Source organism: Acidobacteriota bacterium (assembly GCA_016703965.1).
In the GTDB taxonomy this organism is placed as follows: Bacteria; Acidobacteriota; Blastocatellia; order Pyrinomonadales; family Pyrinomonadaceae; genus OLB17.
The window spans coordinates 922,747-980,417 of record JADJBB010000025.1; the positions used below are offsets into that span (position 1 = coordinate 922,747).

The 57,671-nt window shown below is 52.2% G+C and carries 47 protein-coding genes and 1 pseudogene (2 of these 48 only partly in view); 13 read left to right on the forward strand and 35 right to left on the reverse strand.

Going from position 1 to position 57,671, the window contains the following annotated elements; all coding sequences use genetic code 11:
- The 3 genes in view from IPG22_21750 to IPG22_21760 are tightly spaced (at most 46 nt apart) and all read right to left on the reverse strand, a layout consistent with a single transcriptional unit that may run on beyond the window.
- Positions 1-410, reverse strand: the 5' portion of a protein-coding gene (locus IPG22_21750) for a DUF1569 domain-containing protein (GenBank protein ID MBK6590900.1). The gene continues 52 nt to the left of window position 1, outside the view; 410 of the gene's 462 nt are visible here — the first part of the coding sequence; its start codon is at positions 408-410; its stop codon lies off the left edge, out of view.
- Between the two features lie 4 nt (positions 411-414).
- Complete coding sequence (gene gndA, locus IPG22_21755; GenBank protein ID MBK6590901.1) at positions 415-1,827, reverse strand: NADP-dependent phosphogluconate dehydrogenase; 1,413 nt, start codon at positions 1,825-1,827, stop codon at positions 415-417.
- Positions 1,828-1,873: 46 nt separating this feature from the next.
- Complete coding sequence (locus tag IPG22_21760) at positions 1,874-2,770, reverse strand: phosphotransferase (protein MBK6590902.1); 897 nt, start codon at positions 2,768-2,770, stop codon at positions 1,874-1,876.
- Between the two features lie 112 nt (positions 2,771-2,882).
- On the opposite strand from IPG22_21760, the gene IPG22_21765 reads away from it, so the two are divergent.
- Positions 2,883-3,791, forward strand: coding sequence for a pyridoxal-phosphate dependent enzyme (locus IPG22_21765; protein ID MBK6590903.1), 909 nt, complete (start codon positions 2,883-2,885; stop codon positions 3,789-3,791).
- Here the strand turns inward: IPG22_21765 and IPG22_21770 are convergent, their stop codons facing one another.
- From IPG22_21770 to IPG22_21780, 3 genes are all read right to left on the reverse strand, one after another.
- Positions 3,792-4,514, reverse strand: coding sequence for a hypothetical protein (locus IPG22_21770; GenBank protein MBK6590904.1), 723 nt, complete (start codon positions 4,512-4,514; stop codon positions 3,792-3,794).
- A gap of 63 nt (positions 4,515-4,577) precedes the next feature.
- A complete protein-coding gene (locus IPG22_21775) occupies positions 4,578-6,266 on the reverse strand; it encodes a type II/IV secretion system protein (GenBank protein ID MBK6590905.1) in 1,689 nt (562 codons plus the stop codon).
- A gap of 9 nt (positions 6,267-6,275) precedes the next feature.
- Complete coding sequence (locus IPG22_21780) at positions 6,276-7,508, reverse strand: type II secretion system F family protein (protein MBK6590906.1); 1,233 nt, start codon at positions 7,506-7,508, stop codon at positions 6,276-6,278.
- 263 nt (positions 7,509-7,771) lie between these two features.
- Between IPG22_21780 and IPG22_21785 the strand changes: the two genes are divergently transcribed.
- Positions 7,772-8,731 (forward strand): VWA domain-containing protein, encoded by a 960-nt coding sequence (locus tag IPG22_21785; GenBank protein MBK6590907.1) that lies wholly within the window; start codon positions 7,772-7,774, stop codon positions 8,729-8,731.
- A 15-nt stretch (positions 8,732-8,746) separates the two neighbouring features.
- Complete coding sequence (locus tag IPG22_21790; protein MBK6590908.1) at positions 8,747-9,850, forward strand: VWA domain-containing protein; 1,104 nt, start codon at positions 8,747-8,749, stop codon at positions 9,848-9,850.
- Between the two features lie 154 nt (positions 9,851-10,004).
- Here IPG22_21790 and IPG22_21795 read toward each other — a convergent pair whose 3' ends face one another.
- The 5 genes from IPG22_21795 to IPG22_21815 all read right to left on the reverse strand — a co-directional run bounded on the left by IPG22_21795 (position 10,005) and on the right by IPG22_21815 (position 13,595).
- On the reverse strand, positions 10,005-10,553 hold the full coding sequence (locus tag IPG22_21795; GenBank protein MBK6590909.1) for a hypothetical protein: 549 nt from the start codon (positions 10,551-10,553) through the stop codon (positions 10,005-10,007).
- Between the two features lie 16 nt (positions 10,554-10,569).
- Complete coding sequence (locus IPG22_21800; GenBank protein ID MBK6590910.1) at positions 10,570-10,887, reverse strand: BMC domain-containing protein; 318 nt, start codon at positions 10,885-10,887, stop codon at positions 10,570-10,572.
- A 125-nt stretch (positions 10,888-11,012) separates the two neighbouring features.
- On the reverse strand, positions 11,013-11,411 hold the full coding sequence (locus tag IPG22_21805) for a zinc ribbon domain-containing protein (GenBank protein ID MBK6590911.1): 399 nt from the start codon (positions 11,409-11,411) through the stop codon (positions 11,013-11,015).
- 2 nt (positions 11,412-11,413) lie between these two features.
- On the reverse strand, positions 11,414-13,123 hold the full coding sequence (locus tag IPG22_21810; protein ID MBK6590912.1) for an aldehyde dehydrogenase family protein: 1,710 nt from the start codon (positions 13,121-13,123) through the stop codon (positions 11,414-11,416).
- A gap of 79 nt (positions 13,124-13,202) precedes the next feature.
- The gene (locus tag IPG22_21815) at positions 13,203-13,595 is read right to left on the reverse strand and encodes a BMC domain-containing protein (protein ID MBK6590913.1); all 393 of its coding nucleotides are present in this window, start codon (positions 13,593-13,595) and stop codon (positions 13,203-13,205) included.
- A 213-nt stretch (positions 13,596-13,808) separates the two neighbouring features.
- On the opposite strand from IPG22_21815, the gene IPG22_21820 reads away from it, so the two are divergent.
- Positions 13,809-14,873: a helix-turn-helix domain-containing protein gene (locus IPG22_21820; GenBank protein ID MBK6590914.1), complete on the forward strand. Its 1,065-nt coding sequence runs from the start codon at positions 13,809-13,811 to the stop codon at positions 14,871-14,873.
- A gap of 81 nt (positions 14,874-14,954) precedes the next feature.
- Positions 14,955-16,424, forward strand: a complete 1,470-nt coding sequence (gene guaB, locus IPG22_21825; protein MBK6590915.1) for an IMP dehydrogenase — start codon at positions 14,955-14,957, stop codon at positions 16,422-16,424.
- Between the two features lie 314 nt (positions 16,425-16,738).
- Here guaB and IPG22_21830 read toward each other — a convergent pair whose 3' ends face one another.
- From IPG22_21830 to IPG22_21845, 4 genes are all read right to left on the reverse strand, one after another.
- A complete protein-coding gene (locus IPG22_21830; GenBank protein MBK6590916.1) occupies positions 16,739-20,005 on the reverse strand; it encodes a PD40 domain-containing protein in 3,267 nt (1,088 codons plus the stop codon).
- A gap of 99 nt (positions 20,006-20,104) precedes the next feature.
- A complete protein-coding gene (locus IPG22_21835; protein ID MBK6590917.1) occupies positions 20,105-22,033 on the reverse strand; it encodes an ABC-F family ATP-binding cassette domain-containing protein in 1,929 nt (642 codons plus the stop codon).
- Positions 22,034-22,130: 97 nt separating this feature from the next.
- The gene (locus IPG22_21840; GenBank protein ID MBK6590918.1) at positions 22,131-22,661 is read right to left on the reverse strand and encodes a hypothetical protein; all 531 of its coding nucleotides are present in this window, start codon (positions 22,659-22,661) and stop codon (positions 22,131-22,133) included.
- A 22-nt stretch (positions 22,662-22,683) separates the two neighbouring features.
- On the reverse strand, positions 22,684-23,301 hold the full coding sequence (locus tag IPG22_21845; GenBank protein ID MBK6590919.1) for a SurA N-terminal domain-containing protein: 618 nt from the start codon (positions 23,299-23,301) through the stop codon (positions 22,684-22,686).
- Positions 23,302-23,435: 134 nt separating this feature from the next.
- On the opposite strand from IPG22_21845, the gene IPG22_21850 reads away from it, so the two are divergent.
- On the forward strand, positions 23,436-23,630 hold the full coding sequence (locus IPG22_21850; protein MBK6590920.1) for a 50S ribosomal protein L28: 195 nt from the start codon (positions 23,436-23,438) through the stop codon (positions 23,628-23,630).
- A 121-nt stretch (positions 23,631-23,751) separates the two neighbouring features.
- On the opposite strand, the gene IPG22_21855 is transcribed toward IPG22_21850, so the two are convergent.
- The gene (locus IPG22_21855) at positions 23,752-24,129 is read right to left on the reverse strand and encodes a RidA family protein (protein ID MBK6590921.1); all 378 of its coding nucleotides are present in this window, start codon (positions 24,127-24,129) and stop codon (positions 23,752-23,754) included.
- Positions 24,130-24,246: 117 nt separating this feature from the next.
- On the reverse strand, positions 24,247-26,454 hold the full coding sequence (locus IPG22_21860; GenBank protein ID MBK6590922.1) for a bifunctional (p)ppGpp synthetase/guanosine-3',5'-bis(diphosphate) 3'-pyrophosphohydrolase: 2,208 nt from the start codon (positions 26,452-26,454) through the stop codon (positions 24,247-24,249).
- 28 nt (positions 26,455-26,482) lie between these two features.
- On the opposite strand from IPG22_21860, the gene IPG22_21865 reads away from it, so the two are divergent.
- Complete coding sequence (locus IPG22_21865; GenBank protein MBK6590923.1) at positions 26,483-26,653, forward strand: hypothetical protein; 171 nt, start codon at positions 26,483-26,485, stop codon at positions 26,651-26,653.
- Here IPG22_21865 and IPG22_21870 read toward each other — a convergent pair.
- The 12 genes and pseudogenes from IPG22_21870 to der form a co-directional block, all read right to left on the reverse strand.
- Positions 26,625-27,503: a hypothetical protein gene (locus tag IPG22_21870; protein ID MBK6590924.1), complete on the reverse strand. Its 879-nt coding sequence runs from the start codon at positions 27,501-27,503 to the stop codon at positions 26,625-26,627. The two genes, IPG22_21865 and IPG22_21870, sit on opposite strands and share 29 nt — an antisense overlap.
- A gap of 162 nt (positions 27,504-27,665) precedes the next feature.
- Complete coding sequence (locus IPG22_21875) at positions 27,666-28,142, reverse strand: biopolymer transporter ExbD (GenBank protein MBK6590925.1); 477 nt, start codon at positions 28,140-28,142, stop codon at positions 27,666-27,668.
- A gap of 54 nt (positions 28,143-28,196) precedes the next feature.
- Positions 28,197-28,640, reverse strand: coding sequence for a biopolymer transporter ExbD (locus IPG22_21880; protein MBK6590926.1), 444 nt, complete (start codon positions 28,638-28,640; stop codon positions 28,197-28,199).
- A gap of 47 nt (positions 28,641-28,687) precedes the next feature.
- Positions 28,688-29,438, reverse strand: a pseudogene (locus IPG22_21885) (MotA/TolQ/ExbB proton channel family protein).
- 94 nt (positions 29,439-29,532) lie between these two features.
- The gene (locus tag IPG22_21890) at positions 29,533-30,357 is read right to left on the reverse strand and encodes a TonB family protein (protein ID MBK6590927.1); all 825 of its coding nucleotides are present in this window, start codon (positions 30,355-30,357) and stop codon (positions 29,533-29,535) included.
- A 381-nt stretch (positions 30,358-30,738) separates the two neighbouring features.
- Positions 30,739-31,836 carry a protein translocase subunit SecF gene (secF, locus tag IPG22_21895; protein ID MBK6590928.1) on the reverse strand — a complete coding sequence of 366 codons (1,098 nt, stop codon included), beginning with the start codon at positions 31,834-31,836 and terminating at the stop codon, positions 30,739-30,741.
- Positions 31,837-31,869: 33 nt separating this feature from the next.
- Positions 31,870-32,175 (reverse strand): MMPL family transporter, encoded by a 306-nt coding sequence (locus IPG22_21900; protein ID MBK6590929.1) that lies wholly within the window; start codon positions 32,173-32,175, stop codon positions 31,870-31,872.
- A gap of 18 nt (positions 32,176-32,193) precedes the next feature.
- The gene (gene secD / locus IPG22_21905) at positions 32,194-33,558 is read right to left on the reverse strand and encodes a protein translocase subunit SecD (GenBank protein MBK6590930.1); all 1,365 of its coding nucleotides are present in this window, start codon (positions 33,556-33,558) and stop codon (positions 32,194-32,196) included.
- Position 33,559: 1 nt separating this feature from the next.
- Positions 33,560-33,862: a preprotein translocase subunit YajC gene (gene yajC / locus IPG22_21910; protein MBK6590931.1), complete on the reverse strand. Its 303-nt coding sequence runs from the start codon at positions 33,860-33,862 to the stop codon at positions 33,560-33,562.
- A gap of 54 nt (positions 33,863-33,916) precedes the next feature.
- Positions 33,917-35,083 (reverse strand): tRNA guanosine(34) transglycosylase Tgt, encoded by a 1,167-nt coding sequence (gene tgt, locus IPG22_21915; protein ID MBK6590932.1) that lies wholly within the window; start codon positions 35,081-35,083, stop codon positions 33,917-33,919.
- Between the two features lie 96 nt (positions 35,084-35,179).
- On the reverse strand, positions 35,180-36,499 hold the full coding sequence (locus tag IPG22_21920) for a redoxin domain-containing protein (GenBank protein ID MBK6590933.1): 1,320 nt from the start codon (positions 36,497-36,499) through the stop codon (positions 35,180-35,182).
- Between the two features lie 208 nt (positions 36,500-36,707).
- Positions 36,708-38,066, reverse strand: coding sequence for a ribosome biogenesis GTPase Der (gene der / locus IPG22_21925; GenBank protein ID MBK6590934.1), 1,359 nt, complete (start codon positions 38,064-38,066; stop codon positions 36,708-36,710).
- 40 nt (positions 38,067-38,106) lie between these two features.
- Between der and IPG22_21930 the strand changes: the two genes are divergently transcribed.
- Entirely contained in the window at positions 38,107-38,628 is a 522-nt protein-coding gene (locus IPG22_21930; GenBank protein MBK6590935.1) for a DinB family protein, read from the forward strand.
- Between the two features lie 10 nt (positions 38,629-38,638).
- A complete protein-coding gene (locus IPG22_21935) occupies positions 38,639-40,291 on the forward strand; it encodes a M1 family metallopeptidase (GenBank protein ID MBK6590936.1) in 1,653 nt (550 codons plus the stop codon).
- A gap of 224 nt (positions 40,292-40,515) precedes the next feature.
- On the opposite strand, the gene IPG22_21940 is transcribed toward IPG22_21935, so the two are convergent.
- From IPG22_21940 to IPG22_21955, 4 genes are all read right to left on the reverse strand, one after another.
- Positions 40,516-41,751: a hypothetical protein gene (locus tag IPG22_21940; GenBank protein MBK6590937.1), complete on the reverse strand. Its 1,236-nt coding sequence runs from the start codon at positions 41,749-41,751 to the stop codon at positions 40,516-40,518.
- 165 nt (positions 41,752-41,916) lie between these two features.
- Positions 41,917-42,639 (reverse strand): hypothetical protein, encoded by a 723-nt coding sequence (locus IPG22_21945; protein ID MBK6590938.1) that lies wholly within the window; start codon positions 42,637-42,639, stop codon positions 41,917-41,919.
- Between the two features lie 83 nt (positions 42,640-42,722).
- Complete coding sequence (locus IPG22_21950) at positions 42,723-43,691, reverse strand: KpsF/GutQ family sugar-phosphate isomerase (GenBank protein ID MBK6590939.1); 969 nt, start codon at positions 43,689-43,691, stop codon at positions 42,723-42,725.
- Positions 43,691-44,539, reverse strand: coding sequence for a hypothetical protein (locus tag IPG22_21955; protein ID MBK6590940.1), 849 nt, complete (start codon positions 44,537-44,539; stop codon positions 43,691-43,693). Before IPG22_21955 ends, IPG22_21950 begins: the two co-directional genes overlap by 1 nt.
- A gap of 97 nt (positions 44,540-44,636) precedes the next feature.
- On the opposite strand from IPG22_21955, the gene IPG22_21960 reads away from it, so the two are divergent.
- The 3 genes from IPG22_21960 to IPG22_21970 all read left to right on the forward strand — a co-directional run bounded on the left by IPG22_21960 (position 44,637) and on the right by IPG22_21970 (position 49,253).
- Positions 44,637-45,668 carry a ligase-associated DNA damage response exonuclease gene (locus IPG22_21960; GenBank protein MBK6590941.1) on the forward strand — a complete coding sequence of 344 codons (1,032 nt, stop codon included), beginning with the start codon at positions 44,637-44,639 and terminating at the stop codon, positions 45,666-45,668.
- A gap of 106 nt (positions 45,669-45,774) precedes the next feature.
- Positions 45,775-47,391, forward strand: coding sequence for an ATP-dependent DNA ligase (locus IPG22_21965; protein ID MBK6590942.1), 1,617 nt, complete (start codon positions 45,775-45,777; stop codon positions 47,389-47,391).
- A 299-nt stretch (positions 47,392-47,690) separates the two neighbouring features.
- Positions 47,691-49,253, forward strand: coding sequence for a hypothetical protein (locus IPG22_21970; protein MBK6590943.1), 1,563 nt, complete (start codon positions 47,691-47,693; stop codon positions 49,251-49,253).
- A gap of 191 nt (positions 49,254-49,444) precedes the next feature.
- Here the strand turns inward: IPG22_21970 and IPG22_21975 are convergent, their stop codons facing one another.
- Positions 49,445-55,789 carry an Ig-like domain-containing protein gene (locus tag IPG22_21975; protein ID MBK6590944.1) on the reverse strand — a complete coding sequence of 2,115 codons (6,345 nt, stop codon included), beginning with the start codon at positions 55,787-55,789 and terminating at the stop codon, positions 49,445-49,447.
- 94 nt (positions 55,790-55,883) lie between these two features.
- Positions 55,884-57,236: a hypothetical protein gene (locus IPG22_21980; protein MBK6590945.1), complete on the reverse strand. Its 1,353-nt coding sequence runs from the start codon at positions 57,234-57,236 to the stop codon at positions 55,884-55,886.
- 208 nt (positions 57,237-57,444) lie between these two features.
- On the opposite strand from IPG22_21980, the gene IPG22_21985 reads away from it, so the two are divergent.
- Positions 57,445-57,671, forward strand: partial view of a PspA/IM30 family protein gene (locus IPG22_21985; protein MBK6590946.1) — the 5' portion only. 559 nt of this gene lie beyond the right edge of the window; the window shows 227 of its 786 coding nt (coding positions 1-227); its start codon is at positions 57,445-57,447; the stop codon falls past the right edge of the window.

A 57,671-nucleotide genomic window follows, 5' to 3' on the forward strand; every position in this document is an offset into this window, starting at 1 on the left:
CTCCACTGAGTTTTATTCAGCACTCCGAAAGAGTGCGATTCCTTGCCATTGAACTCATTCTCACCGAGTTGCTGCGTTTTCACGATATATGCGACCAATCTGGCTCGTTCCGTTTCGAAATCCTTATCTGATCTAATAATGAACTGCGGACCTGTTGGGCTGTTCTTTTTTGCAGGTTTATCGCCAACGACAACGGGCGCAACGATGTACTTCAATACGAGGCTCATGGGAAAGCCGGGTTTCGGGTGTTTATCCGGTTCATAGATGCACTCGTACGCGACACTGCAATGGGCGAGCATTTTTGCGACATCCATTTTTCCCCACTGCCGCTGAGACTCCGGCGTAAGTTTGTTCAGCCGCTCGATGATGCCATCCGAAACTTCTTTCGCAAAGATATTTGGAAATGCCATATTCTTAAACCTCCCAATCAGGCGTATGAAATGTACCATCCCGGTCGATCCGCTGATACGTATGAGCCCCGAAAAAGTCTCGTTGAGCCTGAATCAAATTCGCCGGGAGCCGTTCGGTGCGAAATGCATCGAAATATGCCAACGCCGAGGAAAAGCAAGCTGAAGGAATACCGTTCTCGTTGAAGGTTACGACCGTTTTGCGCAAAGACCCGGCCCGCGAGTTCAACATATCTGAAATGCCCTTATCAAGCAGAAGGCTTTCAATATTCTGGCCGGACGAATAGGCCTTGCGGATCAATTCGAGCAATTTCGAACGGATAATACATCCGCCGCGCCAAATCCGGGCGATTTCTGCGAGATCCAGGCCAAAACCCTTTTCCTCGGACGCTTTCTGAAGTAGGGACATTCCTTGAGCGTAGGTCAGGATAAAAGCACAGAAAAGTGCATCTTCGAGTTCGCCAACCGAGGTTCTCGAATGACTCTGATCTGCGGAAGTGCGCATTCCCGCATATTTCAACGCGACCTCTTTCCTGGTGCCTTTCTGTGCCGATATCTGACGCATTGTAACCGCCGAATCGATCGTCGGGATCGGAACACCAAAATCCATTGCCGCCTGCGATGTCCATTTGCCCGTTCCTTTTTGCCCTGCGGTGTCGAGGATCATTGAGACGAGTGGATTACCGGTTTCGGGATCCGTCTTACGCAAAACCTGGGATGTGATCTCGACAAGGAAAGAGTTTAGTTCGCCGCCGTTCCATTCCGTGAAGGTCCGGTGCATTTCAGTGCTTGCCATACGCAAAACACTCTGCATGAAATCGAACGTCTCAGCCAGCAGCTGCATCATGCCGTATTCGATGCCGTTGTGAACCATTTTTACAAAGTGGCCGGAAGAACCCGTTCCCATGTATGCGACACAAGGTTCACCGTTGACTTTCGCTGAAACTGCCTGGAGCGTTGTTTCGATCCGATCATAATGATCGCGACGGCCGCCGGGCATGATGCTGGCTCCGTGGCGAGCACCTTCCTCACCGCCGCTGACGCCGACGCGCATGAATCCGATGCCTTTGACCGCGAGTTCAGCTTCTCGGCGTTCCGTGTCAGTAAAATGCGAATTGCCGCCATCGATGATCAGGTCGTCGTCATCGAGGTGTGGGGCAAGATCCGCGATAACCTTGTCAACGATGGGGCCGGCAGGAACGAGAAGCATGATGTTGCGAGGCGATTCAAGCTTTGCAAGAAAATCAGCGAGATCGGTCCCCACATCGACCGGCATTCCTTCCCCTTCCTTCAAAAGAAGGTCTCGCTTTGCTTCATCAAGATCGTATCCGACCCCGCCAATGCCGTGTTCGGCGATATTTAGCAGAAAATTGCAGCCCATCGTACCAAGGCCGATCATTCCGAAGTGTGCTTTTGCCATAACGCAATTCTAACGCAAAGTCCCAAAGTCGCAAGCACAAAAACGGTCAGACTTTCCAAATATCCGATAGGCCAAGTTCTTCTCCGAACATCTCCGGCATTTCGTCAAACATCCACCACCACGACAGAACCATCTGACAAAACGCCCATTTACGGATGTCAGATTCCTCGAGATCAAATGCCACGGCGAAATCCGCGATAGCTTTATCAAGCTTGCCTTTCAAACGCGTATCCCATTCGAGCCATTCGTGATGGTTGTTTAGAAAGACGCCGATGTCATAGCTAACATGTCCGATCATTCCTTTCGGATCGATAACTAGAAAAGGGCCGCGTCGGGACGAGAGGATATTATCGTGATGAAAGTCGCCGTGCAGCAGAAAGGTATTTTTGGTTTGACGCGACAACTCCGCATAAAGCTCGATGGCCTTTGTCGTCCCGATCGTGTGTTTGAGGCCATCGAACCAGTCATCCAACCTAATAAAGTCGTCGGTTGTTTGCGGAACAGGCCGCAGAATTCGTTTCAGGATCTCAATAGCGATTGTAACGGCTTTCGCTTGATCTTTTTTGCAGACAGATCTTAGGTTAGAGCCAGGAACCACCCGTTCGAGGAGAATAGCTTGGAGTTCCCGATCGAACTCCAACATTCGCACCGAGCCATCACCATTAAGCAGCTGCAAATATGCAGCCTCACCGAAGATCTCGACATCTTTCAACGGCAGCCCGATCTTGAGCACTGCACTTTTTCCGTCGGCGAGCTCAGCATTCGCAACGTAGTTATATGAGAGGTTCAAGAAAGGATTTCCGGCTTTGATTGGCCATTTTTTCTCCAAGACTGCGATCCTTTCCGGTAACTCATCGAGCCATTTTTCTCCGCGTCCGCCACAAAGCGAGATCGTATTTTGCACAAATTTCGGCGGCAGGGATGATCTGAAGTTAGTTTCCATTGGTTAGATTCTATAGCACTGAGCGAACCCGGCAACCTGCAAACGATGTAGGCGTATTTTCAACAGATCAATTTCTGTTCAATAATGGAATTAGAAATTCCACCAATTTATTATGAGATGCCTTGCAGAAGCGATACGACCTACAACATTAATAGAATCGTCAAAACTCCGAGACCACCTCGGGCTCGACATCACGATCGCGACCGAGACATTCCAGCACACCGGCAGTTTCAAATTCCGGGCGGCCTATAATCTTGCTCTAAATGTGGCAGAGACAGAGATCGTCGCCGCGTCGTCAGGGAATTTTGGTCAGGCCTTGGCGTACGCATGTAAATTGCTGGGAAAGAAATGCACGATAGTGATGCCTTCGACATCCGCAAGAGTTAAGTTAGATGCCGTACGCGGTTTCGGAGCAACCGCTGACCTAATAGAGACTGCAAGGATCGGACGCAGCGAGCGTGTCGCCCAACTCGCGGCCGAGATGCCAAACGCTTACGTCGCAAGTGCTTACAACGACAAATATGTCATCGACGGAAATTCAACGCTTGGTGACGAACTCGCCGATAAGGATTTTGATGTCGTGATCACCGCCGTCGGCGGTGGCGGGCTTGTGTCCGGAATGATCCAGTCCTTCTGCCGGAACGGATCGATGACAAAGGTCTTTGGAGCCGAACCGCAGCCAGGAAATGATGCGTCGCGTTCGCTTCAAGCAGGCCATATTGTGGCCAATGAATCCGAACCGCAAACCATCGCCGACGGAGCCCGTACTCTGTCACTCGGGAGCCTTAACTGGGAAATAATCAAGGATGGAATTGCCGGAATAATCGAGGTACCGGATGAAAAAACGATCGAAGCTCTGAGGATGTATTTCGGTCTCGTTAATCTAAAATCCGAACCAACCGGGGCTCTGAGTTTGGGCGCGATCCTGGTCGATGCGGAACGTTTTCGAGATCAGAAGATCTGCCTCGTTGTCAGCGGAGGTAATGTTGATCCAAGCGTCTATGCCAAGCTTATAGTTTGATCAATTTTTCTTTGGCTTGCTAGCGACCTTTCGGTAGATACCTGAGAATGAAACATTTGCTCCGCCGCAATATCCATTATCCGCGACTATCAGGAACATTTGCATCGTAAGCTGCATCCTCGCGCGGCAGTCATACTGGCCGGTTCCATCCGAGTACTCAAGAACACCATCTTTCGGTTCGAAACGGCCGTCAAGTTCACCGATATGAATATTGTCGCCCATTCCCTTCCAGAACGCGTTTCCCTGAACGTTTAGGTAGCCGTTAAGCTTATTCGGCGAAAACGAGATGGTATTCGAAGCATACTGCCATTCCCCGGTCCAGATCTTTTCGCTGGCATCCATGAGCAGCTCCGGAAATTCCAGATCGGCTTTCTTTAGCCAACCAACCTTGACCGCTCCTTTAGATCCAGTAAACCATCCACAGACATGATCCCCAAAGGTTTTGCTGGTGATGACCCGGTCTTGTTTCACAAGATATGACTTGGAACGGCAGGAAGATGCAGCAGGACATTTCGACGGATCGTCGTTGTAGAAATAGGTGCGATTTCCGGCCTTAGGCTTAACGAAGCCAACCCCAAAAGTCTTGGTTTCCTGGGTAAAAAAACCCTCACGACACCAATTCTCAGGATTACCGGCAAGTTGGCTAAAGGCAGCGATAGCAAAAAGACCGATAAGGGTCAGACAAAAACAGGCTCTAAAAATCATTTGGGTATCGAAACTCATTCAATATAATAGGATCTTAATACCAAAAGAACGCCTTGAGTTCAGCTCTCTTGCATACTAGAGCTACACCTTACCGATCTCCTCAACAAACGTCACGCGATTGATCTCATGCAGAGTCGTAAGGCCGAGATATACTTTCTTTACGGCCGATTCCCGGAGCGATTTGAGTCCTTCTTTTTCAGCCTGGCGTCGGATCTCAGAACCGGGACGGCGCTCGATGATCATTTCTCGGATCGGGTCAGACATGTCAAGGAGTTCGTGGATCGCAGTTCGTCCGCGATAGCCTGTGTGGTTACATGCGTCGCAGCCGACCGCTCGGTAAAAAACCTGGCCGGCAGGCAATTTATTACGATGCATGCCCGACTCTGAGAGTTCCTCGTCGGTAGGATCGTAGGCTTTTTTGCAGACCGGACAAAGCATTCTAACCAATCGTTGTGCGAGCACACAGTTCAGAGCCGAGACGAAGTTATACGGCTCGACGCCCATGTTGATAAAACGGCCGATAACGTCGATAACGTTATTCGCGTGAACCGTGGTGAACACAAGGTGGCCCGTCAACGCGGACTGAATGGCGATCTGTGCAGTCTCTTCGTCGCGGATCTCACCGACCATGACCTTGTCGGGGTCGTGTCGGAGAATTGAACGGAGGCCGCGGGCGAACGTCAGTCCTTTCTTCTCATTGACCGGGATCTGCATGATTCCCTGCAACTGATACTCAACCGGGTCTTCGATCGTAATGATCTTATCTTCCTCGGCTCGGATCTCGTTCAAAGCTCCGTAAAGCGTAGTCGTCTTACCGGAACCGGTCGGTCCGGTTACCAGGACCATGCCGTACGGTTCTTTAATATAAAGGCGGAAACGAGCGATGTCGTCAGGGTCAAATCCGACCACATCAAGGCTCAGATTCTTAAATTCCTCCGAGATCTGCTCCTTATCAAGGATACGAATAACGCAATTCTCGCCGTACGCTGAGGGTAGGATCGATACACGAAAATCTACCGTTCTGCCTTTATACCTGACGCGAAAACGTCCGTCCTGCGGAATTCTGCGCTCAGCAATATCCAGCTCTGACATGACCTTGATACGCGAGATCAGCGTTTGGTGAAATGAGATATCGATCGGATCGACCTTCTGATACAAGGCTCCGTCGATCCTGAATTTAACGCGTACATCTCGGTCGCCGGCCTCGATGTGAATATCGGACGATCGCGATTCCATTGCGTTGTAAAGAATAGTATCGACGAGCTTGATGATCGGCGACATTTCCGTGTCCGACGCGAGACGGTCAAGATCCAGAACCTCGTCGCCATTCTCGGTTTCCTTGAGCAGCGACATCTTAAAGCCCGACGCCGCTTCCTGAAGCACACGCTGGGTCGAATCGCCCTTTCTGAGCACAACATCGATCGCCCCAGCAGTCGCAACATGCGGAACGATTCGAACGTTTAGAACATTTTCGAGCTCATCGAGCCGCTCTAAATTCGTCGGATCCGCCATCGCGACGTGCATATTATTTCCGTCACGTCGAAGGGGGACAAATTGATTGCGGAGCATCAGTTCGACCGGCAATTTTGCGAGCTCGTCAACGTCAACGGGCGATTCGCCTTCCGGCGGCAAAAGGTCGATATACGGCAACCGATAACGCATGGCGAGAAGCCTTGCTTCCTTTACCTCAGGCGGGTCCTTGTCCAGGAATTCTGCGACCGCGATGGTCGGTGCCGCACCGGTTGCTTGTGTTTGTTGTTGTTCGCTCATTTGTAATTTTTATCGCTTGCTTCCCGCAGGCCCCGACGAGATCATCTGAATGATCGGAAGATAAATTGCGAGCAAAATTGTAATAACGATGGCCGCCATGAACATCAAAATTATCGGCTCCAGAAGGGTTGTAAACTGCTCCAGACGCACTTCCGACTCTGCATCATAAAACGCGGCAACCTCGTCAAGCATTTCCCGCAGACTTCCAGATCGTTCACCAATACCGATCATATCCAGAGCCAGATCTGGCACCCATCCGGTTTTTTCCAGGGCTTCGGTAAAGCCTCGGCCTTCGCGTATCATCGCCGAAACGCCCTGACTGCGACGGCGAAGCTCCATATTATTTATCGACTGAGAGGCGATGTCCCAGGATTCGGGGACAGTTATACCACCGGACAATAGCGTCGAAAGCGATCTTGTCAGCTGGGCGGTTGCCATATTCTTGATCAGCTGCCCGCCAACCGGGATCTTCAGCAGAAGTTTGTGCAGGATCAGCCTGCCGCTTGTCGTTCGCAGCCACGCGAATATTCCCAATCCACCGATTATCAAAACCGGCAGCAGCCAAAAAGCATTATTGATGATCGTATTCGAAAACCAAAGAACCGCCAGCGTGACGGACGGAAGCGTTTTATTTGCAGCCAAACTCTTAAAGAGATCTGACATTCGCGGAACAATATACAGCGTCAGAAATCCGACCATGATCGCGGCCGCAAGCAGCAAAAAGGCCGGATACGCGAGAGCACCTCGCAACTTGCGCGACACGGTAACACTTCGTTTTAAGTACGTCACGAACCGGGAAAGAACATCATCCAGAGCACCACTCTTTTCGCCAGCGAGTATCGACGCTGTGTATATTTTAGGGAAAAGACCCTGAGCTTCGAAGGCCTCGGAAAGCGGGACGCCGCTCTTGATCTTCTCCTCAACATCCTCAAGGACGATGCGCAAATTTGCCGAGGCGGAACGGGTTTTTAGAAGGCCAATTGCCTGCAGAACGGGAATACCAGCACGTAAAAGCGCAGAAAACTGCTGATTGAACAGCAGAAAGTCAGCTTGCTTCACCTTCGCCTTCTTGTTTCCGCCGGTCAGCAGCGACGACAGCCCTTCGCCCGATGTCGACACGGCGAAAACACGAAATCCTTCGTTTTCAAGCCGGGTTTTTGCCTCAGCCGCACCCGCGGCTTCGACTATCCTAGTAACTATCTCGCCCGAGGGCGTTCCCAACCGACAAATAAACTCAGTCATAAAGAAAAAAATGCAGGCACACAAATGGCTGTCGATCCGAGATCTATCCCGAATTATATCACGCGATTCAGAGCTAATTGTTGCGCCAAAATAATCATGTTATTTTCCCGACGCAGAAACAACGCCATGTGCGTAATGAACATCGAAGATATATCTTGCGGAAGTTGTGTTCTTTCCATAGAATGGTCTTAACATTGAGGTAAATAATGGCTGTTACTCGATCTATGGCTCTCGGTTTTAATAGAGAACTGAGGAGCTTATTTTTGATTGTTTGTTTTGGGTTGATGTCGGCACCGTTTTTATTTGCTCAGGATCCGACGCCAGTCCCGACAACTGTTCCCACTCCGGCAACAGAACCCGACGACGGGGGACCGATCCGAGTTAAGACAGACCTTGTAACACTCACACTGACCGTAACTGATCCTTATGGCCGTTACGTTTCAGGCCTCACAAAATCTGCGTTTGAGATAACCGACAATAATCAGCTACAGGATATTACGTACTTCAGCGATACCGACGCCCCTATCTCAGTTGGAATTCTGTTTGACGTTTCCGGCTCGATGAGTAGCGAGAAAATTAGAAAAGCCAAGAAGGCACTTGAAAGGTTTATTTCAACAAGCCATCCATCTGACGAGTATTTCCTGATCGCCTTTAACAACCGGGCACAGCTACTGATGGATCGCACACGCGACGGCGAGGGTTTGCTCCGTCAACTTACGCTTGTTCAACCCAAAAACAATACAGCCCTTTACGATGCGGTCTACCTCGGAGTTGAGCGTGTGACACGCGGGACCCATAACAAACGAGCGATCCTGATCATCAGTGACGGCCAGGATAATGCCTCAAGGTATAATTTCGGCGAGGTTCGGCGGTTAATGAAGGAATCAGACGTTGTTACATATTCGGTCGGAATCATGGACCGTGCTGACGCCGCAAGTTCGTACGGAATGCAGGGACAGGCCTTTCTGGACGAGATCAGTTCAGTGACGGGAGGCAAATCATTCTACCCGGCGACCGATATTGAGATGGACGAGATCTTCGAGAGGATAGCCCTGGAACTCCGAAATCAATATTCTATAGGATACACGCCAAAAGATTTCCAGCCCGACGGAAAATGGCGTAAAGTCAAAACTAAGATAAAACCTCCCAGAGGTTTACCGCGTCTAACCGTTCGTGCTCGTGAGGGATATTACGCCACTCCGACATCGAATGTTAAGCCCTAGCCGGATTAGTAGAAAATGAAAAGAACCGCACTGATCGCCGTTTCCGCCGTACTAGTTACGGGTTTCTTTCTTGCTCGATACGATTGCGGCAGTGTCGCAGCCCAAACTAAAACGCCTTCGCCTACGCCAACGCCAGTTTCGGCTCCAAGACTTGGCACTCCAACACCTAGCCCGAAACCGACTGAGACGCCTGAAGAGATCATTAGGGTTGAAACGGAACTGGTAAACCTTAACGTCCGTGTCATCGATCGTAACGGGCGTCCGATCAACAACGTCCAGCAAAAAGACATAAGAATATACGAAGATGGCGTTTTACAGCAGATCGAATTCTTCGACAAGGCTGAAGTGCCAACGAATTACGGCATCGTGGTCGATAATTCAGGATCGATGCGGCAGCAGCTCGATAAGGTGGTAGAAGCCGGGAAGATCCTGGTGAATACAAATCGACCCGCGGACGAATCAATGATCATTCGCTTTGTAGGGCGCGACAAGATCGAGATCGAACAGCCATTTACATCAAACAAGGTCGATCTGATCGACGCTTTGGACAATCTCTATATCGAAGGGGGACAAACGGCGATCATTGACGCGGTTTACCTTGCCGTTGAAAATATTGACGAATACGAAAAGGAAAAGAACGCCATCGAGAAGAAACGGCGGGCCTTGATCCTCGTTTCCGATGGAGAAGACCGCAACAGCTACTACAACGAAAAGCAGCTTTTTGAGCTCTTGAAGGAGTCGGAGGTTCAGATCTTTGTGATCGGATTTGTCGATGATCTCAGCAAGGAAGGCGGCTTTATCAGTAAGAGCCCGCAGGCCAAGGCAAAGGCTTTTCTGGAGCGGATCGCCACCGAAACAGGCGGAAAAGCCTACTTCCCGTCTAGCCCGTCAGTCTTACCCGAGTTAGCAAACGCGATCTCCAATGAGCTTCGCACTCAGTATTCTATCGGCTACATTCCATCGAATGACCGCAAGGATAACAGCTTCCGCAACATCAAGGTTCAGGTCGATGATGGGCCGAATGCCCAGAAACGCATCGCCGTTCATAAAGCCGGCCGCGTCGCTGAAGGAAGCTCACCGCAGGCGAAACCGACCTCGACTCCAGTCAAACCTAAATAAAAAAAGGCTGCCTAAATGGCAGCTTTTTTACTAACGCTTAATTTTTCGATCGCCGCGGTTTGGTCGAATGAAAATGGGGCTTATTGGCACTAAAACCACTCGATTGGTAGAGGTAAATCGGAGATTGGTCAAACGTGTTTCAGGGTCTAAAAACCTACTTTATCCCCGAGCACGATCGGATCATGGATCTGAGCGAATCCACCGCTCTGTCCGCCGACTTCGTTTTGATATCAAATCTCGCACCGTTGATCGTTTCGATCTTGCCGTCCTTCATCTTGCGGATCGAACCCGCCATCACACCGCCCTCTATTGATATCACCGATGTGCCCTTGAGCCAGCCATTAGTGACCGCTATATTCGCACCATCAAGCTTGCTAAGGTCGATTAGATATCTAAATGACGTTAGCCGTCCGGGATCATTGCCGCTAGAGCCTGAACCGAATCCGTAATCACTCGTGGGGAATCCGCCATATCCAAATGCCGGGCCCGCGCTACCGGAAAGCGTGGGTTGAAAGTCGGTCGTTGTGATCTTGATCGAGGCCTCGCAGCCCGAATAATCGACAGCGTAGACGTTACGGGTGTTTTTTAGAAGGTTCTGTTTGAGATCTTTTTTCACCCGGGCAGTCTCTTGAGAATCGGCCTGAGCAAAAAGTGAAAGTGAGAAAAGGGAGACGAAAGCAAGTAATAGAGCAATGCGTTTCATGGTTCCTCCTGAAAAGCTACTCGGGAACTGAGCCGGAGATCTTTTTCCGCGTTGTTTCTCCTGTTCTCAACACTGGAATTCCTTCGTCGATCTCGTCATGCGGCCGGGGAATGACGTGGGTCGCGGTGACGGTTCCGATGCGGCGGGCGGCGGCGGCTCCGGCGTCGACGGCGGCCTTAACGGCGCCGACTTCGCCGCGGACGATCGCAGTGACCAGTCCGGCGTCAATTCTTTCGTAGCCAACGAGGCTTACATTGGCCGCTTTGACCATTGCATCCGCGGCTTCGATCATTGCGACCAAGCCAAAACATTCGACCATTCCTAGAGCTTGCATAAACTACCTCGATTCTACCGCAGTTTTCGCTTTCGTGCCAGCCAAAATATCACCACGCCAAATAATGCCAATCCAACAAATATAGCCAGAAAAAAGATGCTCATTGCGGTGACCATAGAGTTTCTCTACCTCCAGAACAGCGCAATAAAGACAACTATTCCGGCTATCACGGCGACCAGGAGAGCGACTATCAACAGCAATCCGCCCGACGAATCCTCGCTCGGCTCCCAAGTGTACTGCGTAGATCTGCGCTGGCTTACGCGGGCCCGTTTGCGTTCCGCAGCGGCCTTTGCGAGTTTTTTGTCTTCATCTTCGTCGAGCCTAAGTTTTTCTGCAAGGTCGTCGAGAGCCGCTTTTGTTTTTTCATCTACCGCGGCTTCCTCGATCCCGGGGATCGCGATCGGTTCAGCTCCGCCTTCGAGTTGAACCAAGGGCGAGCCGCAGTTATAGCAGAAAGCGGTGCCCTCGCGGACGTCCGCTTGGCACTTCTCACAAACTGCTTTGGCTGTTCCAGTTTTCGGCATAATCAGATCCGGGCAAAGACCTCTTTCTCCTCGCCGAGGTCACGTGCCGACGGCGTCAGGATCGTTTTCTTGGAAATGTAGATCTTCTCGCCCTTATTCAAAGCCTGACGGACGTCGTCTTCGCTTACAAAATCAACCGTCGCGATCGGGACCGGCTTCTGCACGGCATTTTCAGGCGTTATTTCATGAACGACAGTCTTGATCGCAGCAGGTTCAACCTTTGCCGGCTCATTTTCGTTCTCTGCGGCAGGCATCGACGCGATCTTCTGACTCAAAAAGCTATCAACCAGTGCTGCAATGGCTTCCCGCTTCGGCATCGGCCGTCTTGGCTCTCCGATCGGCTGGCTGATGACCGCTGACTGCTTACCGACCGGTTTTGTTTCAAAAGCCACTCGCTTAATATCCATGAGGTGGATCGGCGAGATATTATCCGAGGTCACATTGCCGCCCCACGAACCGCAGCCGAGCGTCATCGACGGCGACAGATCGGTCGAAAAACCGATCGCTCCATGGGTCGTCGGCGAATTAACGATCGTGCGGCCTGCCGGCATCTTCTGGCCGTAATTGATCGCGGCTTCGCGGTCCTGAGTATGGATCCCGGCCGTATGGCCCATTCCGCCAAACTGGAGTATCTCGTTACACTTAGCGGCTCCCTGCTCGACACCGTCGACCACGAAGAAGGCCAGCGTCGGCGACAATTTCTCGACCGACCATGGAAAATCACGTCCGACCCCGCCGCAATCAGCGATCAGGCATCGCGTGCCTTCAGGGATCGAGATACCCGCGAGGTTTGCGATAAATGCAGCACTTTTACCGACGATCGCCGCGTTCAAGGTCCGCTGTGGCGTGAGTAGTATCTTGCCAACCGCATCAGCCTCGGACGAATTCAAAAAATGTCCGCCCTGTCGCTTGAACTGCTCGCGAACTGCTGTCTCGAGCGGTGCATCGACCAAAACCGACTGCTCCGAAGCGCAGATCGTACCGTTATCGAAACATGTACTCAGCAGAATATCGCTGACCGCTTTTTCAACATTGGCCGAACGCTCAATGAAAACCGGTACATTGCCCGGCCCCACGCCAAATGCCGGTTTGCCGGACGAATAGGCTGCACGCACGAGCCCAGTTCCGCCGGTGGCAAGGATCACGGCCGTTTTTTTGTGCTTCATCAAGGTCTCGGTTCCCTCGATGGTGGAGTTAGAAAGGCAGATGATCGCATCGCCCGGCAATCCGAGCTTTATCGCGGCGTCGCGCATGATCCGCGCAGTTTCAGTGATACATCCGACTGCCGACGGATGCGGCGAAAGGACGATCGTATTTCTCGATTTGATCGAGATGATAATCTTGTAAATAGCTGTGGAGGTTGGATTTGTGGACGGAATGATCGCCGCGACGACGCCCCGCGGGCTGGCGATCTCGACGATGCTTTTTGTCTCGCGCACGACACCGACGGTTCTCAGGTCGCGGAAATAGTTCCAGACGTCCTGTGCCGCAAAGCGATTCTTTTCCCGCTTATCCTCCGCTTTGCCGAAGCCGGTTTCCTCATTCGCCAGCTTCCCGAGCCTTTCCGCATTGGCAAGAGCTGCCTGCGACATTGCATCGCAGATCGCGTCGATCGACGCCTGATCAAGTTTACTGACAGACGAGAATGCAAACGACGCGGCCTCTACCGCGTCGCGTGCTTCCTGCTGAGCTATCAGGTCTTTGTCGGTCATCGTTTAATGAGCCGTTGGCGAGCCGTGAGCGGTTGCAGTGCCTCCGAACGCTTTTCTGTCTACCGCGGCTGCCTACTGCCTACTTACTTTTCGTCCTGCTTCCCTGCGATCCGGTCTCCGCCACATTGGCTTCACCTGCTCCGAGCTGTCTTCCGCCGCCCTGGAGAGCCTTCTCATCAGGACTGAGGCCGACCGCTCCCCCTTTAGGCAGCACGCGTTCCACTTCACTGTGAGGACGCGGAATAACGTGAACGCTGATCAACTCACCAACCCGGCGGGCAGCTGCAGCCCCGGAATCGGTCGCCGCTTTAACGGCTCCGACATCACCGCGGACAAAGATCGTAACGTAGCCCGCCCCGATGTATTCTTTTCCGATAAGTGTAACGTTTGCGGCCTTTACCATCGCATCGGCGGCCTCGACCGCACCGATAAAGCCCTTTGTTTCGACCATGCCTAAAGCCTCTAAGCTCATTGTTTATTCCTCACTATTTGGATTGCTCTACCGATATTATAATATCTTGCCGACTATACCAAAATGCCCCGGCCGCGGATCGCTCCCGACCATATTAAACGGCACTTAAATCTTATTGATTCAATTGACATTACAGCGACAGGAACGCTATATTTCAAGTCAAAGTTGTTGTTATTTTTTAGATCGCCGGGCCCTGGTCGAAAAACACATTAAATGTCCTTATCCTTAGGGGAAAAACTTCGGGAAGCCCGTGAAGAGCGGGGGTTTACCATTGCTGATGTTGCTGAACAGACGCGGATCTCGTCTCTCTACCTCGAATCGATCGAGAATGATGACTACCGCATCCTTCCCGGCGGTATCTTCAACAAGGGCTTTGTAAAATCTTACGCCAAATTCGTCGGCATCAATGAGGCCGAGGCTCTCCAGGATTATTCAGCTCTGCTCGCGCAAACCTCGAGTGCGGAGGATGAAGGCGACCTCAAGGTTTACAGGCCCGAAGTTTTGACCGATGACCGCTCCACATCCTCGATGGTGCCGACGGTGATACTTGCCGCGGTGATCCTGGGGATAATGACAGCCGGGATCCTTTTTCTGGTAAGCTACCTCCGTCAGCCGGCTGATGTCCCGGCCGCGAACACGACGGCACAATCCAATAACAGCAATTCTGCCGAACCGACACCGGAAACGACGCCCGCTTCGACAGGAGTTCCAGAGATGGCCACGGTAAAGGTCGAATTTAAGGCACTAAGCGAACCGGTTGCCCTTACTTCGACGAATGATGGAAAGGTTGCAAGCAGTGTGGTCACGCCCGGAACTTCCACCACATTCGAACCAAAAGAAGCACTCAAGCTAAGTTATTCAAAGTCTCTCGCGAACGTCGTACAGCTTTCGATAAACGGGAAGGCGATAACACTTCCCGCCCAGCCGCTGGTGCCAAAGCGAAATGCGATCGAATTTGAGATCAACAAGTCGAATCTTGCTCAGATCTGGTCGAGCGGTGCGATATCGACAGAAGTTCCACCGGCTGCACCAGTTGCAGTTGATACGACGACCGTTCCGGCGAATACTGCGGCGAATACGGCAAACACGGCGTTGCCGGTTTTAGCCCCAACACCAGTGACGGCTCCGGCATCGACGCCTGCACGGCCAACCCAGACACCGAAACCAACGGCTGCGGCAAATACCGCAGCAACCACGGCACCAAAACCCACACCGGACAAGAAGCCGGCTGCAACGCCAGCCGCTCAGCCGAAACCGCCGGCCGCGAACAAGCCCTAGCGAAAGATGCGGGCTATTGAAAATTAAAGATATGTGCGTGTCCGCAATCGATTTGCGGGCATTTTTATTTAGAATAGAGTTATGAACATCACAGAGATACAAGAGGGCCTGACATTTGACGACGTATTGCTCGTCCCGGCCTACTCCGAAGTTTTACCCGCTGAGGTCGATACGCGAACCAAATTCTCGCGAAACATCAGCCTGAACATACCGCTTTGCTCGTCAGCGATGGACACCGTGACCGAAGCTTCGCTTGCGATCGCCCTCGCTCAGCAGGGCGGGATCGGCGTCATTCACAAGAACTTCTCGATCGAGCAGCAAGCCGAAGAGGTCGATAAGGTCAAACGCAGCGAATCGGGAATGATCGTCGACCCCGTCACGATCGGACATAGAAAGCTCGTCTCCGACGCACTCGTAATAATGGAACGCTTCAAGATCAGCGGCGTTCCTGTAGTCGATGATCAGGGCCTGCTTGTCGGCATCATCACGAACCGCGACCTGCGATTCGAAACGCGATTCGACATTCCCGTGTCCGAAATAATGACGCCCCAGCCGCTCGTTACAGTTCCGGTCGGCACGACGCTCGACGAGGCGAAGGTAAAGCTTCAGAAGCACAGGATCGAAAAGCTTCTGGTCGTGGATGAGAACGGACATTTGAAAGGCCTGATCACGGTCAAGGATATTCAAAAGGCGATCAACTTCCCTCTCGCCGCCAAGGACGAACTCGGCCGTTTGCGCTGTGCGGCGGCGATCGGTGCGACCGGCGATTTTCTCGAACGTGCGGCGGCGTTGGTGAACGCCCGCGTCGATGCGATCGTTGTAGATACGGCTCACGGGCACAGTTCGCGAGTGATCAATGCGGTAAAGAAAGTTAAGACAAACTTCCCCTCGATCGAGCTCATCGCCGGCAATGTCGCGACGGCCGAAGCCACAAGAATGCTGATAGACGCCGGAGTTGACGCGGTAAAGATCGGCATCGGGCCGGGCTCCATCTGTACTACTCGAGTAGTCACAGGAGCCGGTGTGCCGCAGATCACCGCGATCAGCGAATGCGTCAACGCCGCCAAAGGCACCGGCGTTCCGATCATCGCTGACGGAGGCGTTAAGTTCTCAGGCGACGTTGCGAAAGCGATCGCTTCCGGTGCAGATTCCGTCATGATCGGCTCGCTTTTTGCGGGAACCGAGGAAGCTCCCGGCGAGGTTATCCTGTTCCAGGGCCGTAATTTTAAGACTTATCGAGGTATGGGATCGATCGGGGCGATGAAAAAAGGCTCGAGCGACCGCTACGCTCAGGAAGGTACCGTTTCAGACGCAAAATATGTTCCCGAAGGCATCGAAGGCCGCGTGGCATACAAAGGAACTGTCGCCGAAATGGTCACCCAACTTGTCGGCGGCCTGCGGTCGGGCATGGGCTACACCGGCTGCAAAGACATTGCCGAACTCCAGACCAACGCAACGTTCGTTCGTATAACGTCGGCAGGCCTGAGAGAATCGCACGTCCACGACGTAATCATTACGAAGGAAGCTCCAAATTACAGGATCGAATCCTAGTCACCTTAAACTTTAGGAAATAGAACGCCCATTTAGGGGATCGGGCGGATCAACACGGAGATGACCTCAAATCGGTGTAGATCAGTCCGATCCGCGTTCTATTCCAGCGAAAAAAAAAGCTGTTCGAAATAAATTCGAACAGCCAAGTTAAAGGAGTTATCCAAAGTACCTTAATGTTCAAAAGCCGGCGGCCGCATGGCTTTTTCGGATGGTTGTGATCGTCTAAAACACACCTATCTTTTCGGCTTTTGAACAGTAAGGTGAATCGAGTTTAAGAGAACAAGCCTTCTGCGTATGTGCGGAAGCACACATTCCTAAGGTTTCCCAAGCATTCTTCCCTTGTGATAGTCAGGATACGCCGGCCGCTTGTATTCCTTCGGCGGATTCTTCTTGATCTCAGCCAAAAGCCACTCCACCGCACGTTCGAGCTGCGGATCGCGTCCGGCACGCCAGGCTGCGGGGTCGTATTCGACCTCGATGTCAGGAGCGACGCCATTATTCTCAACTTCCCATTCTCCGTTCAGCCCGTACACCGCTCCATTCGGAGCCGTTACCGAACCGCCGTCCATTAGCGTCGGAATTCTCGCCGAGGCGATCAGTCCGCCCCAGGTGCGTTTGCCGATCAACGCTCCCGTTTTCGCCTTTTTAAAGAACCACGGCATCGCATCGCCGCCTGAACCGGCCAATTCATTGATCAGCATAGCCTTCGGCCCGTAAATGCTGCCGGCCGGCACATTCCAATCCTTGCCCTCACGAAATGCAAGCTTGGCGAATTGTTGACGGTTCAGGTATTCGACTACGTAGTCCGCAAGCAGGCCGCCGCTGTTGAACCGTTCGTCGATCACCGCTCCATGTTTATTGGTTTGGGCAAAAAAGTAGCGGTTAAAGCTAGTGTATCCGCCGCCGCCGGTATTTGGAATATAAACGTACCCAAGTTTGCCGTCGCTGAGCTTTTCGACGGCCCGGCGATTGTCCTCGATCCATGCAAGGTTTCTCAGGCCGCCTTCATTTGCCGTCGGAATAATTGTCACCTCTCGCGAACCGCTGCCGTCGGCATTCGGCCCGACCTTTATCAATACTTGCTTGCCGGCGGTGCTCTCAAACCTCTGGTAAATATTATCCGTCGCCTTCAGTTCCCTGCCGCCTACCGCAAGCAGATATTCACCAGCCTTTACATTGACGCCGGGAGCCGTCAGCGGAGCCCGAAGCTGCGGATTCCAGTTTTCGCCGTTGTAGACCCGGGCAAAACGATAGCGGCCATTCTCGATCTTGTAATCAGCTCCGAGCAGTCCGCCCGGAACTGTAGCCGCCCGTGGCCGGTCGCCGCCGTTGATGAACATGTGCCCGACCGAGATCTGATTCAGCATTTCGCGGAAGAGATAATTCAGATCGTCGCGATGCTGAACGGCCGCGAGATAAGGCTCATAAAGCTTCTTAGCCTTCTCGATGTCAAGGCCGTGCGTGTTCGGATCGTAGAGAAAATCGCGCTCACCACGCCAGATCTCGTTGAACATCTGCCGCCATTCGGCACGCGGATCGATGAAAACCTCCATGTCAGAGGTTTTTACGATTCCTTCGCCAGGGCGTGCCGGGACGGTTGTCGAAACGAGATTCCATGACGGCCCCTGGCTGTAAAGCATCTTGTCGCCATTGTCGGAGACGACAAAACTGCCAACCCCGGTTTTAACCTCGTCGAGCTTGCGCTTTTCGATGTCGTATTTGTGGATCGTCAGCCCGGTGGCATTCGATGCCTGCGGTATCTCGGAAATGTAGAGCGTTCCAGCCTTGCCCGCATAAAGATTGTTGAAATTTCGGGTCGGGATCGCCGGGATCGCGATCACCCGTTGATCGATACCGTCGGGATCAATGCGTGTTGCTTCAGGCTCTTTCTTCGCCGGCGGAGCAGCCGGAGCATCAGGCTTTTTCTCAGGTGCGATCTTTTCTTCATCACTCTCAGGAGCGAGCGGCGACGGCGTATCGTTTCTCAATACGATCGCGTAAACGCTACGCGACGTCTGCCGGTCAACCCCTGTGAGATCGGCAAAACTGATCGTCTGGGCCAAGTTTGTACTTGCCGTGAAGAAAATGTACTTGCCGCTTTTGTCAAAGACAATATACCGGGCGTCACCGAGCCCGTCTGTCACCTGGCTCGCCTGGCTTTTTTCGAGTGAATACAAATATACGGCTCGCAGACGATTATCGAGCTGCTTCACGTAGGTGATCCACTTGCTGTCGGGCGACCAGGATGGTGCAAGAACATCATCGAGTGTACCGTATGGATTGGTATCGACCTTCGTGTTCGTGCCTTTTTCGACATCGATGAACCAGAGGTTCATGTGATTATCGTTGTAAGCGAGCTTTTTGCTGTCGGGCGACCAAACAGGGTTCGAGTAGAATCCCGGAGCACTGCCAAGCGTCCATTTCTTAACCTCGCCCATTCCCGTCTGATCGCGAAGGTGAAGCATATATTCGCCTGACTCGTCCGAAAAATATGCTATCCATTTGCCATCGGGCGACCACGCGGGATCGCGTTCCATGACGTTGGGCGTGTTTGTCAGGTTGCGAGCATCGCCTTTATCTGCCGGGGCAGAAATGATCTCGCCGCGTGCCTCAAAAACTGCTCGAACGCCCGTTGGCGAAACCGCGGCATTTGAAATGCGGCTGCCGACCTTTTCGTAGCGTGTTCGCACGCCGGGAAAATCACCCGTCACACGAATATCAATCTTCTTAGGAGTTTTTGAACCGCCCTCGAGTGTAAAGATCGTTCCGAACTGCTCATAAACGATCGCACCCGCACCGGCCGAGGCGTATTTGATGTCAAGCCCCTTGTTATCGATGATCTGCTCTACTTTTTTTGTTTTCGTATCGAACGAGAATAACGAGACTATCCCGCCGACACGGTCTGAGAGAAAATAGACCTTGTCGCCGACCCACATCGGGCATTTGTCGTTAGAATTGACGCGAGGCACTTTTTCTATGCTGGAATCTGCGAGTTTCGCGATCCAGATCGGCTGCGTCTGGCCGCCCTTGTAATATTTCCAGTCGCTTTGCCACTGTGTAAGCGGTTCATAGGCGACGGACTGGCCATCGGGCGAGAGCCAGCCGCGATTAGCCATTGGAAGCGGAACTTCGCTCGGCAAGCCGCCGCCGTCAACGCCGATCGTGAACAGACGCGTATAGTTCGAACTGCTGTTGCGGCTTGACGCAAACATCACGCTCTTGCCATCAGGCGTCCACCCGGAAACGACATCCTCCGAAGGATGATAGGTGAGCCGCTTCGGCACGCCGCCGGCGGAGGGAATTACGTAAACATCTGTGTTGCCGTCATATTCGCCCGTGAATGCGATCTGTGTGCCGTCAGGTGAATAGTAGGGATCTATCTCGAGGCCGATGCCGGTCGTCAGACGCCGCGCATCGCCGCCGCTTCGCGGCACAGACCACAGATCACCGGCATAGGAAAAGGTTATCTCAGTTCGGCTGATCGCCGGGTCGCGAAAAAGGGTCGCTTGAGCAAAAGCTGAGATCGTTGAAATCGCGATCGCAGCGAACACAAAAATAGAACCACGAAATTGCTTGTGCATTTGTTAGTCTTCTCTCTTTAGATTACGAACTCTAGATGATACGTAATATATAGATTGAACGTTCCAAGTGCAATTCAAACGTCTATTAAAGCCGTTTGGTTAATCAAGTTCGCCTGCGGCTCGCTCCCATTCCTCGTAGAGTGCCTTGATCTTTGTTTCGGTCTCAGTTAGCTTTTTGGTCTTCTCCGCGAGCTTTCCATAATCGGCCGAGATCTCAGGCGCAGCCATTTCCTCGGTCAATTTTGCTGCGGCTGCTTCGAGGCCCGGAATCTCGCCTTCGATCTGCGAGATGCGTTTTTCGAGCTGATTGATCTGATTCTTCGAGAGATTGCTAATTCTAGCGGTTGTCTCTGCTTTTGCCTGTGACGCTTCTGCAAGGGGCGAAGCGGCACGCGATGGAACCGGGACATCGCCTAGCTTTTTGCGATGGGCGTCGCGTTCCACCTTCCAGTCGTGATATTCGGTATAGTTTCCATCAAAATTCGCAACAGTGCCGTCGTTCTCAAAAGCCAGTATCTGATTCACGATCTTATCGAGGAAAAACCTATCGTGGCTGACGACGATGATCGTGCCGTCATATTCCTCAAGTGCATTCTCGAGTGATTCACGAGACGGGATATCGAGATGGTTTGTTGGCTCGTCGAGGATCAGGACGTTCTTTTGGGAATAAATAAGTTTCGCGAGCGCAAGCCTTCCCTTTTCGCCTCCTGAGAGTGCCGAAACTGGCTTGAAAACATCCTCGCCCATGAACAGGAATTTTGCGAGAAATCCGCGAAGCGTTCCATTATCCGCCATCGGAGCAACGCGGCGAAGTTCCTGCACGACCTCGTTTCGCGGTTCCAGGCCTTCCAGGTTCTGCGAATAATAGCCGATATTTGTTTTCGTACCCCAGTGGATCTTACCGTCCAGTTCGCGGATATTACCAAGCAGCGTTTTTATTAAAGTCGATTTCCCGGTTCCGTTGCCGCCGATAATGCCAAGAGCATCGCCGCGATGGATCGAGAAATTCAACTTCTTCGCAAGTACATTTGTATCGTAGCCGATCGTCAGATCCTCTGCCGTGAGTACGTTATTCCCGGTCCGCTCGACCTGCTTCAGACCGAAATTGCCGCCCGATTTCTCGCTGGTCACGGCCTCGATCCGTTCCATCTTGGCGAGCAGGGTGCGGCGTGATTTAGCCTGCTTAGTTTTCTGGCCTTCAAGATTGCGGCGGATGAATTCCTGCGTTTTGTTGATCAGTGCCTGTTGATTCTCGTACTCGCGAAGCTGCTGTTCACGGCGCAGCTCGCGATCTTCGAGGTATTTTGAGTAGTTGCCTTTGTAGGTGATCGCCTGGCCGCGGTCCATTTCAACGATACGGTTCGTAATTCGGTCAAGGAAGTATCGGTCATGGCTGATGACCACGTACGCCTTATCGATCTCTTTCAGGAAGTTCTCTAGCCATTCTACTGCTTCAACATCGAGGTGATTTGTGGGCTCGTCCAGCAACAGAACGTCCGCCGAAGAGAGCAGGAGACGAACCATTCCCAGCCGGTTCTTCTGTCCGCCGGAGAGCGATCTTACATCCTCGAACCATTTGTCCGTAGGAAATCCCATACCGAGCAAAACAGCCTCGGCTTTTGCCGCGTACGAAAATCCGTCCGCGTGTTCAAATGCGGTTTGAAGATCAGCATAGCGGTCCAGGACAGCCTCCGAATGGTCGGTTTCCATCTGCTTTTCGAGCAGACGCATCTCGGCCTCCATGTCGTGAATTTCCTTGAACGCCGAAAGCGCTGCAGTGTGAACTGTCTCTGCCTCGCCGAAATCGACGTGCTGGTCGAGCAGCCCCAGCTTGAGGCCGTTCATCTTGATCACATCGCCTTCATCGGCAGCTTCCTGGCCCGTGATGATTCGGAAAACCGTAGTCTTGCCGGCACCATTTCTACCGACGAGGCCGACTTTTTCGTTCGGGTTGACCTGAAACGAGACGCCCTTGAGTATCTCGGTTCCGCCGTATGATTTTGTTACGTCTGAAAGTCTGAAAAGCATAAAAATAGTAGCCGGTTGTCAGTGGTCAGTGGTCAGTGGGAGGCCTCGTGACGACTAACGTTGACAACCGACTACTCCTGTCGATCATCTGCCAAGGCTATTTAGCCTTGTTGGTGTTTGCAGCAGCCGGTGCATTCGCCGCCGGTTTCGCCGCGTTAGCGTTTGCCGCAGGTTTCGCATTGGCGTTCGATGCAGCGTTCGCGTTCGCAGCGTTTGCATTCGTACTCGCCGTAGCTGTATTGGCATTCGCGTTAGCCGGAGCCGAAGATCCGGCCGGACGTGCTCCGCTCAGTTCATTCGGATTGTCAACGACCTTCTTGGCGAGGTTATTTACGATCTTCGCCTCATTCATAGCCATTGCCTGGTACGACGCTGCGAGAAGCTGTTTGCGGGAATCGACCAGATTCTGCTGGATCTGCGGGCGAACGTCAGGACTTTCGAGCGTCAAGGTTTCGTCTTTCTCGATACGTTCCTGAAGCTTGAAGATATAAGCCTTGCCGTTGAGCGGGATCGCATTCGTGATCTTGCCAACTGCAAACGAAGAATTCATGAAAGCCGAAGCGATCTGCTCGCCGAAGTTTTGCTTGAGGCTCTCTTCGCTGATATAGCCGAGGTCACCGCCCTGCATTTTGCTGCCGTCCTCGCTGTATTCACGAGCCCCCCTGGCCGCTGTCCGAAGGATCGATAACGATCGCCGCGAGACGAACGCCACGCTTCTTGACGAACATTTCAGGATTGCTGTTAAAGAAATCGGTGATCTCTTTGTCCTTCGGCGTCTCGATACGAGCCGTGACCTTGTCGATCAGCTTCTGAATAGCGAGTCCCTTCTTAATATTCTCGCGGAAAGATTTCTCATCAAGGCCCGCCTGCGTGAGCTGCTTGTCAAATTCCTCGACCGAAAGTCCGCTTGCCGTTTTACGCTTGTTGACCTCGCCCGTGATCTCTTCGTCACTCGGGACCATATTCTCCTTCTCGGCCTTCTGGAACATTACTTCCTGCTCGACCAGCGTTTGAAGGACCTGAAGGCGGGCACCTGCGAGTTCAAGCTGCGAGAGTTTGCTCTCCTGGCCCTGAGCCTGCTGCTTGACGCCGCGGTCAACTTCCTGCATGCTGATCGCCTTGCCATTGACCGTTGCGGCTACTTCTGCAGGATCGCCGCCGCCGACTGTTGTATTATTGCCCGTCGGTCCGCCACCGCAGGCCGTGAAAAACGCGGCAAGAACTGCAATACCCGCGAGGTTAAGGATCCCTTTTCTGTTAATTTGCACGATTGCTTTTACTCCTTTCAACTTATCCATCTGTTTAACGTTACTTGACTAAGCCGTGTGGCTTTTGTTATATATCTTGTTTCGAGTTTTTACTTGAAACTCTTATACCTCGTAAATATCGAGAGGCAATTATTATGGCAAAACGCTGCGACGTATGCGGGAAAGGCCCGCAGTTTGGAAATAACGTATCACACGCTAACAACAAGACCAGAAGGCGATTCAATCCGAATCTTCAACCGGTGCGTGTTCAACTTCCCGCCGGCGGAAACGGACGTATGAAAGTCTGTACCCGCTGCATTAAGTCCGGAAAAGTTATCAAAGCTGCTTAATTAGTCTCTATTTGAGATACAGCTAACTGTTTTGGTTGCCAAACGCTTGAATGATCAGGCGTTTGGTTTTTTGTTTGTTCAGAGTTCTGAGCCCACACCCCGGAACGCAAAAGCATAGGCTCTAAACAACGGCGATACAATCGATCTCGACTTTAGCATCACGCGGCAGTCTAGCTGCCTGCACGGTCGCTCGCGCCGGTTTGTTGTCGCTGAAGTACTTACCGTAAACCTGATTCACAAGAGCAAAATCATCCATGCTCGCCAGAAAGATCGTTGCTTTCACGACATTTTCGAATCCAACACCAGCTGCGGTCAAAACTTCACCAAGGTTCTTTAAGACCTGCTCAGTTTGCTCAGAAACGTCATCTGAGACGAATTCACCCGTCGCAGGGTCGATGGGTATCTGTCCAGAGCAGTAAACCATCCCACCGGCCTTAACGGCCTGAGAATAAGGGCCGATCGCCCCCGGAGCCTTGTCTGTCGAAACGAACTCTTTCATACGTAAACTCGCTTTCTGATTACTCAAGCAAAACGCGAATTTTAGCAAATTTTCTGTGGAATTGAAAGTTGAGGAAGGCTATTGTCGGAACCGCCTGTGTAAGCCCGCGGTGCGGGCTCAAGCATTTACGCGTTCTACAGCGATGACGCCGGGAACTTGTTCAATGGCACTGACGACTTTATCGAGGTGTTTCTTATCGAATACTTCGACGGTTACCTCGATGATCCCTAGATCATCTTTAGTCACATTGGCGCGAGCATCACGGATCCCGGTTTTGATGTTGGCGATAGCATTGGTAATACCCGCGATCATTCCCGTGCGATTCTCGGTGGTAGCAAGAAGTTGGACCGACTGTTTCTGCTTCTCGTCGCTTTTCGCCCATTCAACATCAACAATGCGGTCCTTGTTAAGCATTAGCTGCGAAACATTCTTACAGCGTTTGTTGTGAACGACGATGCCTTTCTCGAGCGAAATATAGCCAATGATCGCTTCGCCCCGCAGCGGATTGCAGCATTTGGCTCGATTGATAAGCAGGTTATCAACGCCCTTGACGATGATCGCGTCCTCGCCAAGGCCAATGAACTTGCGGACAGCCTTCATGCCCGTTTTGAGCCGTGTGTCCTTTTTATTCTCGGGATCGAGCTCGCTGAATTTCTCTGGCCCGAGATGCTTTGCCATTACATTACGCGGCAAAGTCTTGCCATAACCGATCGAGGCAAGCAGATCATCAGGGCGGCCCAGCCCGTATTCATTGGCAATGCGGCGCATTTCAGTATCATTGGAAATAAACTTCTTCGGCGATATCTGGAATTTTTCAGCCTCCTGCTGGAGCAGCCTGCGCCCGATCTCAATAGATTCCGCCCGCTGCGAAGTCGTGATGTGATGGCGGATCCGATTGCGGGCTTTGGACGTGACAGCATAGTTAAGCCAGTCACTCGACGGATGAGAACTCGCGGTCGTTAGGATCTCGACCACATCGCCGTTCTGCAGTTCGCTGCGAAGCGGAACGATCCGGCCGTTTATCTTAGCCCCCGTACACGTATCGCCAACCTGAGAGTGTATGGCGTACGCAAAATCAATGAGCGTTGACCCGCGCGGCAATTGAATTACCTTGCCCATCGGAGTGAACGCGTAAACGTCTTTCGGGTAGAGATCAAGTTTTAGCGTCTCAATGAAATCTTCAGAGTCGCCGTGTTCCTCAGACGTCTCAACCAACGGCAGCAGCAGTTTCTCGACGGTCTTGCGAAGTTCATCGAGAGCGTCATCCTCTTCTTGCTTCCCGAGGCTGTTTTCTTTGTATTTCCAGTGGGCAGCGACGCCTTCCTCGGCGATCTGATGCATCTCCTGCGTACGGATCTGGACCTCGAAGGGCTGCCCTCCATCCCCGATCACGGACGTATGGAGCGACTGGTAGAGGTTATCTCGCGGTATGGCGATCCAATCCTTGAACCTCTCTGGAACAGGCGTCCAGGTGTCATGTATGACGCTCAGCGTCAGATAACAGTATTTGCGGTCGTTTTCGGTAATAATTCGCGCGGCGATCAGGTCGTAGACCTGCTCGATCGTGATCTTTTGCTTCTTGAGCTTTTTCCAAAGCGAATAAAGGCGTTTTACGCGGCCTTCGATCGCGACAAAGGGCACCTCGTTCTCAGTCAACTTCTCGACAATGGTCGCTTTTATCTTCTCGAGGATACCTTCGAGTTCCGGGCGGCGGGCATCAACCTCTTTGGCAAGTCGTTTGTATTCCTCAGGGTGGAGATTCTGAAAAGCGAGGTCTTCGAGCTCACTTCGCATCTTACCCATACCGAGTCGATGTGCGATGGGGGCATAGATGTCAAGGGTTTCTTGAGAAATTCGGGCTCGTTTCTCAGGCTTGAGAAACTGCATTGTTCGCATGTTGTGCAGCCGATCAGCGAGTTTGATGAGAACAACGCGAACGTCAGTGATCATCGCGAGAACCATCTTGCGAACATTCTCAGCCTGCTGCTTTTCTTTGGAAAGATCGCTGATATTTGCGATCTTTGTTAGCCCGTCCACCAGAAGGGCGATCTCATCGCCAAAATACGACTTGATCGTTTCGAGATCGACAAGCGTGTCTTCCACGACGTCGTGCAGTAAGCCGGTCGAAACACTGACCTCATCGAGGCGCATCTCCGCGAGTAACGCCGCAACCTCAATTGGATGGACGAGATACGGCTCCCCCGAGGCGCGCGTTTGACCGCGATGATGCAGGGCCGAGAAAAGGTACGCCCGGCGGATCAGGTCAATATCTGCTCCGCGACGGTTTTCCTGAACCCTTTCAATTACGTCCTCGATCCGGATCATATGTATAAAGGATAATAGATAAAGGATAATGGACAAAGATAAGCAGAAAGAAGCGGCAAAACTCCTATCGTCCTTATCTATCCGTTATCCTTTGTCCTTCGAACTTGGAAAAAAAGGTGGTGCCCAATCAAATGAGATCGGGCACCACCTGAGTTGGAATGAAAAACCAATTACTTTTTATTCGCCGCTTCTTTCTTAGCTCCTTCTTCCTTAGCGGCCGTTCGATCGTCGATCTCCTTCTGCATCTTCTTAACTACTTCGCTAAGATCCGTAAAGTTCTTACGAGCCGCATCCGCATCAGTCTTCAGGCGATCGCGGTCAGCGGTTCTACCGTCCATTTCAGCTATCCGCATCGACTGGAAAAGTAAACTCGCTTTATAAGACCTTGCCGATTCAAACACTTTGAGAGCGTCCTGGGTCTTAGCTAGATCCGCGTCCGACATAGGCTTTACATCGATCGACGATGCCTTTTTAACGGCGTCGGTCTCAAGAGCGACTGCCTGATCGATCAGGGCAGTACCTTCCTGAGTACACTTGACCAAGGCTTCGTAATCCTCTGGTTTTGCCGGCTTCACAAACTGAAAAGCCTGCTTCCCATCCTTGGTAACCGTTTTCTTTGTTGCCTCGGTGTCAGAAATATCATTGGCACAAGTGTTCTTCTTAGCTGCTAATGACGTAATAGCCTCCGCCCTCTGCTCAGGCGGGATCGATGTGTCAGTAGAACGCTTGGTCACCCACGCCTGCCATTCATCCGTTTTTTGCAAATTTTCATACAAACTGGCAATTGCCTTGTATGAACTCTGGTCCTTCGGATCGATAGCAAGAGCTTTCTGGTACTCGGTAATAGCCTGTTCGGCCTTGCTCTTATCCTGGCGGTTACCGATGAAGATCGAATGCAGAGTTCTGGCCAGGAAAAGCTGTGCCATCTTGCCCTCTACATTTTCACCCTTCGGATCGCGGGAAACCGCCTGACGAAAAAGCTTTTCAGCCTCCGGAAATTTACGATCCTTGTAGGCTTTCGACCCGTCCACAAGATCTTTACGGGCCATGACCCGATTATAATAAGAGCAATTCGTTCCGATCAATACTGTCGTCAGTAGTAGAACAAAAACCCCAATACGAGAGAATCTCATCATTTGACTCCATTCACCGCCTTAGATACCAATTGCCCATCCAGGCCTGCGCCCGTGGCAACCGATCCTCGGCAAAAATTAATCTGTTAAATCATCGATCTGAAGACCGACGGGCGACGCACCGGCTGCTTTTGCGGCATCAATTACTTTAACAACGTCACCGTACCGGACTGATTTGGGCGACTTGATAAAGATCGTCTTCTCAACCTCGTTCGTACCCTCGCGGAAAACGCCGTTGTTCTCTCTGTCCTTGAAGATCTCTTTAAGCCGATTACCAAGCTTTTCCGTATCAGAAACGTCGCCAAACGGCTCATTGTTGAGCGTTATGCCTTTCGTTTCCTTGCTGATCGACACTACCAAAGTGAGCGGATTTGGCTTCACATTGGCCTGTGGCTGATCTTTCGGTTCCGCGGGCACCTTTGCCTCAAAGCGACTCGGCTTGAGCGGCGTAATGACCATGAAGATGATGATGAGCACGAGCAGCACATCGATCAACGGAGTTACGTTAATGGAAGGTTTGGCTCCAGCGGAGCCGCCACCTGTGGACATTCCCATAGCTTTATACTTCCTGAAAAAAAATACTTACGAAGCTGACGGCTTCGGCCGCCCCTATTTAGGTGCGTCTCCGCCCTTCTTTTTGTCAGCGACCAGTCCGATCTTATCGATGTCCTGCTTACGGATCGTCTCAATGGCCTGAACCACCCGTCCGTATTCGACATCCACACCGCTCTTGATATATACAATGCGTTTTTCCGGCGTTTTTCCTTCCATACGCCGTTTGATCACATCTCCCAAAGCATCGAGCGGAAACTGTTCCTTGCCGATATAGAAATTGCTGTTATCCGGGATCGCAATGATCACAGAAGTATCCTTTGCAATATCAGCGTCTTCATCTGGACTCACCATATCCCTCGGAAGATTAACGGAAACACCCTGTTGAAGGAGAGGTGTGACGATCATGAAAATGATCAGCAGCACCAACATCACATCAACCATCGGGGTTACGTTAATTTCCGAGTTATATTCGGAATCGCCACCTATTTGTGCACCCATGCCAGTATTTCTCCTGAATGATCAAAAAATTACAAACTCGCGATCAACTAGCCGCGCAGAGCTTTCGAACGCTGTTTGATGAAGTAGTCGACCAATTCTGAGGCCGAGTTTTCCATCTCAACGCTGAAGCTGGTCACCTTGCTGGTGAAGTAGTTAAACAGCCATACAGCCGGGATCGCCACGAGAATACCGAAAGCGGTAGCAACCAGAGCTTCTGCAATAGCACCACCCACAGCGCCGATACCGGCGGACTCGTTAGTTTTGAGAGCCTGGAAAGCACCGATGATACCAACGACGGTTCCGAACAGCCCAACGAAAGGAGCGGTAGAACCAACCGTAGCTAGACCCGACAACCCACGCTTCAACTCTGCAGTCTTAACGGCGATCGCACGCTCAAGAGCACGCTTCGAAGCTTCCATTTCGTCAGCCGAGATGTCGCTGTTCCCCTGGTGAGCAGCAAATTCCTTAAGACCCGAGGGAAACAACCATCGCGAGGTGCGAATCTTTATGCTTGTCGCCGATATTGATCGCTTCGTCAATGTTGCTGTTCTTAAGAGCCTGAGCAACCTTCGGCGCGTACTGACGCGACTGCTGCTTAGCCTTGCTGTAGGTCAGAAAGCGTTCGATCCCGACCGCGATCATGTAGACTGACTCGATCAGAAGTGTGATGATAACGCCCCAACCCGGAATGGTCAGACTTTTTGCGATATCGTAAATACCGAACGAAACTCCCTCGCCGGTAAACATCAAGAATAAGCCCGAAATATCCATACCGATCAGGCTGCCTAAAAGTGTCATGGTTTTTCCTCCAAAGAAATCGAAAATTTAATATTGCAGTTATTAAGCGAGCGGGAAACTCCAACAAAGGGTTTCCCGCCTAATCTTGTGCTCCCTAAGGAACGAAATTGTAAGTGATCACACCCGATACTTTGACCGGCTGGCCGGAAAGTAGCGTCGGGCTGAATCGTGCCCCGCGTGCGGCGCTTTCAGCAGCAGCTCGGAGCAGTGGATGCCCACTGACGGCGCTTGCAGAAATAACGCTTCCCGCCTCGCTGATGACCACCTGAACGCTAACGGAACCGCCCGCACGCACAGCCTTTGCAGCGGCTGGATACGCCGGTTTCGGCAGGCTCGTAGCCTTACCGTTCAGCACACCCTGAGAAACCATCTTGGGCACAGGCTTCGGCGTAGGGTCAGCTTTGGGCGGCGGAGGTGGTTCATCATTGTCATCATTGCCAGTTTTACCAGTTCCAGTACCAGTAGAGAGGCCGCCAGTACCGCCGTCACTTACTACCTGAGCTCGGCCAGAATCCACTTTCGCCCCGGTATCGGAGTCATTGGACCCAAGCTTGGTCATTCGATCAAGCCTCATTTCCTTTACAGGATTTTTTGCGGTACTGATCACATCAGGCGGCTTAACCGGGCTCTGCATGATGTTCTGGATCAGCTCTTTACGAACATCAACGTCCGGCTGCTTAGCCTGCTCCGGCTTCTTCTCGGGCTCCGGCGGCGGTTCCTCGTCTGGAACCGGAACGGGGGCAACGAGGGTGGTCAGAGCGAGATCATCGCCGCCCATGCCAAAGTCCTTCCCAAACAGGCTAACTGTCCACATGGTCAGCAGCGTGAAAACGGCGAGAACGCCAATCCCCAGCAGGAATTCGCCCTTGCGGCGATTTTCACGTGAGTTACTTTTTGATTCAACAAGTTGATCGAACATCTTACTTCCTCCCTTTTTCCGGTGCCAATTTAGGTCAAGGGTTACGAAACCGTATTACTACAGAAATTGTGTGGTCAATATCCCAAGCTGTAATCGCTTAACATCGCGATATCAACTTGAGAGACCTTACCTGAGCTTTACCTTTAATCACAGAGAGCGGATCGACGGACTAGCGCCAGTCGAACACAAAAAGTTCTACGTTTCCAATCCCACGTTCAGACAAGGTCGAACCGGTAATGGTAAAAGCAAAGCGTTAATTGACCAGCAACGAAAAGAAGTCTAAAAGTTTAGCGAATGAAAGTCAAGAATAAGTGTCTTAATTTCATCCCAATTTACAGTTCTTTACAAAAAATACTTATCGATGTAGCTCCGTCTATTTCCCTATCGAGTTACCGGGCGACGGGTAACAGAACGGCGTGCCGAAGAAGCCATTTTGTCACCACCTTGCGGGGCTATAACTTCTTTAACAGCCGCAGAACCGATCTTGCTTTGCCACCAGATAGCGATCGGGCTGGCGATGGCGATCGTCGAATAAGTTCCCGTGATCGACCCCACAAAAAGGGCTAACGAGAAACCGCGAAGAACTTCGCCGCCAAACAAGACAAGCGCCAAGACCGCGAGAAAAACAAGTCCGTTCGTCACGATCGTACGTGACATGGTCTGGTTGATCGATTCGTTTGTCAGGCTGTAGAGCGAACGGCCGCGATGCAGCGTCAGGTTTTCACGAATTCGGTCAAAGATAACGATCGAGTCGTTAACCGAGAATCCAACCAGCGTGAGGAGCGCAGCAAGGACTGTCAGGCTGACCTCCCACTGGAAGATCGAAAAGAAAGCGAGCGTGATCAGAACATCGTGAAAAACGGCAATCACCGCTCCCGCTGCATAGGTCCAATCGTAGCGAAACGCAATGAACAAAAGGATACCAACAAGGCCCAGAAGGGTCGCAATGACTGCTTGATTTCTGAGCTGAGCACCGGCGACCGGGCCGACCGAATCCGTTCCTACGATCTTGTAAGCAGCGTTTGCGTCATCCGCAAGCGACGTTGCCCCTTCAGCCTCTTTACCAAAGGTGTCGAGAGCTTTTTTAACAGTCGCGCGGCCAAGATTGACCTGCGAAGCGTCCGAAGCCGCCGTCGCCCCATCCGAAGCGGGAGTTTCGGCGTTGTTTTCAAACAAAGGAACTTTGATGAGGACCTCGTCCGTCTTGTCCAAAGACGACTGGATCACGGCATCATTTACGCCCTGAACTTGCAGAGCACCTCGAATTGCGTCCTCGGCAGGCTTTTCCTTAAACTTTGCCGTGATAACGGTTCCGCCTTGGAAATCTACACCCAAGTTGAAAGCATCGGTACCACCAGGAGTGAACTGACGGCCGATAGCCGAGCCAAGTCCTGCAAGCAGGATAGCAATAGAAACAAAGATCAGCGGCTTGCGCCAGCCCATCCAATCGACATTAATGTTCTTAAAAAGTTGCAGCATCTTTCCCTTTTGTTTTGGACGATCCAAAACTTACTAAATACTAATGGTCTCCATCTTGGTGTTACGACGCGTCAGCCACATAAAGATGGTTCGCGAAACGAAAACAGCGGAGAAAAGATTGATCAAAAGCCCGAGTACGAGGGTGACAGCGAAGCCACGGATCGGCCCTGAACCATATAGATACAAGATGGCCGAGGAGAGGATCGTCGTGATATGCGTATCAATGATCGTAATAAACGCTCGGTCAAAGCCCTGGTCGATCGCGGACTGCACATCTTTTCCTGCAGAAAGTTCTTCTCGGATACGCTCAAATATCAGAACGTTCGAGTCAACGGCCATACCAATTCCAAGGATGAGTCAGGAGATACCTGGCAGGGTAAGCGTTGACTTAATGGTAATCAGGGCCGCAAGGGTAAGCAACATGTTCAGAAGCAGAGCAACAACAGCATTTACCCCAGCTCCGCGATAGTAGAACAACATGAAGATGATCACGAAAACCACGCCTCCAAGCGAGGCTTCAACGCCAGCTTTAATGGAATCCGCTCCGAGGCTCGGTCCAACGGTTCGTTCTTCCTGGTATTCGATCTTCGCCGGCAGGGCTCCCGATTTGAGGGTGAGTGCAAGGTCCTCAGCCGAAGCTTTCGTGAACCGGCCCGAGATCTGACCGGTGTCAAAGATCTGAGATTTGATGTAAGCAGCAGATTTGACCTCGCCGTTAAGAACGACCGCCATGTAGTTGCCTATATTCTTTCCGGTCCAATCTCCAAACTTTGCGGCACCTGCAGGCTTTAATGAGAATCCGATCTCAAAATCGCGGTCTCCGCCTGTACGAGAGATCGCATTGGCCTCACGAAGCTCGCTGCCGTCGACGATAGCCGGATACTCCACCACTACAAACTGTTTCGGCTTGTTAGGGTCGGCCGGCTTTGTGGTCGCATTGGACGGCTCGTCCCTATCAGAGTAAGGAAGGATCTTTCTATTCGGCGGAACCGCGCCGCCCAGAGACTGCTTCGCGGCTTCCTCCGTTGGATACGTAGCAACAGGCTGAGGGTTCGGCGGGCTAACAACCTTCATGAGGGTCAAATTTGACTCGGCTCCAATAAGGCTCTTAACGCGTTCCGGATCATCAACACCAGGCATTTGAAGAAGTATCTGCCCCGAAGACTCGGCTCCGTGCTTTTGCAGGGTAGGTTCCTTAACGCCGAAAGCGTTAATACGGCTTTCGATGATCTTCAAAGCCTGATCGACGGCCTGACGTTTGAGAACGTCCTGGGCCTGATTCGGCAATGACCACGTGATCGTCGATCCACTCGTCGATTCGGTCCAGCTTGCAAAGTCAACCTTCTTCTTGACCTCGTCAATTACCGCCTGTGACTGAGCTGGATCAGATAGTACGAGCCCTACCGCGAAGCTGCCATTCTCAGCTTTTATCGTATTGCTCGTTACGGGTAATTTAGCGTCCTGAGCAGCACTCAAAGCAGCCTGAGCGTTATTCTCAGTCAAATTCTTAAGGTAATCATCCGTTTTAACTCGCATGACAAGATGCGAGCCGCCTTTCAGGTCGAGGCCGAGATTAATATTCTGGGCGAGGTTGTCCTTGACCCCCTGCCAGGTAAAATCGGCTGATGTCGGAGTTCGACGAGGCCCGAAGACAAGATATATGCCCGCAAGCGTAATGGCGATAATGATCACCGTTCTGATCCATAAACCGGTATTCTTCATACTACTCTGCTTTCTTGCCGACGACGGCAGCTTTTCCAATTTCAAGAAATGACTTTTCGGCACTTTGAATAATAAAACTCGTTTCTCTTACTTCCTTGATCGTCCCGATGACACCGCCGTTAGTCACGACCTCATCATTGATCTTAAGCGATGCGATCAGGTCCTGAAGCTGCTGCTTCTGTTTCTTCTGGGGAAGGATGACCAGAAAGTAAAAAATTCCAAAAATGAACACGAAGGGTAACAGCGTCCAAATGATGCTGCTGCCGCCCGCCGCGTCCTGAAACAGAAAGAGGTAAATATTCATTGTTACGATTGCCTAAAGACAAAGAGAAAATGATATACATTTACTTCTGCTTAATCAAACGCCGCTAGTCTCGTTCTGTTTTAGTTTGTAAGTAAATTCGGTTCTAAATGCCTGAAATCGTGATTCTTTGATGGCTTCGCGTGTTTTTCTCATCGTTTCGAGAAAAAACGCGACGTTGTGATGCGAGATCATTATCGAAGCTGTCATTTCGCCAGATTGATAAAGATGCCTCAAATAACCGAGCGAATATCGCCTGCAAACCGAACATCCGCACTCAGGATCGAGCGGACCACTATCGGTCGCGAATTTCGCGTTGCGGATATTAAGCTTCCCTTGTGATGTGAATGCACTTCCCGTCCGGCCGTTACGAGTTGGTATCACGCAATCAAACATATCGACTCCGCAGTTTACCGCTTCGATCAGATCTTCTGGCGTACCGACGCCCATCAAATATCGCGGAGCGTCCTTCGGCATCTGCGGTGCGATAAAATCAAGCACCTCATACATTACCGATTTCTCCTCACCAACGCTCAAACCACCGATCGCATAACCGTCGAAGCCGATCTCTACCGTTCTTTCCAAGCTCTCTTTTCGAAGATCCAGATGTCCTGCACCCTGAATAATGCCGAATAGAGACTGTCGGCCGCCATTGAGGAGGCCTGTATCCATTCCAACTTCTTGTAGCTCATTGAATCTTGTTTTCGATCGCAGTGCCCATCGTGCCGTCAACTCGAGGCTCGATTTGGTCCGCTCATGTCCTGCATCGCCTGGCGGACATTCGTCAAAGACCATCACGATCTCGGATCCTAACGCTGCCTGGATCTCCATCGAAACTTCCGGTGACAGGAATTTCTTACTTCCATCCAGATGCGAACGAAATTCAACGCCCTCTTCAGTCAGTTTTCTAAGATCGGTGAGCGAAAAAACTTGAAACCCGCCTGAATCCGTCAAAAACGATCGGTTCCACGAGGTGAATTTATGAAGCCCGCCCATCTGCCGCAGCGTTTCGACGCCGGGCCGCAGGAATAAATGATATGTGTTGCCAAGAATGATCCGTGCGTCCAGTTCATCCTCAAGCCACTCGAAACGAATGCCCTTGACCGAGCCCTGCGTACCGACAGGCATAAAAACAGGCGTCTCGATCACCGAGCGCCTGGTTGTAATGACTCCCGAACGAGCGTTGCCGTCGTTCGCGATGACTTTCCAGTCGATTGGATGCATGTATTTGTGTGAACTTTTAAGCAAAGCCGCAAAGAAGCTAAGACGCAATGCAAGTCATGTCAGAACTCCGATACCCAAAGCGACTTTGCGTTAGAACTATTTCTTCCCAACTAAAGACCAAATATTCGCAGAGCCGACGGCAGTTTCCGAGATAATCTTCCCTTCCTCATTAACCAGCACTGCAGATGGGGTGCCGAACATGCCGAAGCCGGCAGCGGTCTTGTATCCTTCATCGAGGATAACGGGCGAATTTAGCTGGAACTGTTCGTGAGTCTCCTTGTCGCCCTCAGAGAAGAGCACCAGGTCAGGAGCATCCTCGCCTTTTGTTTTATCCCAGACCTGTAGTTCTTCCATCATGCTGCTACAGAACTGACATGTCGTGCTCCAGAACGTAACAAGCGTTTGTTTGCCTTTGAAATAATCGCTGTCTATTACCTGTCCTTTGATGTCCTGGATCGAAAAGTCCGGCACGCTCTCGCCGATCTTGTTGTGATCGTGATCGTGGACCCGAGCGAAATATGTGAATTCGCGATCCAGATCTTCTGACTTCAGTTGCTCAATGAGCGAGCGGATGGCATTATCGCCAGCCGTCGGATGGCTCGCGACGCGGCCGTTTGCATCCATCAGAATGACGGTCGGCGTCCATTGAGCTTTTACCGCTTCCGCGAGTTCACGCTGCTTTTGCAGAAGGATCGGCCGCATCGGATCGTTACCGAATTTGTCGATATTATCCTGAGCTTTTCCGTTGCTGACGAAAACAATAGTAACCTTGCCCATTAGCTCTTTTCGCCACTGATCGATCTCAGGGATCAGAGCCTTGCATGGGTTACATGTCGGGCTGACGAAAAAGAAAAGCGTCGGCCTTCCCTGCTCCTTTAATTTGGCGAGCGAAACGGTGTTCGCGTTTACATCCAGCAGTTCAAAATCAGGAAAATGTCCGCCTATGGGCAGGCCTTCGTGCGGATGCGTCAACTCTTCGCGAGCGACCTCGCCGCCTTCCTGCGAGACGAGTTCCATCAGTTCGATGCGCCGCATGATCTGAACCTGCTGTTCCGAGATCTTCTTCAAGAAATAAACAACGGCTGCAAGCAGCCCGATCACAGCTATCCCAATAACAAACTGCATAACATCCTGATTTGTACTTGCAAGATTCACACCCTGATTCGCCCGCCCCGCAAAGATCAAAATCACCGCGATTGCAAGTAAAGCGACATTCCGCAAAATGCTCGTCACGCCGACTGGCTCGCTATGGATCTGCCCGAAACAATGGCAATCCGGTGCATTGCCCTTGGCAAGCTGATAGATCATTCCGCTCGTAAACACCGCAAAAAGCCCCGCCGCACCAATTGCTCCGAACCACGAAACTTCAACAAACAAGAGCGTGATAGCAACAGCGATCTCGGAGATCGGAAGCAAATAAACAGAGGCGGGAATCAACGATTTTGGCACTCCGAAATCGTTGAGAGCTTTTTCCGAACCTTCCCGATCCGCGAGTTTCCCGAATGCAGCGACGCCAAAAACGGTTGCAAGAGCAAGTCTTAGAACTAAAAAAGAATTTCCATTTGACCAAATAAATCTTACGAAATGGAACGGGATTCACAAACCTTCGTGGCCACTGTACCCGTTAATCCTTCTTATTCTTAACCTTATGCCTCTCGACCAATCGGATCGGCGTGCCAAAAAAGCCGAACTCCTCACGCAGTTGATTCTCGATATATCTTAAATACGAAAAGTGCAGCTTCGAGCCCATTTTGCCGCCTGAGGTGAACAAAATAAAGAGCGGCGGACGAAGGCCGGCCTGAGTGAGGAACTGGATCTTGAGCCGCGACATCCCGCCCTTGACCGGAGCTGGTGTGCCGCCGCCTTTGGGTTGTGAGATCGTTTCCTCGAAGAATTTGTTGAGCCGCGATGTTTGAATGCGCTGGTTACGCGATTCGTTGGCCTGTTTCACCAGCGGTAGAATTTTCGCGACACGCTGGCCATTTAATGCCGAAGTTGTGACGATCGGGGCCCAGTCAAGGAACTTCATCGCCTCGCGGAGCGTCCGTTCGAATTCGTAGATCGTATTTGTCTCTTTTTCCTCAAGAGCGTCCCATTTGTTGACGACAATAATTACCGAACAGCCTGAATCAACGGCGTAACCGGCGATATTCGCATCGAGATTCGTCACACCTTCGACAGCATCGATGACAATGATAGCGACGTCGGCGCGTTCGAGCGATTTACGGGCCATGATGACGGATAACTTCTCGGCCATCTCGGTCGTCTTGCCCTTTCGCCGGATTCCCGCCGTGTCGATCAGCGTGTAATCTTGTCCGTCAACCGTTAGATGCGTGTCGATCGAATCGCGTGTGGTTCCGGCGATCGGCGAAACGATAACGCGTTCCTCACCCAGCAATTTATTGAGCAGCGAAGATTTACCGACATTCGGACGGCCGATGATCGCGAGTTTTATGTCCTCGCTCTTTTCTTCCTCGACCTCTTCCTCAAACTCAAGATGATCAAAAACCAGATCGAGCAGATCGCCGATACCTGTGCCGTGCTCAGCCGAGATCGGAGCGATCTCAAAGCCAAACTGGTAAAACTCACCTGCTTCATTCTCAACCGTTCGCGATTCGCATTTATTGGCAGCGATAATGATCGGTTTCCCAGTGTTGCGGAGCAGAACGCCAAGTTCCTCATCGAGCGGTATCACACCGGCCCGCGAATCGAGAACCCAGATGATCGCCACCGATTCATCGATCGCGAACGATGCCTGTTTAAAGATGTTCGACGGGATAATGGCTTCGTCATCGGGCACGATCCCACCTGTGTCGACCAGGCGAAAAGTCTTTGCCCTCCAGTCGACATCGCCAAACATACGGTCGCGCGTAATGCCAGGCTCATCGCCCACGATCGCCTTGCGGGCGCCGACGAGGCGATTGAACAACGTAGATTTTCCGACATTTGGCCGGCCAATTATGGCAACTAGCGGAGCTTTCATTAGTTTGATTCTAGCAAACGATGCGTATAATTAGTGAATCATGAAATTCGAACTCGATTCCGCGACCGAGATCCTGCGCCAAACGCCCGACATGCTGACGCAAATGCTCAGCGGCTTATCAACCAAATGGACAGTCACAAAAGACGACAAAACCGACTGGAGCCCGTACGACGTCGTCGGCCATTTGATCCATTGCGAAGAAACCGATTGGATACCACGGGCCGAGGTGATTCTAGCCCAAGGCGAGGATAGAACATTTCCGCCGTTCGACCGTTTTGCTCAGTTCGAAAAGTATCGCGACCAGTCGCTCCCTGAATTACTTACCGAATTCAAACGAGCAAGAACCGAAGGCCTCGCAACCCTCGCAGCTTGGAATTTAACACCGGAAAAGCTCGCCCTTCGCGGCGTGCACCCTGACCTCGGCGAGGTCACGCTCGAGCAATTGCTATCAACCTGGGTCGTCCACGATCTCGGCCATATTCGCCAGATCGTCGTCTATATGGCAAAGAAATATGAGGATGCAGTCGGGCCGTGGAAACAATTTTTGTCGATACTCAAGTAAACTAGATCAAATGCAAAATAAGCCCTTTTCGATCCGTCTAACATTATCAGCGATACTGGTCGCCTTCGCCGTCTCCGTCCCATTTTTCGCCCAGACCGACCCAAGCAAAGCAAACCTGCTTCGTGGCGAATATGGTCGTTATCGTGCAAACAACGACCTAATAAATTACAACCTATCTGTACGCATCGACCCTGTCCAAAAGACGATCAAGGGCACGAACACGATCAAGTTTAAGATGCTCAAGGACGACAATCGGATCCAACTCGATCTCTATGACAATCTGAATGTCGACAAGATCTCAATGGGCTCGAAAGCGTTGAAATACACGCGAGATCTCGGCACGGTCTACGTCGATTTCCCACAGATGCTGAAGGCGGGCAAGGTTTACTCGATCGATTTCGGTTATTCAGGAACGCCGAAAACCACGGGAAGGTTTGGCGGTTTCGTATTTGGAACCGATCCGAAAGGCCGCCCGTGGATCTTTACCGCCTGCGAAGGCGAAGGTGCGAGCATTTGGTGGCCGAACAAGGATACGTGGCACGATGAGGTAGAGAACATGAAGCTCAGCGTCGCCATCCCAAGCGATCTCGTTGACGCGTCTAATGGCCGCTTTATCGGCAAAAAAGACCTCGGCGACGGCTATACTCGTTGGGATTGGATGATCAACTATCCGATCAATAATTACAACGTCTCGGTAAACATCGGCAAATACGAGCATTTCAGCGATAAATACAAAGATCTGACGCTCGATTTTTATGCGCAGCCTGAAGATCTCGACAAAGCAAAAACGCAATTCGCTCAGGCAAAAGGCATGATCGAGGCGTTCGAACATTATTTTGGCGAATATCCATTCAAAAAGGACGGCTACAAGCTCATTCAGGTTCCTTACTCAGGAATGGAACATCAGAGCGCGGTGACGTACGGTAATTTGTTTGAAAATGGCTACCTAAAACGTGACTGGACGGGCGTCGGCATCTCACCGAAATTTGATTTCATCATCATCCACGAAAGCGGCCACGAGTGGTTCGGCAACGCCGTTTCGGCGGCAGATCGAGCCGATATGTGGATACAGGAAGGCTGGACGACGTACCTGGAATGCCTTTTCGTCGAGTACTCATACGGTCACGACGACTACATGAAGTACACCAACGCCTACGTCAAAAAGATCCAAAACCGCACGCCGATCATCCCGCAGCGAGGCATCAACGCCACGCCGCCGCAGGATATGTACTTCAAGGGAGCGTTATTCATTCACACACTCCGCAACATCGTCGATGACGATAAGAAATGGTTCGCGACAATGAAGGATTTCTTTCAGAAATTCAAATATCAAAACATCATGACCGAGGACGTCGAGGCATTTTTCAGCGAGCGAATGGGACGAAATATGAAAGCAGTTTTCGATCAATATCTGCGTAGGACCGCCGTTCCAAAACTCGAACTCCAGATCCTCGACTTCACCGGCAGAATGTCCTACCGCTGGAAAGCTGACGAACCCGGATTCGACATGCCCGTCAAGGTCGGCACGAAAAACAACTGGACCGTGATCTACCCGACGACAATATGGAAATCGATGGATACGGCGGTAAAGCTCGAAGACTTTCAGGTGGCGACGGATCTTTTTTACGTGGAATTCAGCAAGGTCGAGGCTCAGACCGACTGACTGGAGCGAAGCTCGACTGGAGCGGCAAGCATCCCTGCTTGCCACACGGCGGCTTCCGCAGTGTTACGATGCTTAGTGTCCTTCAACGCCTTATTAACCGCCGCGCACAAGCGGTTTGCAACCGCTGGAAAGCAAGGATGCTTGCCGCTCCAGTCGAGCTTAGCTCCAATCAAAAAGGCTGCCCTCGCGGACAGCCTTTTTCTATTTGATCGATCTAATGGTCGTTAGAAGATCGCGATATTCAAAACCGCTTCGAGAATATTCCCAAGCAGTGAGTACCTGCCGTTCGAATAGTTTCCGTACTGATTCCGGCCATTATAGCCATCCTCATAACCGCGTCGGAATCCTTCGCGGAAGTAGTAGTTGTATTCGTCATAGCCGATCGCATAGCTGTCATAGCCGATAGCGGCATCCTGGTACCCGTACGACTGGTTATAGCCGCCGTTCCAATTATCCTGACGGTCAGCCTGTCCGGCGTAGAAGCCTTCTTCGTAGCCGTTCTGCATCGCCTGCTGCAGCATCTGGGCACCGTATTGGCTAGTGTAGTAATACTGGCCGCCGCGGTTGTAGCGATAATTGTTGTAGTAATTATCGTAATACTGAGCCTGCTGCAAACGCTGCTGGTCGCGTCTCAGGCGTTCCCAGTAACGCTGCTGATATTGCAGATACGAACGGCGTCGCTGCTGTTCGAGATAACGCTGGCGGTCACGCTGAATGTTCTGAGAATTATTCCAACGCTGGTTGTACTGATTCAGACGCTGCTTTCTTAGCTGTTCCTGCTGATCGCGATTGTACTCAGTGTATCTGCCGTTCTGTCGGCCGTTATTTCCATTATAACTTCCGTTGTTGCGGTCGTTATTCCGGTCATTCTGCCACGTCGGGTTCTGCTGCTGGCGTTTGCGTTCCTCAGCACGTTGGCGTTCGAGCTGGTTGTCACGATCCTGCTGTGAATTCCACTGCGGATTCCGCGAATTGTTGTTCACATTCGCCCGACGCTTGGCTTCCTCAGCCTGACGCTCCTGCATCTGACGCTGCTGGGCCTCACGATTTTGACGATCCGCGTTCTGCTGATTGCGATTTTGCTCATCGCGGCGGCGCTGTTCGTTTTGCTGATTCTGCTGATTTCGGTTCTGCTCATCACGGTGTCGCTGCTCATTCGCCTGATTTTGCTGATTCCGCATCTGCTCCTGACGCTGGGCTTCCATCCTCTGCCGCTGTTCCTGCTGACGACGTTGGTCGTCGCCATTGTCACGTTGCGGCGGCTGTCGCTGGGGTTGGGGCCGCTGCTCAGGCTGGCGAGCCTTCTCCTCCGAACGCGGCTGCTGCCGTTCGGCCTTTTGCTGATCGGGCTGTTCTTTTCCGCGATTACGCTGAGCACTCGCATCGATGGCCAAAAGCCCGGTCACCGCACCAAGGCTGAGCATCGATATCGCTAGATTTTTCTTTAACTGTTGCTTCATATAACTTCTCCCTGTTTTAACCGGGCGAAATAATTCCGTCCTGCTGATGTATATGGCAATAGCCGTACCAAATGAAAAAAGCCCCATTTTATGGAGCTTTTAACGGATCGTTATATTTTACAAACACTAAATGGTCAGCAAACTCAACCATTTCGGTTGGGCGGCTCAACCTTTCACAAATTCATATTCCACACGCACATTCAACGCTCCCGCACCGACCTCCGGCTTGATCTTCTGGGCCTTCATCCGAAGCGTTCCAGAGCTCTGAACCGGCACACCAAACGAAACTTTATCGAGGCTCATGATCTCGATCGGATTAAGCTTTTTGTCGATCGAGCCCTGGATCAACTTCGCGATAACCGAACCGCCAATGCCGCCAGTGCCATTGAGATTCACGTTATAAACACGAACGCGGCCGACAAGCTTTTGCGTATTCTGATCAAATTCCAGATCCAGATTCGCCTCGGCCCAACCCGCAAACTCAACACACCCGATCAGAGGCGGAGCATAATTCCCTGAAAACGCAAGCGGTACATAGATCTTGCCATCACGGAATTTTACAGCGGTACGTACACCCTTCATCTCTCGAAGAAGCTTCACCGATTCGTTGCAGTAAGGATTTTCACCGCTTAGCCGTAGGGAGCCGGAGTCGGCAGGCCAAAACGAGCTTCCCCACCCAAATCCACTCTGCGTCTCCGCTCCTCCGCGGTAAACATCCGTCGAAGCCATCGAAAACTCCGGCGGATCAAAATTCTGAAACACCGAATCCAAAAGCGAATCAAAAAACGCCTCATTCAGACTGATAGTAACCTCAGCCCGCTGAGCACTAGCCGCCGATATTAACAAAAAAACCGCCAAACCGGCGGCAAAGGCTCGTTTGTACATCATATTTTGCTCTCAGTGATTACCATTTTTGAATCGTAAACTATGTCTCAGATGTAGCATCACGGCTCCGTGTTGTTTCCTTTTGTTTACAGCCCACTCCTCACCACATCATGCAATCTAAGCAATCCGACGCAGATCCCATGACCATCCACGACGGGCAAGACCGAGATCTGCGAAGGGCGGTCTTCCATTATTCTAAGTGCTTCGAAAGCAAGCATTTCCGGCGAGCCTGCGATCGGGGAATGCGTCATCATATCTTCGGCTGTCAGCGACGAAAAGTTGTCGGGTGAGGTGCGTTCGATCGTTCGGCGCAGATCGCCGTCGGTGACGATGCCGAGCAATTCCCCATTTTCTTCGACTATATTCACGGCTCCAAGTGCGTGGGTTGAAATGGCTTTGACGACCTCAAGCCAGCCTGAGTTAGGCGAAATGTTTGGGCTAGGATGCATTAAGTCGGAGACTTTTAACGTCAAGCGTTTGCCGAGACGTCCCGCGGGATGATTTGCCGCAAAATCTTCCTGCGTAAGGCCTTTTGATTCCATCAGAGCCATTGCAACCGCATCGCCGATCGCGAGAGCGACGGTTGTCGAGGCCGTCGGTGCGAGGTTCAGCGGACACGCTTCTTTATCGACCGAGCCATCTAGAACAACATCAGACCCGCGTGCAAGCGTGGAATTTACATTCCCGACGATCGAAATGATAGACGAACCACGCTGTCGCAGCGAAGGCAGGATCGCGAGGACCTCATCCGTCTCGCCCGAATTGCTCAGGGCGATCACTACATCGTCACCCGTGACAACGCCAAGTCCGCCGTGCAGAGCATCCGAGGGATGAACATAGATCGCCATCATTCCCGTGCTGGTCATCGTCTGCGCGATCTTTTGCGCGATCACGCCGGATTTGCCAACGCCGACGACGACGGCCTTGCCCTGACACGCCAGCAATATTTCAAGAGCTTTTTCGACACTCGCTCGGTCGAGATTTGCCGAGGCATTGCTGATCGCATCGGCCTCGATTCTCAGGATCTCAACAACCTTTTCGTACGTGTTTATCACTAGTTTATTGCCGGTGGAACTGGCTTGAAGATGTCTAAAACGATACGCCAACGGCCGTTTATCAGCTTCCAGATCTGCATCACGTTCCCGCGTTCGATGGCCTTTCCGTCCACCATTTTTGTGTAAGTATTTGTATTATACGCAAGGTCTGCCGAGCCGAAGAACGAACTCCGTTTCGGCATCACAAACGTCGCCTTTTCGCTTTTCAACGTCGAGACCAACGCCTTTTTCCCGACGATGGGAGCCATATCTTCGCGAAATGCCCGAACGTCATATACGGCATACATTTCGTACGCTTTGCCGATGCCTTTCTCAGCCATGGCGGTGAAAAAGCCGTTAGCATTGTCCCCGGCCGAGCTGTTCTTTTCGTTCAGATCTTTTTGCTTATTCGCAGCGGTTACCCAATCGCTCGAATATTGTTCCGGCTTTTTGTGTCCGACACCGATATCGATGACAAACTTGTATTCCCCATCCGGCTGTCGCAGCCAAACGGTGATGAATTCGCCAAAAGCTCCCGGTTCATCGCCCTTGCCCTTCGCCCGAAATTCCCAGTTCCCAGTCGTGTAGCCGAGAATCCCGTTTGCCGAAATATCGGCATAATTTGGAGCCCAGCTTAGCAATCCGTTACCAGGCCCGCGACTGTTCCAATGCTCTTTCGCGTTTACCTTTTCAGGCAAAAATAGCAGAGCATCGCTTGCAGAGAACTCCAAAAACGCCGCTTTCGTGCCGTTTTCCTCAGCAAATTTGGCAAAAGCGTGTTCCGTATCCACGATCTTTTGCACATCCGCCTGGGCAGATGCTGCGAAGATAGAAATGAGAACAATAAAGATGCCGACGATAACTTTCATCGAAGCAATATTACCACACGAGCTTCGGTCGTTTAGAAGACAGTCTGCTCGAAACTGGCGGAGCATACTTTCAGGCGGGACGGTGTAAAATATCGATATGAAAAAAGGCAGCCTGATCTCGCTGACACCGCGAGGCTTGTATTGTGAAAAAGGCGATTTCTACGTCGATCCGTGGTTGCCGGTCGACCGTGCAGTCGTCACGCACGCACACGCGGATCATGCATATCGCGGCAGCAAGAACTACCTCGTCGCCGCCGAAGGCGAGTCCCTAGCCCGCATTCGCCTCGATCCGGAATCAACGATCACAGGGCAGAAATACGGCGAAATCAGTGATATCAACGGCGTAAATGTCTCATTTCACCCCGCCGGGCACATCCTCGGCTCAGCTCAGGTGCGGGTGGAATACAAGGGTGAGGTATGGGTCGTTTCGGGCGATTATAAGCTGACGCCGGATGCGACGTGTGCACCGTTCGAGCCTGTTAAGTGCAACTATTTCATCACCGAAGCCACATTCGGCCTGCCGATCTACCGCTGGCCTTCGCCCAGGAAAGTATTCGCCGAGATCGATGAATGGTGGCTGCGAAATCGCGAGAACGGGAAAGCATCGGTCGTCTTTGCCTACTCGCTCGGCAAAGCCCAACGCATCCTGAACGGCGTGGATCGCTCGATCGGCCCGATCTTCACACACGGCTCCGTCGAACGCCTCACGCAAGCCTATCGCGAATCGGGCATCGATCTGCCCAACACGACCTACGTCGGCAATGTCACCGACAAAAAAGAATTTGCCGGTTCTCTGATCGTCGCCCCGCCGTCGGCACAAATGTCCACGTGGCTGAAACGCTTCGGCCCCCAATCGACCGGCTTTTCCTCCGGCTGGATGATGGTTCGCGGCGCGAGACGCCAACGAGCCGTCGACCGAGGCTTCGTACTCAGCGACCACGCCGACTGGCCCGAACTAATGACCGCGATCACATCAAGCGAAGCGGACACCGTCTACGTGACGCATGGATTTTCTGAAGAAGTTGTCCGCTGGCTCAACGAAACCGGAATGAATGCCGAGCCGCTGAAAACCAAGTTCGTCGGAGATGCGGCGGACGAGGGCGTTTTAACCGCAGATGAACCCGGATGAACACAGATAAGAAAATGATTAGGACAACTACGACAGATTTATCTTGGTTTTATCCGTGTTCATCTGCGTCCATCTGCGGTTAATTTTCTTCTGACTTCACACGATCATGAAACTTTTCACCGACCTCTACGTCGAACTCGACCAGACCAACAAGACCAATGAAAAGGTCGAGGCGATGAGGTTTTATTTTGAGCGCGCCTGTCCGCATGATGCCGCTTGGGCGTTGTATTTTCTGTCGGGTAGAAAGCCCCGGCAGATCGTGCCTTCTAAAAAATTGCGCGAATGGTCGCTTGAGCTGTCCGGCATTCCTGAATGGCTCTTCATGGAATCACGGGACACGGTCGGCGACAGTGCCGAAACGATGGCTCTGCTGCTCCCCAACATCGCCGAAATGGACGACACGCCGCTCCACGTACTGGTCGAAGACCAATTGCTTCCGCTCAGATCTTCGGATGACGAAACACAAAAACAAGCCGTCACCGAAGCCTGGTCGCGGATGAACTACTCGCAGCGTCTCGTCTACAACAAACTGATCACCGGAGCATTTCGCGTCGGCGTTTCTCAGCTTTTGGTCACGCGTGCTTTGTCCCAGGTTTCCGAACTTCCGACCGACGTGATCGCGATGCGTCTGATGGGCGAATGGACGCCGAGTGCCATATTTTTCACCGAACTCCTCAACCCGGAACTCGACACCGACGAAACGCCGATCGCACGTCCGTTTCCATTTCACCTGGCACACCAAGCCGATTTCCCGATCGAAGATCTGGGCAATGTCTCCGACTGGGAAGCCGAGTGGAAATGGGACGGCATCCGGGCACAAGTCATCAAACGTGCCGACGAAGTTTTCATCTGGTCACGCGGCGAAGACCTGATGACCGAGCGTTTCCCCGAGATCGAAAACGCCGCCCGGGATCTGCCGAACGGAACAGTAATCGACGGCGAAATTCTGCCGTGGCTAGATGGCCGAGTACTGCCATTTACCGAACTGCAGAAACGCATCGGCCGCAAAAATCTGTCCGCAAAGATCCTGACCGAACTGCACGTGATCCTGCAAACCTATGATCTGCTCGAATACGAAGGCCGCGACATTCGTACATTCGACTTCAAAACACGGCGTGAATTGCTCGAGAAAACGATCGCCGAACTCGCGTCAGAAACGATCCGCCTAACCGATCCCGTCGCAGCGGCGAGTTGGGAAGACCTAGCCAAAATAAGAGAACAAAGCCGCTCGCTCGGCGTCGAGGGCTTTATGCTCAAACAGCGAAGTTCACCCTACCGAGTCGGCCGCCATCGCGGCGATTGGTGGAAATGGAAGATAGACCCGCTCACTATCGACTGCGTCCTGATCTACGCCCAAAAAGGCTCGGGCAAACGATCTAACCTGTTTACCGACTACACTTTCGCCGTCTGGAAAGGCGATGAACTCGTCCCGTTCGCCAAAGCCTATTCCGGCCTGACCGATGCGGAAATAAGAAAGGTCGACAGGTTTATTAGAGATAATACCGTTGAGACATTCGGCCCGGTGCGAAGCGTTAAACCCGAACTGGTGTTTGAACTCGCATTCGAAGCGATACAACGTTCGACCCGGCATAAATCAGGTGTCGCCGTGAGGTTTCCCCGCATCTCGCGCTGGCGTGAGGATAAAACGATCAAAGATGCCGATTCGCTCGGGACGATACACGAGATGCTCGATGCTTTTTCTAAGGGGGGAAAATCTGCATAAAAAGGCCGACTCTTTTTGTGAACTTTTGGTTTTTTTACTTTATGCCTAACTTTACCAAAAAATCCGGCATGAAAAGTGTGAATCGATTCACACTTTTCTCTAGTTCAGTGTTAAGACCTCGATAAATACTGGGTCGGAGTGGATCTTGATATTCCAGCCCCGCACAAATCCGACGATCGATTGGTAGAGTAAAAGCAGCTCTATTTGAGCGACTTTTGCGGGTTTGGTAGAGGTATTTGGGAGATTGGTCGAACGTATGCAGAACAATTTGAACTGCTCGCGAAAACGATCTTGAATATATGAAAAACGACCGTCCCGTTTCTGACATCACCGACCTTGCCGGGAATCGATATCCGCATTTGAAACTAACTGCGGAACGTTTCCCGCGCCTGCTCGCGACTCGGCGGATCGAGGAAGATGGAGACGAATATTTCGGGGCGTTCCTCACGAAAACGGCGGTCCGCATTCTTATCGATCTGCTCAACAAAAACTTTCGCCTCCGAAGCTGCGAGATCGATATTGACGGCTCATTCCCGATGCCCTGCACGCAGTTCTATCGCCGCAGGTGCGCAGCCCCGTGCGTGGCGAGCCTTTGTTCCGAAGCCGAATATACCGAAATCGTCGGCCTCGTCCGCTTTGTGCTCCATAACAACCAAGTACTCTTTCACAAAGCTATCGGCACGATCATCGAGCGCTATTCCAACGAACTGGAATTCGAAGAAGCAGCCCGATACCGCGATATGGCTCTCGCTATCGACAAATTCTGGGCAAGTGACCGCATTCAGGTTTGGCTCGACGACACGGTTGATACCTTCGCCGTCGAAGATACGCCGCAAGGCACGGCGATCTATCTCGTCTCACACCGCAATCGTCGCGTGCTCGCCCGCAAAGTATTCGCCATCGATCGCGAAGATTACGAAACCTCGGACGAGGCCCTAGCCCGAATCATTGATTCGTTTTATCTTTTTCATCTACCAAGAGAGATCCGCGTTTCGCGAGATTTTCACGGTCGCAAGGCACTCGAATGGCGCCTGTCGGACCGCCTTGATCGGCACGCAAAGATTACCGTCGTAAACCCCAAAACCAAAGGGATCAACGCTTACCGCGGCCTGATGCTGAGCCACGACGAACACGAACTCGACAAAGCAAAGCCGCTTGCATCAGCTGAGATCATTTCGGCGAAACTGCGCAGAATATTCGATCTCGAATCGCGGCCGATGCGGATCGAGGCATTTGATGTTGCTCACATTTCGGGGACAGGCTTCGTCGCGGCTTCGGCGGTTTGGGTGAATGGGCGGTTTGTGTCTGAGGAATACAAAATTCAGATCTCAGATCTGAGATCTGAAATTTCCGTGCTTGCTGCATCGGTTCGATTGGCTCTGACAGAATGCAGGGACGCCTCTGTTGCGTCGGTACCACCTGCGGTAGCGGGTGGGGTCTCGGCTCCAGGCTTCAAGTCCCCGCCAGCTACCGCAGGCGGTACTGACCCGATCCGACCAGATCTGATCGTCCTCGACGGGGGTAAGCCTCAGCTCAATGCGGTCCTGGCGGTGGTTGCCGACATACCGAACCGTCCGCCTATCATCGCCGCAGTAAAACCAGCGGGCAAGCATTCCTCGATCGCCGCCTTCCTGACCGAGGACGGCGGATCGGTTGCTTTCGACGTGGAATCACCAGCACACAATATGCTCCTTTTATTGCGCGACGAAGCCCACAGCCTTGCGAACAGGATCCATCGCGATTACCGCGAAATGAAACCATTCTACGAAGCCGCAGGCCACGAAGAACCTCTAAGTGTCCCTATCAGTTTACACGCCCAAAACGGCGGGGCGGAGGATCTGATACCGATCGAAAGTCGCTGATTTCGCGGCTATGCCGCTCTATTTGCGGCGAAGCTATGCTTCGCCGGATGCCTCAAAATTATTCTTGCGGCTGTGCCGCCGCTCTTCGATTTGCAAAAGAGCCGCGGCATAGCCGCAAAGCGTTAACTCGATCACACGGAAAAGCACAGCCTTTCCGCAAATAGATGGGCCTAGCCCAAAAACGACGGCTCCTATTCAACCCTTACAAAATCAGTTCCCGTCCGTCCGAACGTCTCCGGATGATACATCTCCTCGGCTTTCGCTGGTGGAACTACGAACACACCCGGCGTCGTCGCACGAGTGACGTACGAGTAGTTATAAACACCTTCCCAGAGCAAGCCGGTAAACGCTTCGGCTCGTTCGTCCCGGAAGTTTTGGTGTTCGAACCAGTTTTGACGCCACCAGTAATAGTTGCGGCCGATCGAGCGGCTGCCGACTTCGAGAACGCTGGTCGCGTTGTTGTCGGCCGGGATCGCTTCGGTAACGGCGAGGCCGGGATTTAGCACTTCAAGTCCGGCGGGCAGTGGATCGACCAGGGCGACGTGATAACGGCGAGCCTGTGCAACCATCGTTAGCCTGACTCGTACCCTCGCACCGGCTTTGATCGTCCAGCTTCCGTCGGGATTTTGCTTGACGTCGGCCTTGTCATCGACCGCCTCGTATTTTCTGAGAACCGTAAATCCGTAATCAGCCGGATCGAGTTTCAGGTTTTTCGGGGCGTATTTCATGCCGATGCGGTAATAGAGCCGTCCGGCACCTTGTTTGTCAAGGATCAGGTTCGACGTTCCGCCCTGATCGACGAGATACGACATCGGAATGTTGATCTCGTTCGAATCGATCGAACGTCCCTTGAACACCTGTTCGCCCGCATACGTATTGCCGAGCCAGACGCGGGTCACAAAATCCGGCGTGACCTTTTCAAACGCGTTGAAGTACTTATCGAGCGCCAGCAGGATAAAGACGTTCTCCTGCGTATTCGACCATGCACCTTTGGTCCGGTGATCGAGCAGGCCGCGGACGAGCTTCGGAATGAGGTCGTTCTTTGGATCTGCTTTGATCATCGCCTCGAGCAAGACGCCGTCGGCACGGCGGTTCGAGTACATGATGAGCCATGCACCATCGCCGTAGTTGGTGACGAAGTTAGCGGTCGCCGCCGTCTCGGTCGTGCGGTTCATCAGATGTCTGATGATCGCTTCGACCTCGACTTTCGATCCCGGATCGTTCGCCAGTACCGAAAGCACCCATCCCAACGCCTCAAAAGGCATTTTCTCTATCGTGGCTTCGGCCAGCAATTTCTTCGCCTTCGCCGCGTCCTTGTCGCCCATCAGGTCTCGGATGTACAAAGCGTATGCCGAGATCGTCCAGCGGACTTCGGGGGAATTTTTATACCATTCGTCAAAATGCTTCTCGACGTCCTTGAGATAAGGCTTGGTCTTGTTGAGCATGTCGTCGGGCACCTTGTAGCCTTTCTGTTTGGCGAGAGCCAGAGCGTGAGCGACGTGGATCGTGAGGAATGGATATTCATAACGCTCCTTGTCACGCTTCCACAGGCCAAAGCTGCCGTCGCTTCGCTGTCGCGACTGCAGGATCTCGATATCGCGGGCGTAGTATGACTCGAGCTGTTCCTTGGTCGGCATGTCCTTAGCCTTGAAAGCCGACAGAACGTCACGCATCGCGGCGATCGAGATCATTCGCGATGATATCTGCTCTGAGCAGGCGTACGGATAATTCGTTAGATATAGGAACGCATCGGTCAGCTCCTGAAGCTGTGTCGACGACGTCGTAACATCCAAACCACCAAACTGCGGATAAACATCGCCCGGCGTCTGCACCGGCTGAATTATCGCCCCGTTCTGATCCGTCGTGCCATAGGTCGCAAAAGCCTCAGTCGTCGCCGGTGTCCAAACCGGTAAGCTAATTTCAGCCGCATCGCTGAATTTGCCGGATGAGACCGCGAACTGGAATCTCGCCGTTCCGGCTTTGATCGTCGTGACCGGAAAACGAACCTCGGCACGGTCGTTGGCCTTGATCAGAACGCGTCGACCCGCACTGCCAGTACCGCCTGCGGTAGCGGGCGGGGTTGTGGCGCCGGGGTTCGAGGCCCCACCCGCTACCGCAGGTGGTACCGACACGAACGCCGCATTAGTCGCCCTCACAACAATGTCCACCGCCATATCCTTATTCGTCTGATTCTGGATAACGACCGGCAGGTCAGCCTTATCGCCGAAGTTCATAAACCTCGGAGCCGAGGGCCGCACCATCAGCGGCTGTTTGGCCGTGATGTTCGATTCCGATTTACCAAACCGTTTGCCCGTATCGACCGCGACCGCCGTGATGCGATACCGCGTCAGATTATCAGGCAGCTTGATATCAACCACCGCACGGCCATTGGAATCGGTGCGAACCGATGGCGAGAATTTAGCAAGGGCGTTGAAATTCTGACGGAGATTTATCGGCGTGTCTGGTGATTGAGCTTTCTCTTCCGCCGAAAACTCGTCACGCTCGACGGCTCGATTTGCTTCCTTTTTCATCGCCGAAGGCTTTGCCGCAGCCCTGCCCAAAACCCCGCTCGGCATATTTTGAGTTGCGATACCTGCGTCCATCATCGCGCCTTCGGTGGCTGGTGGAGGCGGGGCTAGCTTAATATCCTCCGGATTTCCAAGCAATATCTGCTGCCTCGAATGATGATCCGTCACTCCGGTCGCCCGTGCCGTGTAGAACGTGTCCATAGGATTTCCGATCACGTATCGCGACAAAGCGAGTACACTCTCGTCTACCACGACGACCGCAACTTCACTGTTTGCAACAGGTTCGCCGCGACTGTCCTTGACCTGAATGTTGACCTTCGTCTCGCCGCCGGGGACGAGTGTTTTGTCCACAGGCTCGCTCGAAACGGTCAGTTTGCGCGAAGCAGTTGAGATCGCGAGATTGATATTCCCCGACGCGAATGCCGGGCGTTTCGCGAGCTTCGGATCGACCTCGCCCTTGTCATTCGAACGCTCTTCAGCCCCGACCAGATCGACCTGAGCGTAGATGTTCGGCAGATATTTTTCTTCAAGCGGAATTTTTAGCGTGATCGACGAATCCTTCATCGAGAAACGCTCGGTTTTCACGATGCCGTCGCGGCGCAAAGTCAGGACGCCTTCGGCTGGGGTGAACGGTGCGATCACGAGCAGCTCGGCAACATCGCCGGGTGCAAAATCCTTTTTCGACGGGATGATCTGCACTTCTTCCTGCTCGACATTCCGTTTCGGCGGCTGTTTTCCGCCCGGAACCCAGATCGTCAGTTCGCTCTCATTGAACCGCTCGCGGTCGTCCATCACGGTTGCGGTGATCGTGTAGCGTCCACCCTGTTTCGCGAAGAACAAGCATTTCTGTGCCTTATCGGTCGATTTGACGGTGCAGTTCTGCTCGTCAATGACCTTTTCGCTCCAGCTTCCCTTGTCGAAGACCCAATCTTTGAGAACAGCCTTGATATCGGCGTCCTTGCCGGCGACAAGTTTCCCGTCGAGGTCGGAAACGATCGTTTCAACCTCCATCTTCTCGCCCTTTTGGACGAAAGTTCGCGGCGTTCGGATCCCGACATAAAGATCGGCCGGATGTACCAGCAGCGAAGTCGTACTCGACCACGCCTGGCGGTTGACGTCCATCACCGACGAAGCGGCGGTGATCGTGTACGGACGCGGTGGTTTGACCGATTCAAAATCGATTTTCAGCAAATGCTTGCCGCCCGCATCAGTTACTCCTTTGAAATACTGCGAATTCCCGCCGTAATAACCACCGCCATAAATATCGCCTCGCCACCACGGCGTCCACGTGCCGAACGTGTAATCGTCACGGTTCGGCGGTGTGAAATTCGTCGGAGTAGCGGTCACGGTCCAGTTGGTCTCGGCGTTCGCAAGGCCGCCGCCGGCGTAGTATTTTGCCTCGACCGACAGCAAAGCCTTGCCGCCGACAAAGTGCGGAGCCTCGGTCTCGACCTTGCTCGTCACCTCAAATTCCGGCCGGCGAAATTCCTGTATCTGAAATTCGTGATAATACGTATTTCCCGAATACGAACTGCTCGTCGACATCTCGATCCGGCAATTGCCCAGATTTGCGTTGTCAGGCAGCGTGAATTTGAAATCGAACGCACCGAAAGCGTTGAGATTTGCCGTACCTTTTCCGATCTCGTTATTTCGGGGATCTTTGATCGAATACTTCACGCCACTCGCACCATCGCCGAGCCCTTCGACATCGCCGAACTTGCCGCCCGTGACCTTGCGAATGTAGCCTTTTACCGCGACTTCCTCTTTCGGCTTGTACATTTTGCGGTCGTCAAATACGAACCAACGCAGGTAATCAGGCTGTGCTTTTTTGAACCAATTACCCGACTGCTGCCAATAATAATCGGCATTTTCCGGCAGGAACGAAACATCTTTACCGCGTCTAGCAATGAGAATATTCTGCGAGCTTGGGGACGCCGTATCCGGAAGTTGCAGCCGCATAATGCCATTCTCGCCGGTCCGGTTCGTCTGAGCCTCGGTTATCGTCTCGACCTCGGCAGCAGTGCCGTCCTCGTTGATCGATTCTGTCTCACCGGCACTCGGTCCGCCGGCTCCGGTTACCCAATCCCAGACCGTTTGCAGAATTCCTTTGTCTTCGGTTTCAGCAACATTTCCGCTGACAACACCTTTCCCGTTGGGAAAGATCGAAAGCTCAACTCCCGACAGTGATTTGCCGGTTTTAAGGTCCGACGCAAAACCGACAAGTTCCGTGCTGTCAACAAATGCATCCAAACCGATCTGTGTTGCCTGCAGCCACGTAAAAACTCGCGTACGGTCGTATTTGTCGCGTTTGACGGTCGGTTCGATGTCGATGATGACGTTGCCGAAGCCGCCGTCGAGCGCCGGCGAAACGTCGATCCGGGTCTCGACCATCTCGTCCGGTTTAGCGGCGATGTTCACCGTTTTGTCCGAGACCAGCTTTCCCGGGATCGCCGGACGCTTTCCATCGTCATAGTTGATGTGGCGGACATAGTCCTGAAACATCGGCCAATCTTCAGGGCGGACCTGATAAAGCTTGACCTTTGCGGAGTTGTGATTGGTCGAATAGATCGAGAACGTCGCCTTCGCGTTCGGATCCATCACGGTCATAAAACCGCCCTGAGCGTAAAGATTCGAATCCGCCGAACCGACCTTGATCGTCGCCGTCGCGTTCTTACCGAGGCTCTGGCCAAAAATATCCGAGATCGCACCGTCAACCGTGATCGTGTAGGTCGTTTTGCCCTTTTTGTAACCGTTGATGTAGACGTAATTTCCCGAAGGATAGATCTGCAAGCCCTCGACCGCCGGCTCGACCTTGATCATTTCCTTGGTAAATTTCGAAGCGTCGAGCGAGTTGTTGAATTCGAGAGCCCAGTTCGTGAAGGGCGTGCAGTTCTTGTTCTCACGCCAACCACACCAGCCGCCGTTGAATTTCAGTGCCGTGTATGTCTGAAACGCAAACGACTGTGCCGCCGTCGTCGTCAAAGGCCCTTCAGCCGAAGCAGTTCCCTTTTCAACCGTCACCTGGATCGTCGACGCCGCGGGTAACGCATTCTCGGTCAAACCGTCCGAATTTAATGCGCGAAAAGCTAACCAACGCTTCGGCTGCGCTTGTTTCGACGTATAGTTGATCGTGCTGTCTGCATTGATCTCAGCTTCGGTTGCGAGACGTATCGGCAGTTTCTTTCCGCCAGCAATGACCGAGATCGTCCGCAAAACTACTTCAGGATTCACATCCTGATCGAATGACAGATACATCAACGCATCGCGTTTTGTGATACCGCCATTCGGTATCATCTGCTCGACCTTCGGCGGCGGAGTAGTGAAAGTCCATGTAAAATCTTTTGCCAAAACCTGTCCGGTGGCTGATTTCGTACCTGCGGGAACGCGAGCCGTAAACTTCGTCGCCATCGGAAAACGCTTCGTCGTGTCGAACATCAGCGTCTTCGTCCCCAGCCAACGCCAGTTGCCTTCGACCTGGGGCGTCAGTTCGACGGGCGTCACTTTCGCTGCCTGTTCCTGTGAAGTGACAGCAACCATCGGATGCGAAAACGTCACATTCAGATCCGGAGCCAGCGGAACTTCCCCCTCAGGCGACCAGCGGATGACCTGCAACGTCTGCCCCGAAGTATCGACCTTCGGCGTACCGCGGCCGTCGTCCGATGGGAACTTAACAGGCAGTTTGTTGCCAGTCTTCGGCGCGGGCAGCGTCCCGACGCGTTTGGCAAAATCGGTCTGATCGTCCGTCGCGGCCTTGATCTCAGGAATGCGTTTTAGCAGGTCGGCCTTTTCCTTTTCGCTGATCGGGTCGGTCGAGGGCAGCTGCTGTTTCTCACGCGTTTCCGCACCTTCGACACCTTCGCTAAGTCTGAATTTCAGCCCGCCGGGCACATCTTTCATACGCTGTTCCATCGCCCTCCCAATAACCTGACCGTGAGCAACCATGCTCGCGGGCGCAATAAATCCCAGATAAATAGCTAATATTAACGTCGCTGAAATAAGCTTTTGCATTGTAATATCGTCCCTTGTCCAAGTTCTGCGGCGAGATAAACCTCGCTTTTCTCTATCATCGGAACGCATGCCGCGGTGAGTTCTTGCAGCATCTTCAGAATCCTTCAAGGATCGCAAGGGCCGTTTCCCCGCCGCCGGACGTTATGTTGACGAGCGACCCAGCGGCAAGCCGAACCATACCGCCCTCGACGTTTCCACGGAACAAGAACGGATCAAAATCGACGGTGAGCGACTCGATCCTTGCCTCGCCATTCATGAAGACCGGAATATCGGTTTTCTCGACCAAAACCCTTTCCTGCACGATGTAATGGGCTTGTAGGGCCACGGCAATTGCATCATCCCATTCGGCCTCTGAACTGTCCCATCCAAAATAGATGCCCTTGCCACCATATTCGTCGTTGGGCTTGAGGACAAATTGATCACGTCCGGCCCTAATGAACTCGACGAGCTCCACCGATCCTCCTTTGTAGGTTGTTTGGCCGTATCTAAAATTACGGGTCCACGGCACATGGCGGCCGATCGTGGCAAGTTGTTCCGAGCTAAAAAGCTGGCTGTACCGCGGGTCAGTTAGGACCGCAAAACTTGCTTTCTTATGTGGGATCTTTGAGCGGAAGGAATTAACCATACAAACATTTCCATCCGAACACGCTTGATAAAGTGAGTGGGTCTCGTCAAATCGTTCAAGAAACTCGTGTATTAGAACGCGCTTGAAAAAAATGTCGATATCGAAATCCCCGGCGATCAAGGACGAGTTTTTATACTCGAGTTCCCCAGGTACACAGATCTTCGTCGAATATCCTCGGGTCTCGAAATACTCTTCCAGAATTACAAACTCCGGCCGCGTTGAGACTCCATCCCAATCAACGATAGCAATGTTCGGCTTTTGCTTCTTCCCTCCAAAGTCGCGATATGCGCTGTCGAGTACATCGAGCAAGCGTATCTGCGGCTGCGGGTAATGGTGCTGATTATCCTGAAGGAACTGATCGACGATCGGCACGTTCGTAAATAATCGCTCCAGCGCTGCCTGATCACCGATGCCCGCAGGATTCTCGCCATTATATTCAAGAAAAGCGAAACCGTCCGCCGTCAGAAAAGTATCGAGCCGACTGTTAATTGATACATCCAAATAGCCAGTTTCGAGTCGTGCCCAACGTTCCTCTTTTTCAGAGACGCCAAGCTCCGACATGATCTCCGGATGGTCCAGAGCCGCTCGAGTGAGCGAAACAAAAGCCCCGTTGAGAGTCGAAGCCGCGTGCCGGATCGCGTTGTATCTGGATTCGGCAAGAAAATACGGCCTGAGGAATGGGCATATAGGCCGCTCTCCGTGCAGAATTCCGGAACTCCTTTGAATGGATTCCAACCGCCCGAAAAGGTCCGTGTCGAGCCTATGCTCATTCAGCAATTTTTCATCCAGATCGTTGACAAGTTTTTGGAGGGTAAGTGACATTTGTTTCCTTGCAAAGCCCGCGCGCAACTACTGTAAACCAGTTGATGCAAAAACCCAATTGAGTCGCTCTGTTTGCGGGCATATTCTCTTTCCTTAATTAAATTTCCTGTTATACTGTTCTGGAATTTGCAACTTTGCGTTTTCGTGTATCGTAAGGGATTTGGCGATTATTTGTGGTAACACATTTTTTGAGGAGCGAATAGTAAAAATGGGATTGTGGGCAAGAATCAGTAGAGTTTTTCGGGCGAGTACGGGAGCGGCGTTAGACAAGATCGAGAATCCGGAACTCGTGCTGCAGCAGACGATCCGCGACATGCGCGATCGCGTACCGGAATTGAACAATTCCGTCGCACAGGTCATGGCGACTGAGCGTTTGCTGCTCAAGCAGAAAGAGAATCTCTCGAGCCAGGTCGTTGACCTCGATTCCAAAATCAA

Excerpts from the sequence above, each read along its gene's own strand:
- gndA (MBK6590901.1), bottom strand. The coding sequence starts at position 1,827 with ATGGCAAAAGCACACTTCGGAATGATCGGCCTTGGTACGATGGGCTGC.
- IPG22_21760 (MBK6590902.1), bottom strand. The coding sequence starts at position 2,770 with ATGGAAACTAACTTCAGATCATCCCTGCCGCCGAAATTTGTGCAAAAT.
- IPG22_21765 (MBK6590903.1), top strand. The coding sequence starts at position 2,883 with ATGAGATGCCTTGCAGAAGCGATACGACCTACAACATTAATAGAATCG.
- IPG22_21770 (MBK6590904.1), bottom strand. The coding sequence starts at position 4,514 with ATGAGTTTCGATACCCAAATGATTTTTAGAGCCTGTTTTTGTCTGACC.
- IPG22_21775 (MBK6590905.1), bottom strand. The coding sequence starts at position 6,266 with ATGAGCGAACAACAACAAACACAAGCAACCGGTGCGGCACCGACCATC.
- IPG22_21780 (MBK6590906.1), bottom strand. The coding sequence starts at position 7,508 with ATGACTGAGTTTATTTGTCGGTTGGGAACGCCCTCGGGCGAGATAGTT.
- IPG22_21790 (MBK6590908.1), top strand. The coding sequence starts at position 8,747 with ATGAAAAGAACCGCACTGATCGCCGTTTCCGCCGTACTAGTTACGGGT.
- IPG22_21795 (MBK6590909.1), bottom strand. The coding sequence starts at position 10,553 with ATGAAACGCATTGCTCTATTACTTGCTTTCGTCTCCCTTTTCTCACTT.
- IPG22_21800 (MBK6590910.1), bottom strand. The coding sequence starts at position 10,887 with ATGCAAGCTCTAGGAATGGTCGAATGTTTTGGCTTGGTCGCAATGATC.
- IPG22_21805 (MBK6590911.1), bottom strand. The coding sequence starts at position 11,411 with ATGCCGAAAACTGGAACAGCCAAAGCAGTTTGTGAGAAGTGCCAAGCG.
- IPG22_21810 (MBK6590912.1), bottom strand. The coding sequence starts at position 13,123 with ATGACCGACAAAGACCTGATAGCTCAGCAGGAAGCACGCGACGCGGTA.
- IPG22_21815 (MBK6590913.1), bottom strand. The coding sequence starts at position 13,595 with ATGAGCTTAGAGGCTTTAGGCATGGTCGAAACAAAGGGCTTTATCGGT.
- IPG22_21820 (MBK6590914.1), top strand. The coding sequence starts at position 13,809 with ATGTCCTTATCCTTAGGGGAAAAACTTCGGGAAGCCCGTGAAGAGCGG.
- guaB (MBK6590915.1), top strand. The coding sequence starts at position 14,955 with ATGAACATCACAGAGATACAAGAGGGCCTGACATTTGACGACGTATTG.
- IPG22_21830 (MBK6590916.1), bottom strand. The coding sequence starts at position 20,005 with ATGCACAAGCAATTTCGTGGTTCTATTTTTGTGTTCGCTGCGATCGCG.
- IPG22_21835 (MBK6590917.1), bottom strand. The coding sequence starts at position 22,033 with ATGCTTTTCAGACTTTCAGACGTAACAAAATCATACGGCGGAACCGAG.
- IPG22_21840 (MBK6590918.1), bottom strand. The coding sequence starts at position 22,661 with ATGCAGGGCGGTGACCTCGGCTATATCAGCGAAGAGAGCCTCAAGCAA.
- IPG22_21850 (MBK6590920.1), top strand. The coding sequence starts at position 23,436 with ATGGCAAAACGCTGCGACGTATGCGGGAAAGGCCCGCAGTTTGGAAAT.
- IPG22_21855 (MBK6590921.1), bottom strand. The coding sequence starts at position 24,129 with ATGAAAGAGTTCGTTTCGACAGACAAGGCTCCGGGGGCGATCGGCCCT.
- IPG22_21860 (MBK6590922.1), bottom strand. The coding sequence starts at position 26,454 with ATGATCCGGATCGAGGACGTAATTGAAAGGGTTCAGGAAAACCGTCGC.
- IPG22_21865 (MBK6590923.1), top strand. The coding sequence starts at position 26,483 with ATGGACAAAGATAAGCAGAAAGAAGCGGCAAAACTCCTATCGTCCTTA.
- IPG22_21870 (MBK6590924.1), bottom strand. The coding sequence starts at position 27,503 with ATGGCCCGTAAAGATCTTGTGGACGGGTCGAAAGCCTACAAGGATCGT.
- IPG22_21875 (MBK6590925.1), bottom strand. The coding sequence starts at position 28,142 with ATGGGAATGTCCACAGGTGGCGGCTCCGCTGGAGCCAAACCTTCCATT.
- IPG22_21880 (MBK6590926.1), bottom strand. The coding sequence starts at position 28,640 with ATGGGTGCACAAATAGGTGGCGATTCCGAATATAACTCGGAAATTAAC.
- IPG22_21890 (MBK6590927.1), bottom strand. The coding sequence starts at position 30,357 with ATGTTCGATCAACTTGTTGAATCAAAAAGTAACTCACGTGAAAATCGC.
- secF (MBK6590928.1), bottom strand. The coding sequence starts at position 31,836 with ATGCTGCAACTTTTTAAGAACATTAATGTCGATTGGATGGGCTGGCGC.
- IPG22_21900 (MBK6590929.1), bottom strand. The coding sequence starts at position 32,175 with ATGGCCGTTGACTCGAACGTTCTGATATTTGAGCGTATCCGAGAAGAA.
- secD (MBK6590930.1), bottom strand. The coding sequence starts at position 33,558 with ATGAAGAATACCGGTTTATGGATCAGAACGGTGATCATTATCGCCATT.
- yajC (MBK6590931.1), bottom strand. The coding sequence starts at position 33,862 with ATGAATATTTACCTCTTTCTGTTTCAGGACGCGGCGGGCGGCAGCAGC.
- tgt (MBK6590932.1), bottom strand. The coding sequence starts at position 35,083 with ATGCATCCAATCGACTGGAAAGTCATCGCGAACGACGGCAACGCTCGT.
- der (MBK6590934.1), bottom strand. The coding sequence starts at position 38,066 with ATGAAAGCTCCGCTAGTTGCCATAATTGGCCGGCCAAATGTCGGAAAA.
- IPG22_21930 (MBK6590935.1), top strand. The coding sequence starts at position 38,107 with ATGAAATTCGAACTCGATTCCGCGACCGAGATCCTGCGCCAAACGCCC.
- IPG22_21935 (MBK6590936.1), top strand. The coding sequence starts at position 38,639 with ATGCAAAATAAGCCCTTTTCGATCCGTCTAACATTATCAGCGATACTG.
- IPG22_21940 (MBK6590937.1), bottom strand. The coding sequence starts at position 41,751 with ATGAAGCAACAGTTAAAGAAAAATCTAGCGATATCGATGCTCAGCCTT.
- IPG22_21945 (MBK6590938.1), bottom strand. The coding sequence starts at position 42,639 with ATGATGTACAAACGAGCCTTTGCCGCCGGTTTGGCGGTTTTTTTGTTA.
- IPG22_21955 (MBK6590940.1), bottom strand. The coding sequence starts at position 44,539 with ATGAAAGTTATCGTCGGCATCTTTATTGTTCTCATTTCTATCTTCGCA.
- IPG22_21960 (MBK6590941.1), top strand. The coding sequence starts at position 44,637 with ATGAAAAAAGGCAGCCTGATCTCGCTGACACCGCGAGGCTTGTATTGT.
- IPG22_21965 (MBK6590942.1), top strand. The coding sequence starts at position 45,775 with ATGAAACTTTTCACCGACCTCTACGTCGAACTCGACCAGACCAACAAG.
- IPG22_21970 (MBK6590943.1), top strand. The coding sequence starts at position 47,691 with ATGAAAAACGACCGTCCCGTTTCTGACATCACCGACCTTGCCGGGAAT.
- IPG22_21975 (MBK6590944.1), bottom strand. The coding sequence starts at position 55,789 with ATGCAAAAGCTTATTTCAGCGACGTTAATATTAGCTATTTATCTGGGA.
- IPG22_21980 (MBK6590945.1), bottom strand. The coding sequence starts at position 57,236 with ATGTCACTTACCCTCCAAAAACTTGTCAACGATCTGGATGAAAAATTG.